The organism is Microcoleus sp. S36a_B3 (genome assembly GCF_036700745.1).
Classification (GTDB): Bacteria; Cyanobacteriota; Cyanobacteriia; order Cyanobacteriales; family Microcoleaceae; genus Microcoleus.
In genome coordinates, this window is the sequence record NZ_JAUBPN010000026.1 from 1 (window position 1) to 57,671 (window position 57,671).

The window sequence follows — 57,671 nt, forward strand, 5'->3', positions numbered from 1 at the left end:
TGATAGTTTTACCCGATGGTAATATCTGATTGCCTCTTCTATGATACATTATTGCGTTGACAATTAATCCACCCTGCTTATTAAGGGGAATTTAGGGGGATCTCCGGGGAATAAATAGTATTAACCCAAGCGTATTGACTAATAATTATATCAAAGTCCTTGAGACTTTACACGTATATATACAACTTTTCTAGCTGATTATTTCTTCTAATTATGTTTGAAAAAATACGCTCTCGTTTGCTCTTCTCTTACCTGCTTGTACTGGCATCAATCTTAAGTATTTTTGCCATTGGCGTTAGAGTAATCTTCGCTCGCAGTCTCACCCAACAGCTAACAGACAAACTGACAGTTTTAGGAGAAGGAGCATCTGGTAACACAGAATGGGAAAACGGACGCATAAAATTTGATACTGATTTTAACGTGCAAACTCTGATTGATAACAATCAAGGCTTGCAATTATTTGACACTAACGGCAATACGATATTTCAGCAAGGGAAGTTTGTGCTTGCTATACCATTGTCATTAAGCGATACAGTACAATTACCAACGGCAAAAAATCGAATTCAAGGAATTACCTTGCCAATAATTGAGAGGGAAAATGGTAAACTAATCGGCTATATCAGAGTAAGTCAATCCCTCGAAGAAATTGACGAAACTTTAAATAAATTAAATTTAGGGCTAGGGAGTGGAATTCTTATAGCCTTGATTTTCAGCGGTGTTGGCGGAGTGATATTGACTCGTCTAGCCATGCAGCCAATTGAGGAGAATTTTCAAAGTTTAAAGCAGTTTACTGCTGATGCTTCTCACGAATTTCGCAGCCCCTTGATGGCGATCAAAAGTAATCTAGCCGTAGCACTAAAATACCCAGATGGCATGAGAGAATCAGATGCCGAAAAGTTTCAGACTATTGCTAGTGCTGCGAATCAAATGACGCAGCTAACCGAAGATTTGCTGCTGTTAGCACGAACCGATAAAGTGGTCAGCATCAATAAAGCTCCTGTCAATTTAACTGTTGTTTTGGAGAACTTAGTTCAGCTTTATCAGTCTCGCGCCGAACTAAAACAAATTAATTTAAAACCTCAGCTTACAGAAAATATTGATTTAGTAGGTGATTCCAGTCAACTAACCCGACTATTCACCAATTTGATTCAAAATGCACTTCACTACACGCCATCAGGAGGAACAGTTGAAATCACAGCCAACCGTCTCGGTTCCTATTGCATTGTCAGCGTGCGAGATACGGGTGTGGGAATTGCACCGGAGCATATTAAGCTGATTTTTGAGCGGTTTTGGCGAGCAGATGAATCTCGTTCCTATTGGAATGGAGGTTCTGGCTTGGGATTAGCAATCGCCCAAACCATTGCCCAAAATCACGGCGGCTCAATTACCGTCACCAGTAAGCTCGGAGTTGGCAGTTGTTTCACTGTAAAATTGCCAGATCACTCTTTTAAAATAGGTGAAAATACATCGCTTTATTGATGTTTTATAAATATTAAAAACTATTTAAAGATTGTGATATAAATTGTACATAATTTGAAATTTGTTGAGTTGGATTGATTATGTTACGAAAAATCTATGAATTTTGGTTGCAGCATATCAACCCACGCTTAAATACTTTAATTGTGACAATTGGTGTAGTTGGACTTACCAGTTGTCTGCTAATCAGTTTTATTTTAGCGTGGCTATTTGAAGAAATCTTAGAACGAGAAGCTTTTGCTTTTGATACTTCTTGGCTGTACTGGCTGCACGGATATGCAAATCCGAGTCTAGATGCTGTGATGCTAACAATTACTCAGCTTGCTGATCCCCGTGTAGTTATAGTGATTGTGGCAGTCACGCTGGGAATTCTATGGTGGCAGCATCACCGCGAGGAAGCTAAATTTTTTGCTCTTGCTTGTTTGGGAGCCTTGATTCTAAATACTGGATTGAAGTTGTTTTTTACTAAACCTCGTCCACATCTTTTTCCGAGCTTAATTGCAGAAACATCCTTTAGTTTTCCGAGCGGTCATGCTTTAGGAAGTTTTGTAATGTATGGGTTTCTAGCTTACCTGCTTTCCGCTCACTTTCCGAAGTTTTCCAAATTAATATATACTTTAGCTGTTTTGACGATCGCCCTTATTGGCCTGAGTCGGATGTATATAGGAGTACACTGGCCAACGGATATCATTGGTGGCTACGGAATCGGCTATCTTTGGCTGATGCTTTGCATCGCAATGCTGAGGTTACAAACCAGACAAGTCTAGTATTGCATTGCTTAATTCGAGCGAATATCAAAGGGTAGCTAGTGATTGTAGTAAAAATCAAGCTACCCTATGATATAATGTTTGGTTAGTTCCTCGCTAACCAGATGTTTGTAGTAAAAACTGAAGTTTTCCTAAAAATATAAGGACTAAAGTCCTCACTACAAACCAATTTTATTCATCGTTAGCAGCCACAGTCCCCATGAGTTTTCTCTGATTGAAAGTTGTGAAGGCGATACAGACTAAAAGTATTGACAGCAGGACTATAGATGAGCCTACCGTACCAAAATTTAGACCGCCTTTTTCTTGTGATTTGGTCATAACATCCCCAAGTGTGGCACCAAACGGTCGGGTGAGTACGAACGCAATCCAAAACAACAAGACTGGCGAAATTTGAGTATAATAATATGCTCCCCATACCAGGGCAAGCAAACTAGAAATTAGGAGCGCTCCTCCTGCAAATCCAAGTCCAGAAGTATCGGCTAGGAAATCACCCAAGGCAGTACCCAAAGTATTTGAAAATAGAATGGCAGTCCAATAAAGCAGCTCAATTTTAGGTGTTTTGACGTTATTAACAGATAGAGACCCAACACTGAATCGCCAGAACGCCAAAATAGCCAAGAGAATAGTAATTAAAATCGCAGATCCTGTAGCGTAGCCCAGCCCTAAAGTACGATCCATGTAATCGGAGATCGTTGTACCCGCTGTGCTGGTTGAAAGGATGACAGTCCAATAAAGCAATGGGTTATAGCTTTTCGATATCAATTGAGAGACAAGAGTAGCTAAAAAAATTCCAATTAATATCAGCGAACTAACCGCATAGCCCACGTTTAACGTCATGGATAAAAGGTCTCCTGCCGTTTCCCCCAGAGTGGTTGCACATATCTTCATTATCCAGAAAAAGGCAGTGATTTGTGGAAGTTTGCTCATAATTGCGATCGGGTTATCGTACTTTAGCCGTTTCACTCTAGATGATAAATGTCAAGAAATTGGAAAGATCGATCGCTAATCAGTTTTGTTGGTCGATCGGCATTGGGGCTAGTTTCTTTTGCTTAAGGCTTAAGTAAATAACCAGACTCACGATTATACAAAGAAAAAGCATACTGGTTCCGATCGTACCAAAACCCAAACCACCATTTGTAGTAGGTTGTGACCATAAATCGCCCGTAGATGCTCCCAGTGGACGAGTCAAGATGTAGGCAACCCAAAATGCCAAGACTGCATTCATTCTGAAGTAATAATAACCAGCAGCTACTATCGCAATTAAAACCGCAAATACTAATGCTGATTGTGCATAACCCAGTTTCAAAGCCTCTGCTATAAAGTCTCCTGTTGCCGTACCTAAAGCAAAAGTAAATAAGATAGCAGCCCAATAAAATAGCTCTCTCTTGGCTGTGTTGATGGAGTGCATAGCTAATGTTTTTTCAGCCGCATACCACAGTCCAAAAACGGCAGATAATATTGCACTAAAAACTATAATAGTTGTGGTCAAGCTAACTCCCAGCTCGTCTACCAATCTATCCGTAATTACTGTGCCAGTGATGCTCATTAAAACGACCACAATCCAGTAACTAGCTGGCACATACCGTTTCAGCCTAAACTGATTCAAAAGCGCCATCACTAACACAGCGCTCATCACATAGGATGTAACGCTTAAACCAAGGCTCAGGTTTACTGATAGATAATCAGCCATAGTTTCACCTACTGTGGTAGCCAGAACCTTAATAATCCAGAAGGAACCTGTAACCTCTGGAACCCTGTTTAGCCTCTTATTCATGATATTTCTCCTTGTTAATTTTTATAAAAAAAGTGAAATTATATAGTTTCATAAAACTTGCTTTTTAACAACAAGTCACTGAAAGTAAACCAGTAGTGTAGGCTATAAATTTACTCAATTAAAGGCGGGAATATTGGTTCCGCCCTTAATCTATTGGTAATTCCAAAAAAGCTAATTCGTTAGAGCTTTATTTCTTGGCATCATCATTCGTTTCTCCATCGCCATCGCCGCCAGCCGCCTCGGAAATTTGAACGCTGCTGCGGGGAGAAACGCTTTCCTTACCCTCAGCTTTTAGGCTTTGTGTTTGGAGGATTTTACCGTTACCCGCATCTACATTTATTTCCTGTTGACCGATCGCAACCGAGTACACAACATTGCCATCTTCGTTTTCTAATTTGACGCGACTTGCTGTGCCACCTTTCGCTGCTTCCGCTGCCGCTTTTGCTTGTTGTGGTGTAATTTTAGCTAGAGATTGCAGGCGACTTGATTCTTCTTTTTCTTTGGCATCGTCATTAGTTTCGCCGTCGCCATCACTGGCTTCAGCTTTGGGATTGCTGCTATTGGGAGGCATGGCGGCAACTTCAGATTTTGCTGGCGAAGCGTACACAGTTCGGACTAATCCACTGACTGCTAAAGTACCTACCAAAGCTGCTGCTAGAGCGATTTTTGTTGAAGTTTTCATGGTGTTAATTTTTTTTAATTTAGGTTTGTAGTTTCACTGTAGGTCGCAAAAGTCAAAAACTTAGCAAGATTTATTTTAGTTAGCAATTTTTTGAGTGATTTCTCGTTCTCTTCTTCACCGGATAGCAAATCGTTACCTATTGTGCGATCGAGTGGATCGTTCCACATTCTGCCATCTAAATTATTAATGAATGGTGGAACCACATCTTTTGTCTGCCCGCCCAGCATCTTGTCTGTGCTGGCATTATCCGCAGCTAACGAGTCTTCATTAATCTCGCCGTTGCTTAAGTTGTCAACAAGAGTGATTTTAGTTGAAGTTTTCACCGTTAAATCCCTTCAATGTGAGTTGGCCATTTCACTCTACAGGGCAAATGTCAAGAACTTGGCAAGATTATCTGTCTAAAAGTTAAGAAATTTCATCTTGATTTCATTTTTGGGCGTCAACCTAGGTTAAGTGGCGATTTAACATGGATGAGGTGCTGTCGCGGTGAGGAGTGCGATCGCACTTAAGATAGCAAGTATCAAGCGTGCAAGTTTTCGCAGCCACAGACCAAAATACCATCAACAGTGAAAATATCTCTCGATTAATAGTCGTCTCTGCTCATATCCGAGGGCGATATGTTTGTTTTTTAATTACTGTAATTCGCCCAGCATTGTTTCAACAGTTATGTTGGTTAATTTATGAATAAGTTTTAATAATTTTTATTGACAAGCTGTCTCAAAGTGCCATAATTTATCAATCATTGTTGGCCAAGAGTAAATCACATGAAAATGCTCAAGTCAAGTTTAATTATTCTAGGCAGTGTCGGATTGCTCTTTTTAGGAGCTTGCGGTAAAGGCGACCAAACAAGCGATACAAATACTACTCCACCACCACCGCCTGTAGCCTCTCAACCTGCGTCTTCCGCTCCCGCCGCGACTTCTGCTGCGAAAGGAGCTAACGGGGGTCAAGTTGTCAATTCTGGTCCTTACCATTTAGAGTTTGTACCTGAAAAAGAAGCTACGGGAACTCACTTAGATTTGTATCTGCAAAAAGGCGATAAAAAGGAACCAGTTCCTGACGCGAAAGTGACGGCTCAAGTGCAGTTGCCGAATGGAAAGCAGCAAACCCTAGCTCTCAAATACGATCCAGAGGGCAAACATTACGCTGTTGTGTTTCCCGGCAAAGAACCGGGTCAATATCCTGTGAAGATGAATGCGGATATTAACGGAGAAAAAGTAGACGGTCGTTTTACATTCACTCAGTAGTTTGACAGTCCGGGAAGCACGGGTGGCCAGAAACCGGGTTTTTTGCCTAATTTTTTGGCTGCAACGAAGGATTTTCGTGAAAAAACCCGGTTTCTTTGGTATAAATGCGTAAATCCTGCTAAGTTATAATTGAATAATTCAATTTTAAGTAGCTAAAATTTCATCTATTGCAGGAGGAGCCATGCAAAATGCTAATATTCCTCACCTTATTCAAAGATTTTGTGCTTTACTCTAATTTTACAAAAGTCAAAATCCCCGTTTATTGTAGCACGAACCTCCCGCCCCGCTAGTGTCAACTTAAGCCAGAAAGACCTCCAAGGACTTTTGTTATTAGACAGGGGTTTCAACCCTGTTTCATAGCGAATTTGACCTGTTTGCTAATACCAACAGTGCTGCCCGTTGGGCTACCGGCCGTTAAAAATATCAAATTCAAACTGCTTCCTGCATTGTCAATAACCTGCTAGTTTCAGACTTCTGCTGCCTGATTGGTAGCGAAATTACAAACTCAGTACCTTCTTCAACTCTCGAAAAACACTCCAAGCTGCCGCAGTGCTTTTCTCGAACAATCTCGCAGCTAATTGATAACCCTAAACCCGTTCCTTTACCGGCGGGTTTCGTAGTAAAAAAGTGATTAAATATTTTAGCCTTGACTTCTTCCGTCATTCCAGCGCCGTTGTCGGAAATGCGGACGATCGCCCGATCGCCCTCCGCGACTTCCGTGCTAATCTCAATTGTAGGACAGCTTCTGTGACCATTCAAAACACCCGCATTAGAACTGTCTCGCAAAACATCAATGGCATTGCTGATAATATTCATAAACACCTGATTTAATTGCCCTGCATAACATTCTACCAGCGGCAAATTCCCGTAATTTTTAATCAATTCGATACCCGGAAGTTTGCCGTTCGATTTCAGTCGGTGCTGGAGAATTAACAGAGTGCTGTCGATTCCTTCGTGAATCGAAGCCACACTCATGCCATCTTTATCTAAACGCGAAAAATTACGCATCGACGAAACAATCGCGCAAATTCTGTCAGTTCCTACCTTCATTGAAGTAATTAGTTTGGGCAAATCTTCGCGGAGAAAATCTAATTCTAATGTCTGAATTTCCTCCTGAATTTCTTCTACCGGATTCGGATAATGTTGGCCGTAGAGGTTGACCAAACGCAACAAATCTTCAACATAATTGCGTGCGTAGGCGATGTTCGCATCAATAAAGTTGATGGGGTTGTTAATTTCGTGGGCAATTCCTGCTGTCAATTCACCCAAAGCGGATAATTTTTCGGTATGTACTAATTGAGCTTGACTTTCCTGAAGTTTTTGCAAAGCTCGCTCTAATTCTCGGGCTTTTATTCTCAATTCTGCTTCAGATTGTTGCAGAGCTTTTTTAGCTTTTTTTCGCTCTTGAACTTCTTTAATTAAATAATTATTTGCTTGGCAAAGTTTGCCAGTTCTTGATTGCACTCGCTGTTCCAATACTTCGGCTAGTTCAGCCAGTGCTGTCTCGGCTTTCCGGCGTTCTGCAATTTCATTTTCTAATGCTAAATTTGCGGCTTCTAGCCTTGCTGGGCTGGGAAGTGCCAGTGCAAAAGGCATCAATGTCAACAGCAACAAAACTGAACTCCCAGCGACGAAAGCCGTAATCGCTTTCATGAATTGTGAGACTAAAGATTCAGGAAACCACAGATACCATGTTTGGATTACGTGAGTTGTGCCGCAGGCGACGAAGAATGCTCCGAATACCAAAAACATCCACTGAAACGGGATATCTCGCCCTTTGTAAAGCGAGTAAACCAGCATTGTGGGAATTGCATAATAGGAAATTACGATGATAACTTGCAGCCATTCCGACTTAAAAAATCCAGAGTTTGCTGAAGCCGTAGCAATTGCTAAGTCAACCATAAACAATCCTTAGTTAATTTGAATTGGGTTTAAATCTCACTAATTTTAAGTTTCTAGATAGATGCACCCTGTTGTTTGGACTTAATTTCCTATTTCGTTAGTGCTGTTTTTTGATTTGATTGGAAAAAACACTCTACCGCTCAAACTTTGGAGATAAATCCCGCCCACAGTGATTAAAAAGACGAAATAAGCAAAGCCCTGCACCAAATAAAGTTTGTCCGTGTAGCCAAACATCGCGCTCAGCAACAAGCCAGGAAACTTTTCTTGGGGAAGCACTTTCGAGGTATTCCACACCATCGGCCCGAGAATGCAAGAGTGCTCTTTGACAAATCTTTCGTAATAGAAACACATCCCTGCTGACTCGCGATTGGCTTGCGATAAAGTATTGACTGCGGTGTCAAAAAGTCCCAGAGTTGATACCACTAAACCCGCTACAATAAAGAGCAATAAAATGCCCATATACTTAAAAAACAGGCGGATATTAATTTTTACTCCCCATTTAAACAGCAGCACGCCAATTCCGGCGGCTGAAAGTATTCCTCCCAAAGCGCCGAGGGCTGGAAGAATGCCTTGTTGAAATTTAGCGACGACGAACAAAACGGTTTCAAATCCTTCGCGCAAAACGGCAATCAAAATTAAACTAAATACGCCCCAACCTGCATGAGATTTGTCCGTTAAGGCAGCACTTACTGCGCCTTCGACTTCGGCTTTCATAAATCGCGCTTGCTTGGTCATCCAGAGCAGCATCCAGCTCAGCATTGCTATTGCTAAAACTCCAAAACTTGCCTCTAGCAGAGATTCCATAATTGGTGCAAAGGGTTGATTGGATGCGGACAAAATTTGAATTGTCCAGCCAAACAGTACACCTATCAAAGCGCTGGCAATAAGTCCGACGGCGACACCGCCATAAACCCAAGGACTTAAATAACTTTGTCCCGATTTTTTGAGGCAAGCTAGAACGATTCCAACAACTAAGGCGGCTTCTACTCCTTCGCGGAGAGTAATTACAAATGTGGGTAATGCTTCGCTGAAATTCATTTTTTTTAATTAGAAGGAATAAGGAAGAAGGAAGAGGGAAGAAGGAAGAAGGAAGAGGGAAGAAGGAAGAAGGAAGAGGGAAGAGGGAAGAAGGCTTTAGTTATCCGGCGACTTAAGGAAGAAGGAAAAAGACTTACTTAATTTCGATAATATTTGAAAGGTTTGTAGTGCGGAGTTAACTCCGCACTACAAACCGTTTTTAAGAGGCGGGTTTGAGCACTTTTTGGCTGTCGTTTTCGATCGCCTTAATGAGCACGGCCACTTGTTCGGTGGTTTTTACCGGGGCTGGCGGCGCGATCGCAGTTGGCCAATTTGCCTTAAGTTCAGTCATATTAGCAACAATTGCTTTGTCGATATCCGGGTTAGTTTTAGCCACTTGAGCGGCAATATTTTGGTACAGGGTTTCCGCGTACATGACGAAACCCCGCGAATCTTGGTATTCAATAACTGCGGAAATTTTGCCGTTAGCAACTGCCGCTCCGTATTCGGAATTAGCTGTATCTAGCAAGCCGTTAATCACTTGCAGCACGAATTTCGGATCTTGGCGCTGCGCTTCGGGAAGGGCGGCAATTGCTCCATCTACAGCTTGCATTGATGTATTAAATTCTGCATTTACTTGAGCCGGATCTTTTGCACCAGCTTTAATTAAATCCTGCAATTTAATTAAAGTTGTCTTGAATTCGGGAACTTTTCGCTCGTTTAGCTGGTCTTCCACATCGGCATAAATTTCTTCTACCGGGTGACCGATGTGCGGTTCGGCTTGGTCTGGTTTGCCTGCATCCAAGAGTTCTTTTGCTACGAAAAGATGCCCTTTCATCAAGCCGAGTTTAGTCATGTAGTCTACATCTTTGGCTTCCCCTGTGAGGACGACATCTTCAATAGTTACCATGTCTTTAATTTGGTCAAATTGGGCTTGATTAATGACATTTTTAGAGACCAATTCTTCTGTTTTTCCGTAGGGGCGGCTGGCTTGAATTTTGTTAGAAAGTGCCGGAATTCCTAACTTGGCTTCGAGTTTATCTAACTCCGAAAGAATGGCGGTATTAATGTTAATGCCGGGTTTGCCGCCGTGATTCATGCTGTGGCCGCTTGTTGCTGCGGTAGTAGCAGTGGGGGTGGGTGAGGCGGTGCTGCCGGTGTTGGTGGGGGTGGAAACGCAACCAGTCAAAGCAACGAGGATGGCTGTAGCAGCGGCGGTCGGTAATTGGCGAAAGGATGGTAACATGGCAGTTGATGATTTTTGGGTTGGGTGCAGTTTGACTCGCCTGTTATCAAGAAAGTTTCTTAATTATTTGCGAGTTAATGATTCTACCTATTTAGGATAAATTTTGGTAGATAATTTAAGATTTTCTTAACTAATAATCGGCGCATATCGATCGCGATTTGGGTTAAACGATGACTTCAAATAAACCCATGCAGCCTGCTTCGGCGATCGCATCTTGATGGGGATGAAACATATATTTTCCGCCGTAGCTGTAGCTAAATTCTAAAATATGTCGTTCAGCTACTCCCATTGTAATGACATCTGTTTTCTCGCTGGGAGTTAAAGTCATTCCCGTGCGATATACGTCAAAAAAATTGGCGTGCAGGTGAAAAGTCACGGCAGATTCATACTCAATCATGTTCATTACATACAGCCGGACAAGCTGATTTTTGTAGATCTGGATCGGATTTTTCATATAATAATTGGGTATTCCGTTAAAAGCGTAAAGCTCATTCTTTTGGTTGTCGTTTACGTCGTAACCTCCCATGATTAACAGGATTTCGTCTGCGGGTGGGCGAGGTTTTGGCGGATCGACAATGAACATTCCATAAAGTCCTTTACCGATGTGGCGGGTCACTGGGGCAATGTGACAGTGATATAGATGCACGCCATAGGGAAGTGCGTCGAACTCATAGATAAACGCAGAGCCGTTTCGGATCGGTTTAACGCCGTCCATTTCTACCGGATGAACGCCGTGGAAGTGCAGCGAATGAGAATGTCCGGCTTTGTTAGAAAAAATGACCCGGATGCGATCGCCCTCAGTTGCTCTCAATGTCGGCCCGGGTACGCGATTGTTCACATTCCAAGTGTTGAAACTAACGGCGCTGTTAAGTTGGATGATCGATGTGTTCGCTTCCAGGCGAAATTCCCGCACCGTGCGCCCGTTTTCCCGCGTCACCGTGCCGTAATCAAAATCCCGCGCAATTTGCATCGGGTTGATCGTGCTACCTGGGACTGGATCGGCAGCCATTGGCGGTATTCTCGGTGCAGCCGATCGCTTTTGGGTGAAATTTTGCAGTGCGATCGCGCCTCCGGCTACCCCAGCACCAGCTATTCCTAGCTGTAGGAGTTGGCGGCGAGTCCAGTGCCCCGGCTTTTTCATCACGGAGCGATCGGATAAGTCTGCCATACTTCTTGATAATTATTCTCAAAATTTGAGCTGCATCCGAGTATAAGACATTTTTAGCTTATTGTCAATTTATGTCAACTGTTATTTTTTTATGCGAACTCAAGAAATTTCATAACGATTTCATTTAAGTGTGTCAACTTATATGTTGGGGGTTGGCGCTGGCGGCAGCTAATATCAATTCCGGTTGCACTCATACATGATGTTAACAGTGAATTTACTATTCCGATGAATAGAGGATTTGATATAACAATGTATACAAATTTATTGCTGTAAATTAATATTATGAGAGTTTTGCTAGTTGAAGACGAGCCAGATTTAGGAAAAGCGATCGAACGCACCTTAAAGCAGGAAAAATATATAGTTGATTGGGCGCAAGACGGCAATGAAGCTTGGGAATATTTAGAGAGTCATTGGATGCAATACACTCTAGCTATTTTTGACTGGTTGCTTCCGGGATTATCGGGAATAGAACTGCTGCAAAAGTTGCGCGAGAAAAATTGTTTTTTGCCAGTTTTGATGCTGACAGCAAAAGACAGGATGGAAGATAAAGTCGCGGGATTGGATGCCGGGGCTGACGATTATTTAGTCAAGCCCTTCGGGATGGCGGAAATGTTAGCAAGGTTGCGGGCCCTGCAAAGGCGATCGCCCCAAATTCAGCCCCAACAGCTACAAATCGGCAATCTAGCCTTAGATTGCGGAAGTCGCACTGTTTTTCATCTCAATTTCCACGGGAAACATCAGAATATTTCGCTGACTAACAAAGAATTTCAACTGCTAGAATATTTAATGAAACATCCGAACCAAATTGTCACTACCGACCAAATTAGGAATCAGATATGGGAAGCAAGCGCAGATTCTTTTAGCAATGTAGTAGCCGCTCAAGTGCGCTTGCTGCGGCGCAAACTCGAATCAGTTGATTGCGCGAATTTAATTGAAACTGTCCACGGTGTTGGATATCGGATGAAAAGGGGAGAGATATAAATTGATTGTTTGGTGGGGGCGGGTTTTTGAGCTTGTTTGTTTTTTGCTAAAATTTGGAGTTAAACAGCCCCTACAAGACACCTTGTTAAATATTAAAATTAATTGAACTTAATGTGAATCAAAACAAACTATTTAATCGAACTCGATCGCAATTAGCCATTTCCTATGCCGCAGTAATGGGTTTGATTTTAAGCTTGTTGGGATTTTGCGTATATAAGGCGATCGCCCACGCGCACTGGATCGCCATTGACCGCGAATTAGAATCGGTAGCAGGGACGCTGCACGACAGCCTAGAAATCAAGCTGCAGCAGCCCGGACGACTAGAACCAAGCGTCAATGAACTTTTGCCAAACCTCCGCGTAATTGGAGTTAACGGCAGGAAAGAACAGTTTCCCAACCGCCATATTTTAAGCGCGCTGAATCAAAGTTATTATTATATTCGTTTATTTGACAATGCAGGGAATTTGATTGCTACAGCAGGCGCTTATCCCCAAGCATTGCCGCCGACATTTAACTCGCAACACTGGCAACAAATCGCTGATATTCAAGGCAATGTTTATCACCAAATATCTGTATCGCTTCACACAACAACACAGCAAGATTGGGGATATTTTCAAGTTGGACGCAGCTTGCAAGACTTCAAGGATTATCTCATGGTAGTCAAATTAATTTTGAAGTTGGGATTGCCGACAGCGCTGATTTTAGTCGGTTTTTCGAGTTGGTGGCTCGCCGGATTAGCGATGAAACCGATTTATGATTCTTACCGACAAATCGAACAGTTTACGGCGGATGCTGCCCACGAATTGCGAACTCCTCTAGCGGCATCTCAAGCAACTGTAGAATCGGCGCTGTTGATGCCAGAATTGGATGAAAAAGAAGCGCGGGAAATTTTGCGAACAATTGATCGCCAAAACCGACGATTGACTCAGTTAGTGGCTGATTTGTTGCTGTTGGCGCGGATGGACTCTCAGGTGAGATCCGATCGCCCTCAGCTTTGTTGTTTGAATGACTTGGTGAACGATTTAGTCGAGGAATTGGCGGCTTTGGCGAAATCTTCCGAGGTAGCGCTAACCTCCGAAATCCGCGTACAGCAGCCGTTGAATGTCGTCGGAGATGCCGATCGACTTTACCGTTTAGTTACGAATTTAATTGTCAATGCCATTCAATACACTCCGGCTGGGGGAAAAGTCACAGCGGTTTTAGATTGCACTCACCAGGAGGCGATAATTCAGGTGCAAGATACCGGTATTGGGATACCGGCGGCAGATTTAGCGCGCATATTCGATCGATTTTACCGAGTCAACAGCGATCGATCGCGCCATACCGGCGGATCCGGACTCGGATTGGCGATCGCGCAGGCGATCGTTACGGCCCACCGCGGCAGCCTCAGCGCCCGCAGCGAAGTGGGTTTCGGCAGCACCTTTGTCCTGCGGTTGCCTTTCTAAGGTACTATGTGAGGGAAACCGAATCATCTTTTTAGGGTAATCCCTTTGGCAAAAGATAGCGCGATCGCCCAAAATCAATAAATAGTCATTAGTCAGTTGGCTGTTGTCAGTTGGCTGTTGTCAGTTGGCTGTTGTCAGTTGACAGTTGGCAGTTGGCAGTTGGCAGTTGATAGTTGATAGTTGGCAGTTGGCAGGGGCGGTGTCCCGTGCGGGCCATCTTAGTTGATAGTTTACTAATAACTAATAACTGATAACAACTAACAACTAACAAATAACTACTGACTACTGACTAATGACGAATGACTCTTAAAAAATACCTAGCGAAGAACTATGACAGTTTTAGAACAGGGAACAATCTCTATCCATACCGAGAATATTTTCCCGATTATCAAGAAGTCGCTATACACCGACCACGAAGTCTTCTTGCGGGAACTAATTTCTAACGCCGTCGATGCCATTGCCAAACTCAAAATGGTTTCCCGTTCCGGCGAATACAGCGGCGACATTGGCGAACCGCAAATCAACATTGCGATCGACACAGAAAACAAAACCCTCTCAATTTCCGATAACGGCATCGGCATGACCGCCGACGAGGTAAAAAAATACATCAACCAAGTCGCTTTTTCCAGCGCTGAAGAATTTATTCAAAAATACCAAGGCAGCGGCGACGACGCAATTATCGGTCACTTTGGACTCGGTTTCTACTCTTCTTTCATGGTCGCCAAGAAAGTAGACATTGACACTCTTTCCTACAAAGAAGGTTCCCAAGCAGTACATTGGTCTTGCGACGGTTCCCCCGCTTTTGAACTATCAGAATCCAGCCGCACCGAACGCGGTACTACAATTACTCTCACTCTCCAAGATGAAGAACAGGAATATGTAGAAGCCAGCCGCATTAAGCAGTTAATCAAAACCTACTGCGATTTCATGCCGGTTCCCATCAAATTTGAGGGAGAAGAACTCAACAAACACAAAGCAATCTGGCGGGAATCAGCCAGCAATTTGCAAAAAGAAGATTACTTGGAACTGTACCGCTACCTTTACCCGTTCCAAGACGAGCCACTGCTTTGGGTACACCTAAATACAGACTATCCTTTTATTGTCAACGGCATTCTTTTCTTCCCCAAATTGCGGCCGGATGTTGATGTTACCCAAGGTAATATTAAGCTATTCTGCAATCAGGTTTTTGTCAGCGACCACTGCGAAGAAATTATCCCGAAATTTTTGATGCCGCTGCGGGGAGTCATTGACAGTACCGACATTCCGCTGAACGTTTCTCGCAGTTCTTTGCAAAGCAATCGCACTGTGCGGAGAATCGCTGACTATATTGCGAAAAAAGTAGGCGATCGCCTGAAGGAACTTTACCGCGACGACCGATCGGAATACATCCGCTGCTGGCAAGATATCGGAACTTTTGTCAAGTTTGGAGCTCTTAACGATGACAAGTTCAAAAAGCAAGTCGAAGATATCTTAATCTACCGCAGCACCTACGAGCCAACAGCAGACAAGCCAGAAACTACAACCCCAGAAGTGCAGGTGCAAACAGAGGACGGAGATTTGTGGCAAGATGTAACTCCGAAATCGGATAGTTCCGCTTCGACACTGCCTTACACGACACTGAAAGAGTATTTGGAACGCAATCAAACACGTCACGAAAATCGCGTGTTTTACTGTACGGAACCTGCGTCTCAAGCAACTTACGTCGCCCTGCACAAAAGCCAAGGTTTAGAAGTGCTGTTTATGGATTCTTTCATCGACACGCACTTTATCAGTTTCTTGGAACGAGAATATTCTGATGTTAAATTCTTGCGGGTTGATTCGGACATTGACGACACGCTAATTGATAAAGAAAAAGAAGCGGAAATTGTCGATCCGGCGACGAATAAAACTCGCAGCGAACAAGTTAAAGAAATGTTCCAAAATGCTCTCAACAAGCCGAAAGTGAACATCCGCACCGAAGCTTTGAAGTCTGACTCTACTGAGGGTGCGCCACCTGCGATCGTCCTTTTACCGGAAGCTTTGCGCCGGATGCGGGATATGACGGCGCTGTTACAGCAGCAAGCAGCGGAATTCCCCGAAGAACACGTTTTGCTGGTGAATACGTCTCACCCGCTGATTCAAAATCTGGCGAATTTGAGTCAGGGTGCGATTATTCAAGACGGTGGCGAGTCTCCGTCGGCGCAGTTGGCGAGTATGATTTGTCACCACGTTTATGACTTGGCTTTGATGGCGCAGAAGGGTTTCGATGCTGAGGGGATGAAAGAGTTTGTCGAGCGATCGAACAATGTCTTGACAAAATTAACTGAACGTGCAATGTAATCTTGCAAGTGTGGCGCGCATTGCGCGCCTAGTCCTTGCTCTATAATAAAAGGCTGCATCACAAACAAGTAGTCTGGAGGGCAATATGTCACGGAAATGTCAGTTAACGGGGAAGAAGGCGAATAACGGTTTTGCGGTTTCTCACTCGCACCACCGCACTCACAAGTTGCAAGACGCAAATTTACAGTGGAAGCGGATTTGGTGGCCGCAGGAAAAGCGCTGGGTAAGATTGCACCTTTCTACGAAGGCAATTAAAACCTTGGAACACAAGGGTTTGGAAATTATGGCTAAGAAAGCTGGAATTAACCTTTACAAGCTTTAAATAACCTTGTTAATTGAGCAAAGGGCGATCGTATAAAATTAAAAGTGCGATCGCCCTTACTTTTACAAAAAAAGCCTTCCTAGTGAGGACTTCACTCCTTCTCCACGAATCAGAAAACAAACGACTCAAGTCCCGATTACAAACCTAGATTAGAACTACATTCTACATTTCAGTAAATAAGTAGTCATTTCACCTTTGCCTTTAACTTCGATCGCGCCACGACTTTCAAATACATACTTGTAGTGCAATATATAATAAGTTGCAGAAGTGACTTGAATACAGCCCGGTAAGCCGTGGGATTCCATGCGAGAAGCGGTGTTAACGGTGTCTCCCCACAAATCGTAAATAAATTTTTTAATCCCGATGACTCCGGCGACAACCGGGCCAGTGTTGATGCCGATTCTAATGCTGAAATCTTGATTGTGGATATTGCTGAAGTCAGTAATTGCCTGCTGCATATCCAGGGCCATTTCTGCGATCGCTTCTGCGTGATCCGGGCGAGCAATTGGCAGCCCTCCAACTACCATGTAAGCGTCGCCAATCGTCTTAATTTTTTCCAAACCGTGTCTTTCTGCTAGGTTGTCAAATGTCGAAAAAATTTCATTCAGCAAAGCAACTAATTCTGTAGGAGAAACTCGCGAACTCAATTGAGTAAAACCTACTATATCCGCAAATAAGACAGTAACATCAGCAAAAGTATCTGCGATCGTACTATCTCCCCGCTTCAACCGATTGGCTATTTCTTCCGGCAAAATATTTAACAGCAACCGTTCTGATTGTTCCTGTTGAACCCGCAGTGCACTTAAAGTATCATTCAGAGCATTAGTTCGTTCTTCAACTCTAAATTCTAACTCTTCATTCAGCTTATAAAGCGCCATTTCAGCTCGCCTGCGCTCTGTGATATCCGTACCGATTCCCAGCATTCCCACAAAATTTCCTGCCGCGTCAAACAGCGGTTTATTTGCCCACGATACCCAAACCAGCTCGCCGCTGCGCCGCATACTTTCATTTTCATTTCGCGTGTATTGTTCTGGGTTTTGCAAAATATCTCTCAACTTTGCTCCCAAGTCATTTCCTTTTGTATCTATCTCGGGAATAATTGTTCCCACTGCGTGTTTGCCAATTATCTCTTTTTCGTCGTAACCGAAAAACTTCTGTGCAAACTCGTTAAAAAAAGTAATATTTCCTTCCGTATCTATTTTTAAAATAATGCTGTTAGCATTTTCGACTAATTCCCGATACTTAATTTCACTTTGCCGCAGCGAATCCTCTGCTGATGCGCGTTCGGCTACAGTGGCAGCTAACAGCAGTGATGTAACTACAATTACGCTCATAAAAGCCTGCAAAAACAAGATAGCCTGATTAATATTGTCCGCTTTGGCAATAAAAGGGCCACCTCCCTGAGAACCTCCCCAAATGGCGATACAGGATACAATGAAAGATGCTAAAACAGCCCCGATCTGACCGAATTGAATGGTTGCCCAAATTACCAAGGGAAATGGCAAGTATTCGAGGGGATACCCGGAGAGATTACTTTCACTTTTTGAGTTGTAGACGAGCCAACTGACTGTTACTAATAACAGCAGGCATATTCCGGCACTGATTCGATTTACAATTGTTTGACTGCCTGTATTTTGTGGATGGCGTGTGGCTTGTTTTTGGTATATAATCAGCAGCAGGGGAGTAAAAATTACCACTCCCAATGTATCTCCAAGATACCAATTCCAGCGAATTGGCCAATATTCGCTCCACTCAATTAAACCAGTTACACCGAGGCGCAGCGTGCCGAGAGTGGAGTTAATTTGAGTGGCAACTACAGCACCGCAAAAGACTAAATTGACTACATCGATTAGCCGCTCAAGTGAGGGGCGAAAGTTGAGCTTGTGCAGCAAAGTAAAAGCGCACAAAGCTTGTAAACAAGCACAAAAAGCACTAATTGTTGCAAGTGTTAAAGACACATTAAGGTTAATAGTCTCGTAAAAAAATACGCCTAAAGCTATTCCCGGCCAAACTCGCCAACCAAATAATAAAATTGCGGCTTGTGCAATTCCTGCGGGCGGCCAGACGCAGGTAGCTAATTTATTTACGCCGGGGATTGAAACTGCTATTTTTGCTCCTAAAGCGTAAGCAAAGGCAATGGCAGCTATTTTTGCTAAGTATTGCCAATTTATAGATTGAGCAAATCGCAGAAACAGATTTTTGTTTTGGTTCATACTGAGCTTTATATTTTTAACTGGCTATGCCCACAGCCAAGACGATTAGGATCTAATTAATTGCATAAATATGAGCTGAACATTGTTTATTCCTTTTTCCCTCTGTTTTTCCTCTTCCTTCTTCCCTCTTCCTTCTTCCTTCTTCCTTCTTTTACAATTTAATGCCTGTGAGAAAATAAGTGTTCATTTCACCTTTGCCTTTGACTTCGATCGCGCCACGACTTTCAAATACATACTTGTACTGCAATATATCATAAGTTGCAGAAGTGACTTGAATACAGCCCGGTAAGCCGTGGGATTCCATGCGAGAAGCGGTGTTAACGGTGTCTCCCCACAAATCGTAGATAAATTTTTTAATCCCGATGACTCCCGCGACAACTGGGCCGCTGTTGATGCCGATTCTGATGCTGACATCTTGATTTTGGGTGTGGCTGAAATCAATAATTGCCTGCTGCATATCCAGGGCCATTTGGGCGATCGCCTCTGCATGATCGCTGCGGGGCAGGGGCAGCCCTCCAACTACCATATAAGCGTCACCAATGGTCTTAATTTTTTCCAATCCGTGCTTTTGGGCTAGGCGATCGAAGGTGGAAAAAATGTCGTTAAGCAGCGAAACCAATTCCGGCGGAGAAATTTGGGAACTAATTTGGGTAAAACCGACTATATCGGCAAACAATACTGTTACTTCGGCAAAAGTATCGGCGATGATGCTTTGGTCTTGTTTGAGTCTTTCGGCGATCGCTTGTGGTAACACGTTGAGCAGGAGGCGATCGGATTTTTCTTGTTCTAAGCGCAAAGCTGCCTCAGCTTCTTTGCGAGTTGTGATATCTTCAACAGTACCTTCGTAATAAAGCAAATTTCCATGTATGTCGCAGACAGTATAAGCATTTTCGGCAGTCCAAATTATACTGCCATCTTGACGGTAAACTTGAGATTCTAAATCCGATACTTTGCCGTTGATTCGCATTAAATCTATGACTTCAGCGCGCTGTTCTTGATCGACATAGAGCTGGCGATTAATATCAGTTAAATTTGCCATCAACTCCTCGCAGGAACTGTAACCATAAATGCGAATCAAAGCAGGATTGACGCTGAGATATTCCCCATCGGGAGTAGTTTGAAAGATGCCGACGATCGCATTTTCAAAAATGCTGCGGTATTTGGCTTCAGCTTGCCGCAGCGCTGCTTCAGCGCGCTGGCGTTCCCGCGCTTCTACGGCAAAAGTTACAGAGTCTGTTAGAGAAACAGCGAAACTTTGTTCTTCAATAGTCCAATAGCGCGGCATTCCTACGTGTTCCAAACAGAGAACTCCTGCTGTTTCTCCGCCTATTTGAATCGGCGTGTCTAGCATGGAAGTGATGCCCAACGGAATTAGGTAATCTTCCACAAATTCTCTAGTTCTGAAATCTTTTTGCGCGTCAAAAGCAGCAATTGCTCGTTCTTCTTGAAGTGTGTGAAAATAGACAGGATAGTCTGCTTCTGCTAATTCCATACCCTTTGAGTGCTGGTTGGCGGTGCGATCGAACAAATCCAAGCACTCCATCTTAGATTTAGGGCGATCGTACAACCAGACACTCGATCGCGCAACTTCCAGAGTACGGCTAGCAGTCTCAGTAATTTCTTCAAGTGCTTTGGTTAAATCGCCTTGATTCAGCGCTTTATTTTTGGCTAAATCAATTAATGCCGATTTCTGTTTCTGTAGCTGAAGTTCGCTTTGTTTCAGGGCATTTGTCCGCTCTTCTACTCGTATTTCCAGCTTTTCATTCAACTTTTGTAAGGCTATTTCGGCGTTGCGGCGATCGGTGATATCTGTGCCGATGCAGAGGATACCCTGGAGTTCTCCCGCTGCATCAAACAGCGGTTTATTTGCCCAAGATACCCAAATGCGAGATCCGTCACGCCGGATATTCTCATTTTCATAGTTAGTAAAGCGATCGGGATTTTGTAAAATTTCATTATAAACCAACTCTAAGTTATTCCCTTCGTCGTCGGTTTGGGGAAGAATTGTTCCCACTGCATTTTTGCCCAGGATTTCTTTCTGATTGTAGCCAAACAACATTTCGGCAAACTCATTAAAAAAAATAATTTTACCTTTTGGCTCTAATTTGACAATAATACTGTTAGCATTTTCCACCAACTCTCGATATTTGATTTCACTTTCTCGCAGAGAATTTTCGGCCGCTGCGCGTTCGGCTACCGTCGCTGCCAATAACAGCGAAGTAATCGTAACTACAGCCATAAAAGCTTGTAAAAATAAAATAGCCTGACTAATATTTTCTGCTTTGGCTATAAACGGCCCGCCTCCATTAGAACTGCCTAAAATTGCGATCGTTGAGACAACTAACGATGCCAGAACAGCCGCCCGCTGACCGAACTGGAGCGCCGCCCAAATTATCAAAGGAAACGGCAAATATTCAAGGGGATAGCGAGAAATAGAAGCGTCATTTTTCGATTCAAATACAAACCAGCTCACCCCAATTAATAAGAGCAACCATACTCCCCGCCAAATTAAATAATTTTTCGGAAGATATGTTTGTATTTTTAAACGATCGGCGGTTACTTGAGGACGAAAAAATATCAGGATTAAGGGAGTCAAAATCAAAACTCCCATTGCGTCACCCAACCACCAATTCCACCGAAGCGACCAATATTCTGACAAATCTACTTTACCAGCCAAATATATGGAAAGAGCGCCGATAGTACAACTAATTTGAGTAGAAATTAGACCGCCAAACAAGATTAAATTAACTACATCTTTCAAACGTTCTAGAGAGGGACGAAACCTCAGCCACCGCAGCACAGTTGCTCCAAAACTAGCTTGCAGAATAGCACCAATGTTTCCTCCCAGCCAAACCGCAAATATCTGTTCAGTTGGGTTAACAAAATTGAGTAAAAATATACCTAAAACAATCGCAGGCCAGACTTTTCTGCCAAACAATAAAAGTCCGGCTTGTGCAATTCCTGCGGGGGGCCACACCGAGGCAGCAAACGGATTGACACCTTGAATTGCAAATGCTAGTCTCGCCCCCACGGCGTAAGCGATCGCAACGATAGTTACTTGGGCTAAGTAGCGCCAAATTCGGGATTGAGGGAATCGAAGAAACTGACTTATATTCAGATTCATATCGCACCTTATTACTCGTTAATGTAGGGTGCGCACTGCGCACCTTACCTCTATACGTTGCGCACTGCGCACCTTACCGTTATTAAGGCTTATTTGATGGCGGCCTCAATCCACTCTTTCAAAGTAGAATTGACTTCCTCAATGAGAATTTCATGGGATTTGTGAGTTGCTCTTTCCACAATTTCAACTTTACCTGATTTCAGCGAACGACCTGTAACAATGCGATAGGGAATGCCGATTAAATCAGCATCTTTAAATTTAACTCCGGCTCGTTCGTCTCGGTCATCTAGTAGGGTTTCAATGCCAGATTGATTGAGTTCTGCGTAGAGTTTTTCGGCGACTTCTACTTGTTGGGCGTCGGAAATGTTGGGGATGCTAATGATGGCGTGATACGGCGCGATCGCCACGGGCCAGACGATCCCGTCTTTGTCGTAGGATTGTTCTACGGCAGATTGAGCCAGCCGCGACACGCCGACACCGTAGCAGCCCATAATTAAGGGCATTTCTTCGCCTTGTTCGCTGGTGTAGGTGGCGCCCATTGCTTGCGAGTATTTGGTTCCTAATTGGAAGATGTGGCCGACTTCGATACCTCTGGCGCTTTGCAAGGTTTGTTCCGGGTTGTGCATTGCCCGATCGCCCTTTTTGGCCGTTCTGACACCTACAACCGTTGCTGGTAGCGGAAATTCTTTGTTCCAATTAGCCCCGACAACGTGGTATCCTGACTCGTTACAACCAGTGACAAAGTTGGTTAGATCGACTGCAGTGCGATCGACCAAACGCAAAAACTTAGAATTTACCTCCTTGCTTCCAGCGATATAATCATCAGCAAGATCCGGAGCCATATAACCCAGAGGCAAAGATTTAGCCGCCCATTTCCCCTGAGCTTCCGCATCAGGAACCGTCAAAAATAAAACAGTTTTAGCTTGATAATTTGGTGCTAACTTCGTCAATTCATTCAGCAACTTTACCTGATTCACATCTTGGTCGCCGCGAATACTTACCAATACCAAAACTGTAATACCGCTGTCATAAACAGCCTGATAAAGTACATTTTTGACAACTTGCGTCGGAGAACACTTCAAAAACTTGCCCAGTTTATCAATTGTGTCAGTTCCCGGCGTTTCCCGCTTTTCAAAAGTTGTAAAGGGCGACAGTTCCGCATCAGCAGGAATCGATACAGCCTTCTCCACATTAGCAGCATACTGACCGTCTTCAGTATAAAGAACTTCATCCTCACCCGCTTCTGCCAGCACCATAAACTCTTGAGAACCAGAGCCACCAATTGCACCAGAATCGGCATCTACTGCTCGGAATTCCAAGCCCGATCGGCGCAGCATATTGCTGTATGCTCGATCCATATCCTGATAAGTTTTTTTCAAACTTTCTTCGCTCGTATGAAAAGAATAGCCATCTTTCATAATAAACTCGCGACCGCGCATCAACCCAAAACGCGGGCGAATTTCATCGCGAAACTTAGTTTGAATTTGATAGAGATGCAAAGGCAACTGCCGATAGGAACGAACCATATCCTTAGCAATTGTAGTAATTACCTCTTCGTGAGTGGGGCCCAATCCCAACTCAGTATCGCGGCGGTCTGTGAGAGAAAACATGATACCTTCAGCTTGAGTGTAGGTATCCCAGCGACCGGATTCCCGCCACAAATCAGCAGGTTGCAGTTGCGGGAGAAGGCATTCTTGAGCGCCGGTAGCATCCATTTCTTCCCGCACAATTTGGGAGACTTTTTTGAGAACTCGCCACATCAAAGGCAGATAAGCGTAAATTCCGCTACCGATGCGCCGGATGTATCCCGCACGGAGTAATAGTTTGTGGCTGGGAATTTCTGCTTCTGCAGGGTCTTCCCGCAGAGTGACAAAAAGCATTTGAGAGAGTCGCATAGCTGATTTCCTTAAAATACCGGATGATTGTAATCTCAGATTAACTTCTGATATTATCAGAACTAAGCCAGATTTGATTAAATCTATGAACAAAATTTGGAAAAATTATCAAAAAGGTATGACAGCATTTGATAATTGTCACTCTCCTACTCTGCAATCTCAGTGGATTGCCTTAAAAGATGAAATAGGAGAATTTGTTAGGGAACCTAACTTGAGCGAAACTTGGGATGTTCTTCATGCTGCTGGTCGATTGGTGTACAAACTAATCGGAATTCCTTTAAATTTAGTTGCCTATCCTACTGTTTGCAAACACAGTCAACGTTTCGAGGAATACGGGTGTATTCGCAGCCGACGCAACTGCGAGGGTAAATGCTGCCAAAAGTTGACAGTTGATGGTTGATAGTTGATAATTAATAGTTGATTACTAGAGTTTTAAACAGTTGATATCTGATAATTTTGACGAGCAGATTTAACTGTTTTTAACTGGTTTAACTGGTTCCCAGCCAGAGCATGAAATTTTCCAGAAGCAGAGCCTCCGCTGCAACAATGGAGGCCGAGCCTGCCGATCTGCATTACCAGGTATAGCTTGGTAACGAGTAACGAGTAGCGAGTAGACGAGTAGTGGCGAGGTTTTTAAACACTTGATAGCTGACAATTCTCATGACTAGATTCATCCACGACCAATTCGCCAAACAGTATCTCAAAGAACTATTAACCCCTCTGGGCAAAGTCGAAACCAGCCTCGACATTGCTGGAGAAGTGAGGCAGATTGACGTTTTTTTTGCCCCCAAAGCGGAACCAGAAGTCGAAGCAACAGCCCTCGGCATTTTGGGTCAAATTGCAGCAAAACCCGCTGTATTGGAACCATTCCGCAGTCCTGTTCAAACTGGAGAAATTCGCAGTTGTTTGGGCAAACTATTTGATGTCCACGCCGAATATGAACGAGTCGCAGCCAGAGATAATAGCAGGATTGCAGAGGCAGACTTGCCACAACTCTGGATACTGTCGCCGACGGTTTCCGACGTTATGTTAGCTGGATTTGGAGCGATTCCCGAACCCGAAAATTGGGTAAATGGAGTTTATTTTCTGAGTCCGTCTCTGAAAGCAGCAATCATTGCCATTCACCAACTGCCCCGCACTCCCGAAACGCTGTGGCTGAGGATTTTGGGGAAGGGAAACGTGCAAAAGCAAGCTATTGCCGAATTGAGAGAATTACCCTCAGATAATTTCTTTCGGTTGAGCGCGTTAGAATTGTTGTACAACTTGCGAACGATTTTAGAAGTCCGTCAAGACATAGATCGAGAAGATCGGGAGTTAATTATGGAACTGTCACCCCTCTATTTGCAACGGCTTGAAGATGCAACTCAGCGAGGTATCCAGCAAGGTATCCAGCGAGGTATCCAGGAAGGTATCCAGGAAGGTATCCAGCGAGGTATGGAGCAAGTTCAGCGCACTAAACGCCTGATGGTTGAGAGTCTACTACAAGTGAAATTTGGCGAGATTGATGAAGAATTAACCCAAATAATCGAGCCTTTGATTCTACTAGAAGCCCTCGAAATCACGCGAATTATCCAGCTAGATCGCACTGAATTACTAGCTCGTTTTGATCAGTCGAAAAATCCACCGGAATCCTAACTCAGCAGCGCACTATACAATCTGTATGGTGCGCCAAATATCACTTTACTATTTATTAGATATCGAAAAGATCGGGAGTTGATCATGGAACTGTTACCCCTCTATTTGCAACGACTTGAAGAAGCAACTCAGCGAGGTATCGAGCAAGGTATCGAGCAAGGTAAAGGCCTGATCTTTGATAGTATTTTGTAAGTGAGATTTGGCTAGATTGATGAATAATTAGCCCAAATAATCGAGCCTTTGATTCAATTAGAAACCCTCGATCGCACGCGACTGATTATGCAGCTAGATCGATCGCAATTATTAGCTCGTTTTCAGCCTGAAAGTCAAAGGGAATCCTAAAAAGCCAGCGCACTCTACGATATGTAGGGTGCGCGGCATCCCACTTTACTACTATTGATAATTACTAGCCGTCGCCCCCGCCTCAAACCTGCATTTTTTGGGCGAACTCTACGGCTACTCCTCGCAAATCAACTCATTTCTGACTTTAGAGGGATTTATTTTTCCGCTTCCAGAGCCATAATCAGTAGTAAGGATGACATAACTAAAGAACTGATTTACTATTCATCCTTATTTCACGAATTAGGGCTTCCTTAAGATAAAGCCTGACGAAAAAAACCACCATCTAAAAAGTGTCAATTCCCCTAGTTAAATGTTAGGGGCTAATTTCAATATGCCTGAACAGGTATCAAATTTTAGGAGGTAATTTATGTTTGAAAGTGAGTTATTAATGTCGCTGTACAGTCCCAAATTCAATATTGCCCAAATGCCGGTGCAAAGAGATGTCCCATTCCAGCACCCGGATGTCGCAGGGCTGATGTTTCTAAGTCCTCAGTTTTTCGTGGCATTGATCGCCGGAGTCATTATGGCTTTCGGCTTCCAATTCCTGTTAACAAATTTCTCGATTGCCGCCAAAATATCTAATTGGGACGACGCTTTACCCGATGATGATGACGATTCCGAAAGTTTTGGTACTAAAATTCGGAAGACTGAAGGTCTAGTGGGCGGTTGGATTTTAGTCACAGTTAACATAGCTTTATTTGTAGCTTGTTTTCTGGCAGTCAAATTAACTTCAATTTCCTCGGTAGATGGAGCGGCAATTATTGGTGTTGTCATCTGGGCTGCGTACTTTTTAACCCTGGTATGGCTGGGTTCTAGCGCCGTCGGCTCGATGATTGGTTCCTTGATAAAAACTGCTTTTTCAGGCATTCAAGGCGTTATGGGTACTGCCGGTTCAGCGATCGGCGGCAAGATGGCGGGCGACCAAATGGTCAATACTGTAGAAGCATCTGTGGCTGCTGTCCGCCGCGAATTGAGCTCGGCTGTAGACCCGGAGAGCATTCGCGAAACACTGCAAGATTATGTGGGTTCTTTGCAGTTGCCGAAGTTAGATGTCAAGGAAATTCGCGGTCAATTTGAAAAGTTGCTGGGGGATGCCGATATCAAATCTCTGGCGGGAACCGATGTTTTAAAGAATGTTAACCGCCAGACTTTTGTGGATTTAATTAGCAGCCGCAGCGATTTTTCTAAAGAGGAAATAAATCAAGTTGCTGACCAACTAGAAGGCGTTTGGAAGCAAACATTTGGCAAGCAGCAAGAAAAGAAAGACCCGAATTTAGAGTTAGTTGATTTTCTCAAGTTTGCGGCTCCCGATTTGCTGAAGTCTGACGAACTTAACGCCAAGCTGTCTCAAATTCTGGAAAATCGGGAAAATAAATCGGAGTCCAGCGGAGGCATGAACCGGGCGATGCAGTGGGGCGTGGAAGCTCTGGTGGGCACTGTTTTGTCGCGGACTGATTTGTCGGATTTGGATGTTGAAAAAATTTCTGGTCAGTTGCAGCAACTAACTGCAAAAGGAAAGGAAAAAGCTAAGTCTTTGAGCGAGAAGGTGGGCGATAAATTGCCTGCACTGCCTTTCAATACAGCTAAGGCTGATGTGGAAAATTACTTGCTGAATACTCAACCTTGGCATCTCAACCGAGAAACTATCAAGCAGGAATTTAGGGATGTTATTTACGATCCCGAAGCTTCTCCGGGGGCAGTTTTGCGCCAGTTAGAGATGTTTAATCCTGAGTATTTTGTAGGGATTTTGGGCCGCCGCGAGGGGTTTAGTCAGGAACAGGCGACGGAAATTGCCGAACAGCTTGAAGGTGTCCGTCAAGAAGTTTTGGGAATTGTTCGAGATGCTGCGGGTGAGGAACAGTCTCAAGATTTACGCAGCCGAGTTGAGAATTATTTGCGATCGACTGGTAAGGAAGAATTGAATCCTGAAGGTATCGAGAAGGACTTCCAAGCGCTTTTGGACGATCGCGATGCTGGTTTTGAGGCGTTGCGCGATCGCCTGTCGCAATTTGACCGCGATACTTTGGTACAATTGCTCGGCCAGCGGGAGGATTTCAGTCCAGAGGAAGCAGATCAGTTAATCGGCCGACTGGAAAGTTCGCGCGATCACGTAATTGCCAAATCTCAAGAATTGCAAGAGCAAGCGAAATCGAAAGCGCAAGAAGTGCGGCAAAAGGTAGAAGAGTATCTCCGCAATACTAATAAGGAAGAACTCAATCCTGAAGCGATCGAGCGCGAGTTTCAAACGCTGTTAAGCGACCCGGAAGCGGGATTGAAAGCGCTGAGAGAACGCTTGTCTCAATTCGACCGCGATACGCTGGTGCAACTGCTGTCGCAGCGCCAAGACCTCAACGAAGAACAGATAAATGGGGCGATCGACAAAATCGAATCCGTGCGCGACAACATTATCCACGCACCGCAAATAGTGGCGGATAAAGCTAAGGAACAGTACGAGGAAGTTACTGGCAAAATTGGTGAGTACCTGCGGAATACCAACCTGGAAGAACTCGATCCTGAAGCCATCAATCAAGATTTGACCAAATTGTTTGAAAATCCGAAAGAAGGCGCTTTGGCGCTGCGGGAAAGGCTGTCTCAGGTCGATCGCGAAACCTTAGTCAAGTTGCTTTCGCAGCGGGAAGATTTGAGCGAAGAACAAATCAATCGGACGATCGATCGCGTGCAAGATTCGATTCGCAGCATTGTGAAATCGCCCCGCCGCTTGGCATCTCGCGCTCAAAAAACTGTCAAGGATTTCCAAGGAAGTTTGGAAAATTACTTGCAGAATACCAACAAGGAAGAACTCAATCCCGAAGGTATCAAACGCGATTTGCAGTTGCTATTTAACGAGCCGGGAATGGGGATGCAAAGTTTGGGCGATCGCCTGAAGCACTTCGATCGCGGTACGCTGGTAGCCTTGCTGTCGCAGCGGGAAGACATCTCCGAAGAGGAAGCTAACCAAATTGCCGATCGTATCGAATCTGTCCGCAACGAATTTGTCGAACAACTTCAAATGGTGCAAGACAAGTTCCAGTCGGCAATTGACGGTATTTTCGGAAAAATTCGGGATTACCTCAATTCGCTCGATCGACCAGAACTCAACTACGAAAGCATCAAACGAGACTTCCGCAAAGTATTTGACGACCCGCAGGCCGGATTTGACGCGATTAAAGAGCGTTTAGGCGAGTTTGATCGCGGTACTTTAGTAGCGGTAATTAGCTCTCGCTCCGATATTTCAGAAGGCCAAGCTAACAAAATTATCGACCAAATTGAAGGAGCCAGGGACAGCGTGCTATCGCGCTCGGAACGCCTGCAAGAGCAAGCCAAAAAACGCATTAAAGATATCAAGAAAAAGACCAAGCAGCAAGCAGAAGATGCGCGCGAAGCCGCAGCAACTGCTGCTTGGTGGCTGTTCGGTACAGCTCTAACTTCTGTGGTTGTTTCGGCCCTGGCTGGAGCAATAGCAGTCGGCGGTATTTCGGGTTTGTTTAGCTAGAATTTCAACAAGTTTCAATCAAAATTCTCCTGATTCTAGGCTGGCTGTGTGCCAGCCTATTTTTTTGGGAATAATATCGTATTCGCTCCAACGGCAAAAAATGTTCGAGCGATCGCACCTATGTACTCAAAAATGAACAAAAACTGAATTGCGCTCGATCGAACTTGACGCTCTCAATCTAATTGACCTGAGACACACCGCATCATCCTTTAGTTGTAAACTTCCTACCACCTTCGGAGCCGCCACCACTAATTACTGTCGGGTTCATCTCTACCTTCAGCAAGATTCTAGCCTCCCTATTTATTTGCTAATTTTTATTCAGTAGCAAAACAAGTTTTTGCCATAAACAAACAGAGCAATACATATTATTTTGGAGACTGACATGACATTTTCTACTACCAGCGCCTACGACCAAGGAAAAGCCGATATGCAGAGCTTGAATGTAGACGATCAATTAGGTTTGCTGTGGTTTGTTTACACCGAAATGGGCAAGTCAATCACGCCAGCGGCTCCGGGTGCTGCCGGTTCCGAAATTGCTGAGGGTTTGTTCGAGCAAGTCAAGCCGCTGCCCAAGGAAGAACAACTGCAAGTAATGCGCGACATTGCCTCAAAAGCCAATACTGAAATCAGCCGGATGTACGGCTCAATGAGCCCTGAAACCAAGCTGGCTTTTTGGTACTTCTTGGCAGTAGGAATGGACGAAGGAACTATTATTCCCGTACCTTCCGACTATAAACTTCCCGAAGCTGGAAATGCTTTATTAGCAAAGATTAAGGGCATGGATTTTCAGCAGCAAATTGATTTCCTGCGCGGTACAGTTTTAGAAATGGGTGCTGAAGCCGCTTCAGGGGCTGGAATTTAATATCAAATCCTCTCTTCATCGGAGTAGTAAATTCACGGTTGACTGTTGAATGTTGACTGTTGAATGTTGAATGTTGAATGTTAACTGTTAACAGTTAACATCATGTATGAGTGCAACCGGAATTGATTTAATTTCAGTACAATCAGCACGAGCAATCAGAAACCAGTTTTTTTTGCCAACATACTGCATCAACGCTTTTAATGGTGCAAAAGGTTGGTTTAATATTGACCTGCAATTCCTGCGTAAAGCGGGAATTGCAGGTCAATAGCAATTTCCAGCTAATAACTGAATTCAGCAGCTATGTTTCCCACAACTTCCGGCGCACCTGCTATTAAACGCATATCTTCACAGGCCACTGTAAGCAAGGGCTGACCTAAGTTTAAACTAGCAAAATGACTTTCTTCAGTTACTTCTAATTTACCTTTAATCAAACCGATTCGAGACTGAAACTCTCCTTTGAATATTAGCAAATTTCTGCGATCGGTGCTGAAAACATTTCCGCTAAAAGGTACTGGTAGTGCTAAACTTTGCTGACTGTAATTGAGACTGCACAGTTGACGGTTTGCTTGGCTAACTGTAACTCGGTAGCCTAGCGGTGTTGCTTTTACCGCATCGTTACCTTCCCAACTAAATTGAGCTAATTCTTTAGGGAGTCCCCAAATTGCGCGCCCGCCGGCTACCGAGTTAGGGTTGTCTACGTAGATGTGGGAAATCCAAGCGCCCCATTTTCCTGCATAATTGGCGATCGCGCTTACGACAATTAACTCATTGTACTCCATCACTGAACCCAATCCGTAGGAGGATATATAAACTCCACCTAGGGTTTTTCCGGGCAATACAGAGACTATTTCTAACTCAGATGGAACCAAGGGACGCACCCGTGCGACATCTATTAATTGTAAAGTCTGAACAGCATAACCTTGCAAATTCCAAGGTGCAGGTGGATATACCATTTTCAGGGATTTTATGTGGGATATTTTATACTTATTTTAGCTCAACTTCTAAAACAGCAACTGGTTTTGGTATTTATTTATAAAGTTTTTGGAAAATTATTTAAGTCTTAATGTTTATAGCCTCAAAAAGTACCAGGTAAAAACCTTTGCCGAAAATCAACCCTCAGATAGCATTAGCGTAGGATATCGCCGTCCTGAGGTTGGCGGAACTTTCGAGTGTTGCCTTCCTGGGGGGAAAGTCTTGAAAGTTCCCTTCATTAAGGCGAAAACATGAGTCGTTCAACCTCAACCCCTACTCCCCTTTTAAAAGGGGATTTAGGGGGTTCTTTATCTACTTACTCGCATATCCCGTACTCACCAAAAACTCGCGCAATTTCGCAAAGAATTGATTGCGATCGCGCCCTTGATAAACTTTGTCCAACAATTGCCAACCTTCCGCCTCCTGGCCCGCAACATACTTACTAGCCATGAAAGCGGCCAACACCCCTTTTACCTCTGCATCTTCGCTCGATCGCTTTCTAGATTCCAGCCACAGTTCAGCAGAATTCGTGTATACTTCCACGGGATACTGCTTAGTAACATCTTCCATTTTACCTTGGTGGTACTGCCAAATTTGCAGTGGCAACCGAGAATCCGCATAATTTGTAAAAGCCTCTGCAAATCGCCCGTCTAGACTCTTGAACTCCGGGATATCATTTTTGCCAAAATCGACAATTTCGTAGCTGACATTGCCCCAAGAATGCTTGATGTGAGTGTATTTTTTAGCTGCTGAGTCGTAGCGGTAAATAAACGAATAATTGCAGCAGCGGACACCGCTATTGATTGAGACTAAATCTGCCATCACTTCCGGTTCTTTGTCGCCGTCAAAATCGCGGATTCGCACCGATAACAAACGCCCTTCTGATACTTCTTCGTTGGCTTTTTTGTCGGGATTGTCTACTAGAGAACGAGTCGGAATTAGCACTGGTTCGTCTAATAAAGTTTGACCGTCTCGGATAATTTTGATGCGGATATTTTTGGCATTTTCTCCTTCTTTGACGAAAGAAACTTCAGCCCGAATATTCCCAGATTCCGAGGTTTCTGTGGTTCTCGCCGGGCCGACATTCGTTGGGACTTGGGCGATGTATTGCGAGGGAACTAAGGCTGTTTGTCCGGGTTTGGCGATCGCCTGACACAAGAAAGTTGCTACTTCGGCGCGGGTTGCATTGCGCGTTGGTTCTAGCTGTTTGACGGCGGGATAATTGACTACAAGTTGTTTTTCTGCTGCGGCGGCGATCGCATTTCTTGCCAATTCTGGAATTTCCGGCGCATCTTCAAAAGTCGCATCCAAAATCTCAGCCGCTGGCCCTGTAGGCGTATATTTCAAGCCGCTGCTTAATGCTACCAAAACCTGCCAGCGGGGAATGTTAAGAGTTGGGTTAAAAATACTGCCGCTGTAACCGGATAGAAAACCCGTCTGATAAGCTTCTCGAATTGGTTTGTAACCCCAGTAGTTCGTGGGAATATCTGCAAAGTCGATCGGATTGCGGACTGTTTTTGCATCTGGAAAAGCCCTACGCAGCATTGCCGCAAACTCAGCGCGACTGACTGGGCGGTTCGGGCGAAAACTGCCGTCTTCGTAGTAGCCACTGATGATTTTTTTGTCTGCTAATTCTTCTATGCAACCTTGGGCCCAATGGTTTTTAACATCCTGAAATTTGGCCTCGGCCAATGCCGGGGCTACATTCAGGCCTGGAAACACTAAATTTCCGATGATTGTTCCCAAAGCTGCGACTAAAGCGATGACAGCTTGACGTTTGTGCGATCGAACCATAGAACAGCCTCCTTTGTCACCAAATTTGCGATCGAAACTCACGCAAGGTTTACATAGTATACCAGTCGCCAAGGCCCTTTGGTCATTGCTCCCTGAGCGTAGTCAAAAGGTTCAATAACCATAAATGCTTTAACAACCTTGGCGGTTGCTATATCAGGTATTCCAACCCGATCGAGCGCTTATTTAGAATCCAAAGTCATCTCCATCAACATTTTTGTTTTCATTGTTAATTCTTCGGGATTTCCTGCAACTTTAATAATCATTTCAGAATTAGAATTGATAGAGACGACAGAACGAACAGGCATTAATTGATCCAGTCGCATTATAACTTCTCCCTGACCCTGAGACGCAAAAGATTTTATGGCCATAGTAGAGCCAGCAGGTAATTGGGGTAAAGTCAAATTTTGGGGATTTGCTTGTTGTTCTACGCTAGTTTTGAGAGTAGCAACTCCATCTTGCAAGCCAATCAATTCATAGGTAGCAATTTGATTCAGATTCATGCCACTGACATTAGATGGAAAAGAGATACGCCATTTAGCGCCTTTCCCAACTGCTTCTGCCGGCAGAGGCGAGGCAAGCTGTTGTAAAGATTTAGACATATTTTGAACCATTTGTTTGGTGTTGTTGTCCGCTTCTTCCGGCAAAGTAAAGCTACCTCCTTTACTCGCGCCCCGACTATCCATGATGAAAGAACCTTTCAATCCAACTAACTTTTTAACTGCCGATCGCATACTATCCAGGGCCGCAGTTGGCAAATTTGGAGTATCAGCAGCAATATCTGCACTAGCGTATAAAAAATCGTAGTGAATATCTCCATTGGTATCAATTTTTGTGGCTTTTGTGTCTATATTTAAGACCATTGTCGGAACTTTATTCACCTTCGTACTTCTGCCGGCTGCAGACACTTCCATCTCCATTTTTACAGCCATAGCAGTCGTTTGTTTGACACCTAAACTTGGTTTTAAACGCAACTGTTGTCGGGGTTCGACTCCGGAATTTAGTAGTTCGACTTGAACGGGTTTCGCGTCCATCCTAGGCTCGGATACGTCACCGGCTGGCTGCTGGACGATAAGTGGAATCTCAGCACTGAGGGACGCAGGAGAAAGCTCGATCGCCCATCCGGCACTTGCCAAACAAAGAGATGTAATAAACAGTGTTTTTTTCATTGACTTAATTTCCGGTTATTTGAATATTTGCCTGTTGCCACAGTCGATCGATTGTTACAAATTTGTAACCTTTATACAAAAGCAATGGAATTATTTTATCAGCAGTAGCGGCAACATCTTCGCCGCCGGAATAGCCGTCGTGGAGTACAATAATTGAACCGTTTTCTGTTTGCTGCACGACGCGGCTAGTAACTTTCATCACCCCCGGCCGCACCCAATCTTCCGGGACGACACTCCACATTACGGGACGATATTCCCACTGCTGCAATAACTCTAATGTTCGCGGCGTAAAAATGCCGTTCGGCGGCCGCACGTCCCGGATTAATTCTGGGTCTAAATCGCAAGCTTTGGCAATTGCTTTTTGCGTGTCTTCTAAACTTTGTTTTAGTTCGTGGGTTTTGAGTTTGGCAAACGATATGTGCTGGTAGCCGTGGAGGCCGATCCAGTGTCCGCTATCGTACACTTCTTTAGCCGTTTCTGGATGCCTGTCAACGCAAAAACCCAACCAGAAAAAACTAGCTTTGATGTCGTATTTATCTAAAACTTTTAGCAGTTGAGGTGTGTGCTGACGGTGCGGCCCGTCGTCAAATGTGAGGGCAATTTCTCGGCTGCTGCTATCTCCCGTCCACAGACATCCGGGAAAAGCTGTTTTGAGAATCGGGTGAACGACAGGAAAAAAAGGTGCTAGTGGCATTGGTTAATGTTGCGAAAGTGCGATCGGGTAGAAATGAAGCTGCGTTACAATAAAATAAAGTTAACTCAATCGAGGTAAATATGACAACTGCCGTTGATATTGGAACGCTAATTGTCAGCACGTCTGGAACTTGCGGCGGCCGTCCCCGCATCGCCGAAACTCGAATTACCGTAGAAAATATTGCTATTGATTTCAATGCTGGGCTGACTCCAGAACAAATCCTTGATGAAAAACCGCACTTGACTTTAGCACAAATTTATGGTGCATTAGCCTACTATTATGCGAACAAAGACCAAATCGACGCGGATATAGCAGCAGAAAATGCTGAGTGGGAGCGCTTGGAAGCAGAATCTATGGTAGGTAATTTATCGTGACTCAAATTCGTTTGTATCTCGATGAAGATATTCAGAAACAAGCTCTGATATTGGCTCTGCGAAATTCTGGAATAGACGTATTGACTACCTCCGAAGCTAACAGAGTCAGCTATTTAGATGAAGAACAGCTAATTTGGGTAACTGAGCAAGGGCGAGTCCTTTACAGCTTTAATAGGAGAGATTTCAGCAGTTTGCACAGTCAATTTTTAGCGGAATATAGAAATCATGCAGGAATCATTCTTGCACAACAACAGCGTTACTCAGTGGGTGAACAAATGCGAGGAATTGTGAATCTGATGGCTACTAAATCAGCAGAGGAAATGATAAATAACTTGGAATATTTGGGGGCTTATATCAGAGATGAATAAGTCTCTGTCAGAGTTGAGCGATCGCCAATTACAAAATTCCTTAACTCTTTTGATAGAGCCTCAAACTATCTCCGATCGCATTCACCTCTCTCTCAAGATCGATGCGATCGCCCTACAGTCTCCTCCTATACTGAAAACCAGCACAACTAATCAAAAAATTATCAAGGAGAAACAATGACAGAGGAATATCTAGCAGAACGCACAGTTTCAGCCGTATTTAAGGAAGAAGAACAATTAGACGGCGTAATTCGGCGGTTGCTCGATCGCGGAGTCTCCCGCGACCACATTTCCGTAATGGGCAAAAACTTTCAGTCCAAAACTAAAATTGCCGGCTTTCTGACTAAAAAAGATGTAATTTTAGGAGGCTTGCGAAGCGGAGCGATTTTTGGTTCCTTATTCGGTTCTTTTTTGGGTTTGCTAACTGGCGTCGGCGTGCTGTTTATTCCCTTTGTCGGTGCAGTAGTATCGGCGGGCCCGTTGGGTGCGGTACTGTTGGGTGCAGCTAGTGGCGCGATCGCAGGTTCGGCCGGTGCTGGTCTAGTTTCGGCTTTAGTCGCTTTGGGAATGCCCGAAGACAAAGCAACTATCTATCAAACCCGCGTTGAAGCAGGCGAATTTCTCGTGATGGCAGAAGTTCCCGCAGATAAATCGGGCGAATTTCAACTCTTGCTAGAAAGTGCAGGTGGCGAAGAAGTTTCAGTTAACGAAATGACGCTGCCGCGCGCCGTCAAAGGTCGCTGCAACAGTCCGGCAGATTTATCTCCAGAAGTGCGATCGCACCTGTCGGAAGCTGCTCAAAAAACCTTTATGGAATCCTACAACGCCGCATTTGACGAAAGCAACGACTCGATACAAGCGGAACACACCGCTTGGAACGCTATTCATCAGGAGTACGAAGAAGATGAAACCGGCGTTTGGACTAAGCCTTTAGCGAAAGTCTAGTCTTGCAATCGCACTAAACTAATAAAAAATACCATCTAGCCTCTAGAACTGTGCTTCTAGAGGCTTTGACGATTTTAGATTTTAGATTTGAGATTTAAAACTGGTGCAAAACTTAATTCGTAAAAACTTGGAAATTACCGAAAGTCTCATTACTTTTTGAAACTGATATAGCAAGCCTAAATCATTTGTTAATTTCTTACTCCCTCCCCTTACTAAGGGGAGGGTTGGGGTGGGGTAAAAAATTTACGGCTCCTGCAAGGATTGCTATATTGCACTAAGTTGCGTTGTCAAGTACAATTTATAGGCTTGCAATATAAAATTGAGTTAAGCAAATGCAAAAATACGTTTGTACAGTTTGCAATTACGTCTACGATCCAGAAGTAGGCGACCCCGACGGAGGCATAGCTCCCGGTACACCCTTTGAAGATATCCCCGACGATTGGGTTTGTCCCACTTGCGGGGCGGCAAAATCCGATTTTGAACCAGAATAAGCGAGAAAAAATTTGTCCGATCGAATGCTCAAAATTACAGTCATCGGCGGCGGTGCTGCTGGTTTTTTTAGTGCAATTACCTGTGCCAAAACCTACCCGCAGGCCCGCGTCACTTTACTAGAAGCTGGCCGGCAAGTCCTGGCAAAAGTTCGCATCTCTGGCGGCGGGCGCTGCAACGTGACTCACGCTTGTTTTGACCCCGGTGTTTTAGTGCAGAATTACCCCAGAGGAGGGAAAGCTCTTCGCGGTGCTTTTACTCGATTTCAACCCCGCGATACTGTAGAATGGTTTGCAGGTCACGGTGTGAAGTTGAAAACAGAAGAAGACGGGCGAATGTTTCCGATCACCGACGATTCGGGGACAATTGTTAACTGTTTGATCCGGGCTGCTGAGGATGCAGGCGTAAAAATTCGCACTGGCGATGCAGTAGTTTCAGTAAAGAAATTAACGGGCAACACCGCAGAGGGCGAACAGGGGGACACCGCCCCTAGGTTTGAAATTGAGTTGAAGTCGGGGGAGAGTTTTAAGTCCGATCGCATTCTTCTCGCTACAGGCAGCAATCCGTCGGGTTATAAGTGGGCAAAAGAGTTAGGTAATACTGTAGAACTGCCCGTTCCTTCTCTATTTACTTTCAATATTGCTGATAGCAGAATCAAAGATTTAGCCGGAATTTCTGTTCCTAATGCTAAGGTAAAATTGCCTGGTGCTAAATTAGAACAAAGCGGGCCTTTGTTAATTACTCACTGGGGTTTAAGCGGGCCTGCTGTGCTCAAACTTTCGGCTTGGGGAGCGAGATTTTTGCACGATCGCCATTATAAAACATCTGTCCTGATTAATTGGCTTCCCCAGTACAATGCGGAAGTTTTGCGGCAGCAACTGCTAGCGGTTAAGTCGCAGTTGTCCCATCGATTGATTGTTTCTAGCTGTCCGTTTCCGGTGCCGCGTCGCCTCTGGGAACGCTTGACAAGTTCGATCGGCATTGATGAGCAAAAACGCTGGGCCGACTTATCCAACAAAATCCTCGATCGCCTCCTGCAAGAACTCGTTCAAGGCGAATATCAGATTGCAGGAAAAGGCGCATTTAAAGAAGAGTTCGTCACCTGTGGCGGTGTCAACCTCAAAGAAGTTGATTTTAAGACAATGGAAAGCCGCCGCTGTCCCGGACTTTTCTTTGCGGGCGAAATCTTGGATATCGACGGCGTGACGGGCGGTTTCAACTTCCAAAGTGCTTGGACTACGGCGTGGTTGGCTGGAATCGCGATCGGCAAATGATACGATTTTAGATTTTAGATTGGGGAATATTTGTTCTGTAAAGGTTTGGGAGTTGCGATCGGGCGATCGGCTTGCCAATATTAAGTTTTGTGTTATTTTTGAATTAAGGCGCACCAAATGTGTGTCCACTTCAGCTTGTAGACACAATTCGCAGTTTTGCGTCCTTCAACATCGGGTGAGATACATGAAAAACTTGAATCTAAAAACCCTAAAGTTCGATCGCAACCTTGACAGCCATCTTGACTCACCTTTCATCGAAAAAAATGGCTTGCTGGAACTCAGCCCCAAATTTATCACTCCCGAATTTTTAACAACCTGGACGTTTGAAACACACCTGTACGACGAACAAGTTGCGATCGACCACTTTGTCATCACATTTCCTAGCCGCACCGAACTCGAAAAATACGCCGAATCTTTCCGCCATTGCGGTGCCAAAACAGTCGAAGGCCCAGACTTATTCCCGATCAACTTTTGTGCGGAAAACATTAATGTTCCCTCCGATTTGTGGCTGCATTTAATGACCTTATTAATGCCAGCGGGCGGCTTAGTAGTATTAGATGCGCCCCACGCAGCCGGCGACCAAAAAAACCGCTTTCAGCAAGAAAGAGGATTAGAAGCAGTTCACCACGTTGCGCTTCGAGTCGAAAACGTGCAGAATGCTGCTAAAATATGGCAAAATAAAAACTTTAAACCGCTATCAGAGCGTCCTCTAGACTACGGCTCATTAACTCAGTGGTTTCTGCAAAACCCTGCCGGACAAATCATCGAATTAATCGAGCGCCACCCCGGCAATAACGCCACCTTCGACTGCAAAAACATCGCAGGTTTGCGCCTGAGTGAAGATAAAGTCAGTAGTCATTAGTTAGTAGTCATTAGTTAACGGTTAACATTTAACAGTCAACAGTCAACAATGCCCAATGCCCAATGCCCAATGCCCAATTCCCAAATCTATGGTTGCAATAAAAATCCCCAAAGTCACCATTCAACCCCCAACATTCAACTCAATTGAAGAAGAACGCCGCCACCGCAAACAACGTTTAGCTGCGGCATTCCGATTATTTGCCCGCTTCGGATTCAGCGAAGGAATTGCCGGACACATCACCGTCCGCGACCCCGAACACCTAGACCATTTCTGGGTCAATTCCTTTGGAATGCACTTTAGTTTAATTCGAGTCAGCGACCTAATTTTAGTCAACCACAAAGGCGAAGTTGTTGAAGGAAATAAACCCGTAAACGAAGCAGCATTTGCCATTCATTCCCAAGTACACAGCGCCCGCCCCGACGTAATCGCAGCAGCACACGCCCATTCTCCCTACGGCAAAAGTTGGTCGAGTTTGGGCCGCCTGCTTGACCCGCTGACGCAAGATGCTTGTTCTTTTTATGAAGACCAAGCTTTATTTGACGATTACACCGGAGTTGTTTTGGAAATCGAAGAAGCTAAACGCATCGCCAAAACTTTAGGTGAGAAAAAAGCCATTATCTTACAAAATCACGGACTGTTAACAGTAGGTCAAACAGTAGATGAAGCGGCTTGGTGGTTTATTGCAATGGAACGTTCTTGTCAAGCGCAGTTAATGGCCGAAGCAGCAGGAAAACCAATTCTCATCAAGCCAGAATGTGCGCGTTTAACACAGCAGCAAGTAGGATCTCACCGCATGGGATGGTTTAGCTTTCAACCGCTGTATGACATGATAGTGCGTCGGGAACCCGACTTATTAGATTAGAAACTCGGCGGTTGAAACCGCTATTACACAAACACAGTCCGCCTGCGGCGAATCAAGAATGAAGGGGGTATTAAAGCCGGATTTAGTATCAGGACTGCAAAATTTATAAATTCATCCTGACACGGATTCCAGCCAAGCTATCAAATCCTCTTGACTGGTAAAATCTAACAAGATTTCTCCTAAATCCTCTAATTGTTCGAGAGATAACTGTTGGATGCGAGCTTGAATTTCCGGCGCAATTTCACCAGTGCGCCGCACGAGTAGACGCAGGATTAATGCTGTTTGCCCCTCAATTATGCCTTCTTTGCGACTTTTAATAATAGCACCGCGCTGGTCTTCAAAAAACATTTCCCGCTTTTCCACTTCCTCTAATTCCTTAAGGGTTAAATTAGTTCGGCTGGCGATGGAAAAAGCTGTTTTAATTTCGGGAATTGATGCAAATTTTTCAGGCATTTCATCGAAGAGGGGAGCATTTTTGATAAAATAAATCCAGCTTTGAATTAGGTTTTCGACTTGTTCTAGTTCTTTGTTAAACTTGGGAAGTTCGACAAACACTAATTCGATTTCTCTGTTATAATACTCGAAGTTTTCTTCGAGTTCTTTAAATACAAAATGGGTGAGAAATTTTTCTGTATTTTCAAACAGAATAAAATCTGTAATTGTTAAAGCAATCAGAGGATTTAATTTAGAGTATCCTTCCCTGGGTCTGAGTTGAGTTGCGTAGGTTTTGGCGGCATTGTACACTACCCGTTTAGTAAAAGCTTCTACATTTATTACCTGCATTTCAATAATCACAGTTTTGTTGCCTGTAATTTTGGCTTTAACATCCAGGTAAGTGTCTTTTAATCCAGTAACGCTCGGCGCGGCGTAAGGATCAATAATTTCTAAGTCTTCAATGGTTGGCTGTGCGTCATAGAGCATCGCATTGAGGAAGCTAATCAAAATTTCCTTGCTCTGGGGCGAACCAAAAATTTTTTTGAAACCAAAATCTGTTTTAGCACTGATGAAAGGCATAATTAATAGTGGGTAATTGGTAATGGGGGCGTTTAAATCATAAAAGTCCTTCCATTTCTAAATCTTCAATTATCTGCAATCCGCGCGGGTCGCCGACTCGCAAGAGGGAAGATTTCGCATCTTCGCGCACGCCCATATCTTGATCTTCTTCTAATGATTCAATCAGAGCGTCGATCGCCCCAGCGTACACTACATTATTCGGCAATTCGCGGGCCAGTTGCCCGATCGCCCAAGCAGAGTTGCTCCGCACAGCAGACACAGCATCTCCCCGCAGCGATTCAATCAACGGCGGAATCGCTGCAATCACCACATAGTAACCAACTTTTGCCATTTGACCCAGCGAACTCGCCGCCCACAAACGCACCGCCGAAATATCAGTTCTCAAAGCATCAATTAAAGATGGCAAAGCGCGGGGATCGCTGCAATTTCCCAGGGCCCAAACTACCCCTTTGCGAACGTAACCGTTCCAGTCGCAGTTAAGCTGCTCGATTAGCGCTTCCACAGCATCGGGACTTGGATTTCGCCCCAAAGCATAGGACGCGCTTACCCGCACCAAGGGGCAACCGTCTCTCAACAAATTAATTAAATGCGAAATCGCGCGATCGTCCTGCAGTTCGCAAAAAGCCCGCGCCGCAATCATCCGGTGCTGAGGTTCCGGGGATTCCAGCAAAGGCAGCATTTCCTCTGGATCTGGCAGCGGGGGTTCGGATTCGTCAAATTGATCCAAAGGGCTTTCCAGTTCCGTCTCAATATCAAGGGCGTTGGGGTAGTCGTTATTGTTCATAAAAAAACTTTACCGCACAGAGGATGCTCCGGGTGCAACTCAGTCATCCGCCAGCATTCAGCAGTCAATAATTGTAGGGTGCGCGCGGAGTACCTTACCAAAAACAAATATAGCCTTTCTCAAAAGGTGAGAACTTGAGATTTGAGATTTGAGATTTGAGGATTGAGGGGTTGATCGGTCAATATCTCATATAAGAGTTCGAACTGCTGTTACCTAAGTTTGCAGTCAGGACTTCATTCCCGATCGTTTGGATGACTAAAGTCTTGATTTTCAACCAGTAAAATTCATCTTTCAAAGAGATTTGATCATCCAGACGGAATGGCTCTCATAGCCTAATTTTTGATAGAGATTCATGGCAGGCTGATTGCTCAAAAAAACTTGCAAACCAATTTGCCGATCGCCCCTGGAACGTGCCCAATTTTCAGCATGAATCACTAAAGCTGCACCGAGTCCCTGACGGCGGTGTTCCGGCGCTATGTATAGCAAAAAAATGTGACCGTGGCGCAATCCAGTGGTTTGGTCGATCGCATTTCCCAGCCACAAACATCCGACAACCGATTTGGAATTTGGCGCTGGAGATTTGGGATTGAGATACTGCGAGGGAAGCACGGGCAAACTTTCTTGCTCTTGGGGGCTGTTTTTCAGGCACTCTATCCACCAAAGCGGCGTCTGGTTAGAAAAATACTGTTCGACAGTTTGAGACAAATGTCCCAATTCCCCATCCGGGTAAAGCTCTCGGTAAGTCCGGTGCAGGAACTTTACCAGTTTTGCCCGATCGAGTCCCGATCCCGATCGCAGCGCGTAGCCCGGTATTAGTTGAGCAGACATCAACGGACTCGGACACCGAGAGCGACATCATTTAGGCCCAAGAAAATTGGATTCACCACTGCTGCTTGCTTTTGGGGGATCTCTTCCTCAATCGGTGCCGGGGCAGCCATGTCAGCCGGCAAAAAGATGCGAGCGCTGACTGATACCAGAGCTACGAAAAATATTAATATCGCTATAAAGGGAGCAATGTATTGACGAATGATAGCCATAACCGCAAAAACTTAATTCTTGAGTTGATTTTATCAATTGTACCATACAAATCTTGTCAGCTATAATGCTGCCATTGGACAATTAGCTCTCAAAAAGAGCGATCGCCAGTACCAACAAACACAAAATATAAGATTATGAGTGCCTCGCCAGCAGTTTATGAAGCTCTAGCTAAGTCAATTGTTTTTTTGAATCAAAAGCCCAACGCGCAGAATGACGTGGCGCGTTTCCTGGATACTAACGGCTACTATATCGATCGCATATTCGACGACCGAGAAACTGGATTTTATGCGATCGGCTTCGGTTCCTCCGACTCCCGAAATCCGCCAGTCCTCGTATTTAGAGGTACAGATTTCATCGACGGCGATACTATGTTTTCCGACTCCCGCGACATCGGCTTACCAGAATTTGAAAAAAACAAAGATAGCATCAAAAGCTGGCTCACAGAAATCGGTCAAGATACTGCTAAAAACCCCAGCAAATTATTGCCCGATATCGTCGGTCACAGTTGGGGCGGAGCGATCGCTCAAATCACAGCCACCGAATACACATCTATCACCGGCGACATATTTACCTTCAACTCTCCCGGAGTCTCAACCACTACATTCAACGCTTTTCGGAAAAATCTCAGCAGAGTTGGCAACAAAAATGTCAATCACTACATTGTCAGCGGAGATTTCGTCAGCTTGTTTGGCGAAGCATTTATACCGGGAAAAGTATTTATCCAAAATTTTACAGATCCGAGCATTAATCCCTTAACTGTTTTGGCAAAACATCGAACAGAAAATTTATTAAGCGCTCCGCCCGCAGATTTTTTCCAGAGGCAAATTTCCGTCGAAGACTTAAACCAACCCGACTTTGCTTATAACGACAACGACTCAGATTTTAACGAATTTATCGCAGCGCTAAATTTTGCCCTGCCCAGTGTGTCAATAGCAATGAGAAAGAGATCGGGTGTAGAGAGTTTGAGAACAGCACCAGAATTTTCTTTTGTGCAGTTAATCAGAGAAATACAATACGGTTTAGCTCCTCTGCAATCGAATTATTTATTGGGCGACATTCGCAACAATACTGCTACCGGTGGCAAGGGCGAGGATACCATGATCGGCAGCAGAGGTAACGATACTCTCAGAGGAAATCGAGGTAATGACAGCATCACCGGTGATGAGGGTGACGACTTCTTGTACGGCGGCAGAGATAACGATTATTTGGAGGGTGGCGACGGAAACGATTTGATGTCCGGCGAGTTTGGCAACGATATTTTGATCGGCGGTGCGGGGCGCGATCGCTTTGTATTGGAATCCGGCGGCGGAGGCGATGTAATTGTCGATTTTAAAAAGGGTGAAGATTTAATTGCACTATCGCGGGGGCTAACTTTTCCTCTAATTATAGTCCGCCAAGGTGGTGAGGGAGCTGTAATTTCTATCCCAATTACTGGCGAAATTCTGGCTACTCTCACAGGCGTGTCGGCTAGCGAGATTACTCAGTCTGATTTTGTGCAGCTTTAGTACGAGAAAAATTTGTAGTTTTGGTATAGCCTTTCTCAAAAAGATGAGGTACTATCCGGCATTGAGCATGGGGCATACCTCACTTTTTTGAGAACCGCTATATCGTAAAAGCGAACAAACCTTAGCAAAAAATATGACGTATTTTTTGCTAAGTTTTATTGGCTTTTTTGGTTATGATTTTACAATTTTATAACTACAAAATTGGATAAATTAATATTGTTAATTAATCAAATTTACAGTAAAATCAATTAACCAGGTTAAACACTAATGCCCAATTCAAATACAGGAAATAAAAAATATGCCTTCCTCCCCCGCCGTTTACGAAAATTTAGCGAAACAAGTTGCTTACATAGATGACAACCCCCAGTTTCAAACTGTAGTTCAAACTGGTTTGAGCGCTGCCGGCTACCAAATCGATCGCACCTTTGACGATCCGACAACTGGGTTTCACGCGATCGGCTTAATCTCCACCACCCCAGACAAACCGCCAGTTCTCGTATTTCGGGGCGTTGACCAACCGCTCGACGAAGTTGCAAACACAGACCCGCGAGGCATCGGTTTCAACCAATTTGAAGCCAACAAACAAGCCCTAGGAAATTGGCTGACAGAAATCGGTCAAAATACAGCCAAAAATCCCGGCCGCTTGCCGCCAGACGTTCTCGGACACAGCTTGGGCGGTGCCTTAACCCAGCTAGCCGCCAGCGAATTCACATCTGCGATCGGAGATGTGGTGACATTCAATTCTCCCGGAGTTGATCGGAGCACAGTCAATACTTTTACACAGAAAGCCGGTACCAGCAAAAATGTAACTCACTACATTGTTAGCGGCGACTTTGTGAGTTTGGGAGGAGAAGCTTTTCTGCCAGGAAAAGTGTTTTTACAAACATTTACCAACCCGATTATTAACCCGCTATTAGTTCTAGAAAAGCACACGCAAACAGGTTTATTAACAACTCCTCCTCTCGGTTTTACTCAAACAGAAATTTCTGCCAACCAATTGAGCAGCCCAGAGTTTACTTTTACAGATTCAGATTATTTAGAACTGCTAGCTGGCGTAGACTTTGTGCTGCCAGAATTGGGAGCTGCCCTGCAATCGCGCAGCACCTTCGAGCAATCGAGAAACGCTCCGGGAGCATCCTTTTTCGGAAACATTCTGGCCATCCAAAATGCTCTCAACCAATCTCAACCTAATTATTTATTAGGCGACGATGCCAACAATACAGCCACAGGTTTTGGCGGCGACGATATTATTATTGGTAACGGGGGAAATGACACTCTCATCGGCAGTCGCAACAATGATATTATCAGCGGTGGCACCGGCAACGATCAGCTATTTGGCGGCAAAGGAGATGATAATTTGGATGGGGGAGATGGGGACGATACACTTGTTGGTGGAATTGGTGCCGATATCTTAATTAGTGGCCTTGGACGCGACGTATTAGTGTTAGGAGCCGGCGCAGGTACAGATACAATTATAGACTTTCAACAGGGTCAAGATTTAATCGGTTTGACCAAAGGTTTGACTTTCAACCAACTGAAAGTTACTCAAGGCGATGTTTCAACAACGATCGAAATTGCCAGTAACGGCGAAGTTCTTGCCAGTATTCCTGGCATTTCAAGGAGTCCGCTAACAGCTAGCGATTTTATTGCGATTTAGTTCGCGGCTGGCCATACAGATATTCGGTAGGGACACAACATTGTTGTGTCCTTATTTTATGAACGCAAGCGCACATAATTTATACTCCAATACGCTTGGGATAAGAATAATCTGATTTCCTTTCACAAGTCGGGAACTCTCATAAATGCGTGAAATGAAATTCGTCGGAAAGCGCTAACCCAAGCGTATTGATTTATATTCATTCCATGATTACAAACATCAATATTCCTCTAGGGAGGGGTTCACCGAAATCTCCAAAAGTAGTGCAGACATTGGTAAACCCGACCCGCCCGAATATTATAGTTATAGCGATCGCACTTGATATTAATCGAAATCGTCCAGTCCAGGTCTGGGCATGGATGCTAGTTTTTTCTCATCTTCTAGGGGCAGAAAGAAAATCGTCAGCATACCGGGAATCACAGCCAGCGCGCTCATCAAAAAATAATTTTGATAGCCGAGACTCGCCTGCAAGTAGCCGCTAAAAACGCCCGGAATCAGCACTCCAGCGGCCATAAAAGCCGTTGTAATTGCATAGTGGGATGCTTCGTATTCAGGGCGGACAGTCCGCATCAAGAACACTGTATAGGCAGCTACGCCAAGTCCGTAAGTAAATTGCTCGATCGAATTTACGGCATAAGCCCATTCAATCCCCGGTTGATTGATAGCCAATAGCCAATAAAGCACGTTAGTCGAATTTTGCAGAATAGCCGTCGGCCACATCCATTTTTTCAATCCTTGTTTGGCAATTAAATAGCCGCCCAGCAACCCTCCTATTAACAGAAACATTACCCCTAAAGTACCGGATAATAAGCCCATATCCGACGTAGAAACTGCTAATCCTCCTTTCTCAACTTTATCCATCAAAAATGGAGGAGCCATTTTAAACGTCAAGGCATCGCCCAAGCGAAAAATCAAGACGTAAGCCACAATCCAACCTATTTTATCTTGCTGAAAATAAGTTTTAAATGCTTCAATAAAGCTGGTTCTTTGTTGAGGAGTGTCGGATTCCAGAGCGTAATTGCGAGGATAGGGAAGATACCACCGCTGAAAGAGATATATCAGCACAAACATAATCGCACAAATGCCAAAGGCTGTCGCCCATCCGTAGTTAAGCGCCGACACGCTAAAATCCGAACCGAAAAGTGACAGCGGAATGTTTTGATATATTTTGGTGTCGCCTGTATTTCCGGTCACTAAATGGTTTTCGGCCAGTTTCCCGGCTAAGAACACCAATAAACCGCTACCGGCAATGACAGCACCTCTATAAGCCGTGTTGCGAACCCCGACAAATAGTGCTTGTTGGTCTTTATTTAGAGTGTTTAAATAAAATCCGTCAATGGCGATGTCGTGAGTAGCTGACACAAAGGCGATCGCCGTAAAGATCACAAGTGATATAATAATTGGTGCAGGCGTTAATACACCAAAAGCCAGGAAAGCAAACAGAAAAGCACAAATGATTTCGGTGGTTAAAATCCACTTGCGTTTGGTGGAATACAAATCAACTACTGGGCCCCACAAACCTTTTAAAACCCAAGGAAAAGACAACAGACTTGTCAATCCGATCAATTCGTTGCTGGTTCCCATACCTTTCAAAAAAATCACCGACATTAAATTAACGACGGTGTAAGGGAGACCTTGAGCGAAGTATAATACTGATACCCACAATCCAGCGTTATGCTTTTTTTCCATTGCAGAGATATTTTACCTAGTTACTTATTTGATTTACTGAGTGCGATCGACAATTCCGGTCAATTCAACCCCTGGCATCACAGTATATGCCATTCCGATGCCAGCGGCAGCCATATAAATAGTGCATTTTAGCATCATTCTGGCTCAAAACTATTTTCATTTTTTGAATAAGCCTGCAAAAATTTTTATCCGTTAAAAGAAACGAGGTAAGCCCGAACATTCTTGTTCCAGTCATAAGTGCCATAGGTTCGCAGCAGTTCCAAAGCACTTTCTTCTATCTGATATGCAGTTTTTGGACTATTCACCGGACGTTCGGGACTGTCAGGATTAACAACAATTAAACCTGCATCTAGAAACTGATGCACAGTCTGGCGGCGCACAGTTTCCCGCGTATTTGGTGCATATTTTTTACTGTACTCCTCCTCCATAAATTCCATAATTGGTGTGATTCCCCGAAGTGGAGATTTTGCCAATTCCCAAGCATCCTTTGGCTTGAGGTCAAGCAAAGCCAGAAGGGTTAAGGCGGAACGTTCGTTAAGCTGACCTTTGGGAAAACCCAGCGCTGCAAGTATTTCTAGAGATTCATCAATACGGTTCTTGATTGTCATTGGGCTATTTTCTAACGGATTGGTCGCCTTCAGCAGTTGTGTCTCGACAAGTCGATCGAGTTCCCGCTGTGTAGGAAATATTTCTCTTATTTGAGCGCCAAGTAAAAGTAATTGCTCTAGATTAGGATACTTCAAATTGCGTAAATCCGTAGCATTAACTTGAGTGTGTCCGTTGAACAGTCGGAAAAACCCATCTACCAAACTCGAATTTAGATAAACAGTCAATCCCCGCGCTAGAGTGAGGTCTAATCCGCGTCCTTGTTGGTGAAAGTAATTTAAATGGTTTTCAAAACCAACGCTAGAATTATTAATTTTGTCGGAATCCCAAACAACTGCAACAATTCGCTTTTGTTCTTCCTTTGACGAAAAGCGCTTGGTCAAAACATAATGTTCGTTGGGTACGAGGAGTGCAGCAGTTTTTTCGGTAATTGCTAAAGCTTGGTGCTTTTTGGTGGCGGTGGGATATTCAACAAACCCAGCCGATAAATGGGCTGGATAAATCAGTGGAACTGCATCTTTTTCTAGTTCTAGCCGCAAGTCAGAACCAACGCGAAAATCTACAACTTTTCCGGTGGAAACTGTCAAACCTAATTCTTGTAGCGTGCAAGTAAATTGAGCCATTTGCTCAACTAATTGCTGGCTGAGGGCATCGGGCAAAATCCGAATAAATTGCTCGGAATCTTTGGGGTTAACTACATCAGTATATCGTATATTATGACACAAAATTAGATCGGCATCAGCACTGTTACTTGAGGTAATCGTTACAGTATCTGGCTTTTCTATTTGTTTTGTAGCGCGCACAATAATTGTTTCTTGCAAAACAGCATCATCGCGAAATATTTTCTGTCGCGATTCAAAGATATGTATTTGGCGTAAAGCCATCATTTGTAGGAAGACTTTACGAAAATCTCGAAAGTATAAACCGTTGCAACAACTGCGGGGAGTAATTGACACTAATTCACCGTTTGGTTTGAGCAAGCTAGCGGCGGCAATCATAAAACCAGTGTAGAGATTGCCGGTTTCTACTCCTATAGAACGCAGCCAGGTACGCACTTGGGATTTAGCTGGGATTTTAGCATAGGGAGGATTGATGATTGCATGGGTGAATTCCAGTTTTTTTGAGTTTGTAAATAGATTGGAATTCAACATTTCAGCAGTTTCTTGAATAAAGTCTACTCTGCAAATTTTACTGGTAAAAATTATGCCAAAGTTCTGACATTCAATTCTGCACAATTCTAAGGTTTGTTTGAGGTAGTCAATCAAAATAATATCAATTTCATAAGCTGTTACCTGCATGGTTTGCGGTTTGTTTGGGCGCTGGCAAAGCTCGCAAACAACGGCTGCTATAAGGGAACCAATACCTGCACCTGCATCTAATAATGATATATCGGGACACTTGAATTCAAACATTCCCGCCATCAAACTTGCTGCGGAGCAAGGTGTCAAGAATTGTCCTTTTTCTCCTCTCTGGTTTTGCTGCAATTTTTGGGTTGCTTCTAACCGCAGGAGGTCTACTCGATCGAGTAAATTGCTGGCTGTTGTGTTGCTGTCGCCCGGAATGGCTAGGGTTGGAAATTGTGGTGCTATCATTTGTTAAGAAAAGTGCGTTAGTGAAGCCCGCCCCTGCGGGGGCTACGCCAACGAAGAGGATCGCCAGTTTAGTTTATTTTCGTCCCAAATTGGGATCTATAGGCTATCATGGTAGCATTCTAATCTCTTCCCCTAACAGCAAGAGGCAGCCATGAATCAAGAAAATGTGACGTTTCCAATTGATAGCGAAAAAAAAGAGGCGCTGAGGGCGATCGCTACTGTTATGGATCGGGATCTCAGTTATGTTTTGAATGAAGCCATCGCTTCTTATCTGGAGATTTATCAATGGCTGCTCGATGAGATTAACAAAGGGGTTGCCGAGGCCGAAGCTGGAGACTTTGCCGGCGATGATGAAGTCCAAGCAGTTTTTGCCAAATTGACTAATGAAAATTAAGTGGCTGCGACAAGCTTTGCGAAATCTAGAACAGGCTCACGCATATATTGTCAAAGACAATCCAGAGGCAGCAAGGCAATTAATTTTAAGGATTCAGAGTGCTGCAGGTCAACTCGCAGAGTTTCCTTTTACGGGCAGAATTGGTCGCGTAGAATCTACTAGAGAACTTGTCATTTCCAATACATCTTATCTGATCGTCTATCGAGTAAAAGAAGAAAGCGTAGAAATTCTCCGAGTCCTTCACACATCAAGAAAGTATCCAGAAAATTAGGTGATGTTTTCGATCGCCACTTGAGCTTATTTTCTTCTAAACTTGCACCGATGTGCGAAAATGTCAACCGGACTCTCAGACCAAAAGTCCGTAAAAGACAGTTCAACGCTCTCTCACACATTGTTCATGCGTAAACACAAAACATTCTTTTTGTCAAGCCTGTTCGCGATCGGCTTAACAATTAGTTTTCTGCTGATTCCCGGCTGGTTCTCAAACCTCCCAAACCGGGCTAACGCCACACTTCCGCCGCAAACCGCCGAATTTCGGGCTTTCTGGGTGGACGCATTCAATCCAGGTTTCAAAACGCCTCAAGAAGTCACCAAGTTGATTGCAGACGCACAGCGGGCCAATGCAAACGCGATCGTCGCCCAAGTCCGCCGCCGGGGCGATGCTTTTTACACCAGCGCGATCGAACCCCGCACCACCGATCCCAACGTTCCCCCCGGTTTCGATCCCCTCCAAGATTTGATTGACAAAGCCCACGCCGCAGGCATTGAAATCTACGCTTGGATGGTGACGCTGCCGGTGGTTTCTGGCGGCAAACTTCCCGCCGGTCATGTTTGGCAACAACACGGATCTTCAGTCGCAGGCAGAGATAATTGGGCGATGTTGACTTCGAGGGGAGAATCGCCCGGTTTCCTCGATCCCGGCCATCCAGACGCTTTAGATTATACAGTTTCCGTCTATTTGGACTTGCTGAAGCGCTACGATGTAGACGGCGTGCAGTTGGATTACATCCGCTACGGCGGCCCGAATTGGGGCTACAATCCTACTTCGATCGCCCGTTTCAACCAGCAAAACGGTCGATCGGGCAAACCCGCACCTACAGATCCCGCCTGGATGCAGTGGCGGCGCGATCAGGTGACAAATTTAGTGCGAAAGCTTTATGTAGAAGCGCTGGCGATTAAACCGCGCGTGAAAATTACTGCGGCGACAATCGCCTGGGGAGACGGCCCGAAAAGCGATCGCGACTGGATGCAAACGCAACCTTACAAAGAAGTTTTGCAAGATTGGCGCGCTTGGCTGGAAGAAGGTATTCTCGACATGGCGATGCCCATGACTTACCAGCGCGAGTACAAGCGATCGCAAAAACTCGCCTATGACAACTGGATCGAGTACGCCAAAAACCACCAGTACAACCGCCAAATTGCGATCGGCCCCGGCAATTATCTCAATTACATCGAAGACACCCTCTCGCAAGTCCGCCGCGCCGAAGCTCCCTCAGCCCTTGGGAATCACGTTGCGGGTACTGTCCTGTATTCCTACGCTAGCAGCAACCTGTACACCAACGTCGAACTGCGATCGGGCGGCAACAGCAGAGATTTACCCCGCCAGCCTTGGAAATACCTGCCGAAAAGCAACGATCTATTTTACACCGCCCTCTCGCAGCCGAGTCAATACGTTGACGGCGCTACGGGCAGAACAATTCAAACTCAGCCGGTGTGGGCCATGCCGGCAGCGGTTCCCGATATGCCTTGGAAGTCGCGGCCTACTGCTGGGGCGATCGCCGGAAATTTGCAGCAGTGCGAACGAACTTGCGACGGTGCGAGTTTGACTTTGCAGGCGATCGATGCTAGCAGCAAGGTGCGGCAACTGCGTGCCGATGGTAAAGGATGGTTTGGGGCGATCGAGCTTTCGCCCGGTTCATATCAGTTGAAAGTTGACGGAAGTCAGGTTCAACAAACAGTTGATGTTGTCGCCGGTGAAGTTACAAAAGTTAATTTCGCCAGTTTGTAGTTTGTGGGGTTCCCAGCGCATACCTTACTAATTTTTTGATTGATTGCAGATATGTAGGTTGGGCAGAGTGAAACGCAAGTTCATTCTTGGACTCAACCTACATTTTTTTTATTAACCGCAGAGGGCGCAGAGGGCGCAGAGGGAGATCGGAGAGAGGCAAGGGTTTAATCAGTTACGGGGCAATTCTTAGGTCGGTGAGTGAAGTAGGATTTACTCAGAAGTGTTAAAATTAAATTATCCTGGATTGAAGTGCGCTATTGTCGGTGAAGCTATGTTAATCACAGAAGCCCCTTTCACGCTCCGCAAATGGACGGTTAAAGAATATCAAAAACTCGGAGAAATCGGGTTTTTTCACCCAGAGGAACGAGTTGAATTAATTTCAGGAAATATTCTCAAAATGAGTGCCAAAGGAACTGCCCACACTTCTGCCACTAGACGCACTGCGACGCTTCTGCGCGATATTCTCGAAAACCTGGCTGCTGTCTATACTCAAGATCCGATCGCCCTCCATGACAATTCCGAACCAGAACCTGATATCGCCGTAGTCAGAATCGATCCCTTGGACTACGCTACTCACCATCCGACTCCTTCAGAAGTATATCTAATTATCGAAGTGGCAGACACCAGCTTGGCTTACGATCGCGAAATTAAGGCCAAAATCTACGCGCGATCGGGAATTGCGGATTATTGGATATTAAATGTAAATGAGCGACAACTTCATGTTTTTCGAGAACCGACTGAAGACGGGTATCAAAGCGAAATAATTCTGGGGGAAAGCGCGAGTATTTCACCGCTGCAATTTCCTGCTTTTAATATCGCAATTCAGCAAATGTTGCCGCCAATTATACTCAATTAAAAAGCTTACTGATTTTTTTTATTAACCGCAGAGGGCGCAGACGGCGCAGAGAGGGAAGAGGAAGACAAGTATTTAATCTGTAGCTGTGAACCAGGGGTTTAAACCCCTGGCGGACTGCCGAACTGGCGACATATTTACTGGGGAGATATTTCAGGAATGAAGTCCTTACTACAAACTTAATCGCTTTCTAGAATTCCCGCCAGCAAAGCTTGCTGAGCGTGCATCCGATTTTCTGCTTGCTCCCAAACGCGCGATCGCGAACCTTCAATCACCGCATCCGTAATCTCTTCATCCCGGTGTGCCGGCAAACAGTGCAGTACAATTGCATTGCGATCGGCAAACTCCAGCAATCGCTCATTTACCTGATAAGGCTCAAACAAGGGAATCCTGATCTTAGCTTCTTCTTCCTGTCCCATACTCGCCCAAACATCAGTATAAATTACTTGAGCATTCTTAGCCGCCGCTTCCGCATCAGAAGTTACTGTAACTTCTGTTTTTCCATTAGCAATTGCCTTAGCCTTTGCCACAATTTCAGGATTAGGACGAAAATCTTCAGGACAAGCAATTCTGACATTCATTCCCGTCATAGCACAGCCCAACATCAGGGAATTAGCCATGTTGTTGCCGTCGCCAAAATAAGTTAATGTCACTCCTTCCAGCCTGCCAAAACACTCTTTAACTGTCATTAAATCCGCCAAAACTTGACAGGGGTGTTCATCATCTGTCAGTGCATTAATTACAGGAATTTTGGCATAATTTGCAAAAGTTACTAAATCCTTTTGATCGAAAGTCCGAATCGCCAAAATGTCTAAATATCGGTCTAAAACTCTGGCTGTATCGACTAAAGGTTCGCCACGGCTCACTTGCGTAACGTTCGGATTGAGGTCAACAACTTGCCCTCCCAACTTGTACATTGCCACCGTAAAACTCACCCGCGTTCGAGTTGAAGCTTTAGAAAATAACAAGCCGAGAACTTTAGTGCGTTTCAGCTTGACCATTCCCGATTTTAAACTGGCTGCTAGATCCAGCACATAATTTAATTCGTCAATACTTAAATCTGCCAGACTTAATAAATCTCGCCCTTTTAATGAATCCATACTTTCCCCATACACAAATTTCTAGCTGTGTCTTAAATCTAAGCCCGCTTGCGTCGGGTTTTGTTTCTGTTACCGCTGTTTTACTCCCCCCAAAAACGGAGATCTATCCACGTACAAGCGTCGTGGATAGATCGAAATTTTAGACTTTTGTTCCAGATATTAGATCCATCTGTGGAGTAAATCTAAAATCTAAAATCTAAAATCGACTGTGGATCTGGTTTATGCGGGTAATTGTTCGATCGCGCGATCGATCCAATCGCAACCTTGCTCCACCGTTTCTACCACCGCCAACACGCCCCGCAATTCCCCAGCGCCTGGGAAACCTTTAGCATACCAGGTTAAGTGCTTGCGCGCTTGAGACACACCGCTTTGACCTTTATATTCCCACAAAGCCCGCAGGTGTTCCTTAGCACATTCGAGTCGTTCAATTGGTGTCGGAGGTATCTTTTCCACACCAGTTTTCAAGAAATGATCGACTTCTCCCACCAAAAAAGGATAGCCCAAAGTCCCCCGCGAACACATCACTCCGTCAGCACCGGTTTCTTGAAGACAGCGCACCGCAGCTTCCACTGAAAAAATATCCCCGTTACCAATTACAGGAATCGATAAAACTTCCTTAACGCGGCGAATCCATTCCCATTTTGCCGGGCCGGTGTAACCTTGCGATCGAGTCCGACCGTGCACAGTAATCATTTTTGCTCCCGCATCTTCCATCCTCTGAGCAAATTCCAAAATATTAATTTCTTGGTCAGTCCAACCGATGCGAGTTTTAACAGTCACAGGAACATTTACAGCTTCCACCACCGCCCGCACAATTGCCTCGGCCGTTTCCGGGTCTCGCAGCAGCGAAGAACCGCCACCGTTTTTAGTAATTTTGTTCACTGGACAGCCCATGTTAATATCAACAGTATCCGCTCCTTCTGCTACGGCTTTCTGCGCCGCTTCTGCCAAGAAATTCGGCCGACAGTCAAATAATTGAATGCTAATCGGGCGTTCGTTTGGATCAATTTCCATAATTTTTGGCAATTGCTTCACATAGTGCAAACCCGTAGCGTTGACCATTTCGGTGTACATCATCGAATCCGGGGCGTAGCGGCGCACCAAACGGCGAAATACTAAATCAGTAACACCTGATAAGGGCGATTGCAGGACGCGGCTTTTTACTTCCAAATCGCCTATTTTGAGCGGAGTTGCTAATCTTTCTTTTAATTCGGGAGATAAAGTAAGCATAGTCGATCGCACTTTAATTCTAATATCTGTATATTCTACTACAACTAAGATCTTTTTTCAGTTATTAGCCAAATCTTGAGCCGAAGATTGAGCGATATCATTTTCAGTAGATTATCCCAAATAACCAAGGAAGGTTCGTAGTGCGGACTTAAGTCAGCTCTCAAGTTGCGTACTCTTGTAGGCGCGCTAACAGTTTTTGTAATGGTAATCGACCAGACATGACATCCTATCATTGGCAGCAAATCACTTGTGTTACTGTCATTACAAAACTAATCTCAAGCAAGAGCGATTGCTTGAGATTAGTTTTCTCAGCAGCCGCACAGTTTTGCAATCGCGGGTATGGAGGCGGACATTAGGACACCGAAAAGAATACTTAACCAGACTGCAATATCTACTTTACTGCGGGCGATCGCCCGAATTCGAGTATTGTCAAACCAGAACCCAAAGCCGAACCCAGACAACACTTAAATCTATTTGCGGCTATCGCTTGACTTTATATCTATCTATGGGGCTTAGCCATCAATGGGCGATCGACCTACCAAAAATGCCGCCCAAGTCATATTTTTATTGTTGAATTCTGCCGAACCCAGCCTTTTGCCTTCCTAGGACAAATGCTTAAATTTTATTGGGATTCTGCAAAAACTATACATAACATCGTTTTAAACTACAATTGGTTGATTCCCGACGACGATCGAACATTATAAAAATTTTAGAGAATTCTATGGACGCCAAAGCACTCTGGCAACGCTACCAAGACTGGCTTTACTATCACTCTGGATTGGGACTTTATCTCGATATCAGTCGCATGGGATTTGACGACGCTTTCGTAACAGCACTCAAACCCAAATTTGACAAAGCTTTCAAAGACATGGCAGCTTTGGAATCAGGCGCTATCGCCAATCCCGACGAACACCGCATGGTGGGTCACTACTGGCTCCGAAACCCCGATTTGGCTCCCACTCCAGAATTAAAACAACAAATAATTGAAGAAATTGCACAAGTCGAAGAATTTGTCAAGAAAGTTCAAAACCGCGAAATCAAACCGCCCTTTGCTCCGCAATTTACCGACATAATCTCGATCGGCATCGGCGGTTCCGCCCTCGGCCCCCAATTTGTCGCCGAAGCCCTATCCCCAGACATCCCGCCCCTAGCAATTCATTTTATCGACAACACAGATCCTGCAGGGATCGATCGCATCCTCAACAAAATCAAAGACAAACTCAGTAGCACCCTAGTAATTACCATATCCAAATCCGGCGGCACCCCCGAACCCCGCAACGGCACCATCGAAGTTCAAAAAGCCTTCGCCGCCCAAAAACTAGACTTCGCCAAACAAGCAATTGCCATCACCGGCACAGACAGCAAACTAGACAAATTAGCAAAATCCCAAGGCTGGATTGCCACCTTCCCCATGTCAGACTGGGTGGGAGGACGCACCTCAGAACTCTCAACAGTAGGACTTTTGCCCGCAGCTTTGCAAAACATCGACATTCGGGCGATGCTAGACGGCGCTAAAGTCATGGACGAAGCTACCAGAATTCCCGAAATTAAAAACAATCCCGCCGCCCTTTTAGCGATGAGTTGGTATTTTGCCTGCAACGGACGCGGCGAAAAAGATATGGTAGTTTTGCCATACAAAGATTCCCTGCTATTATTCAGCCGCTATTTGCAGCAATTAGTCATGGAATCTATAGGCAAAGAAAAAGATTTAGAAGGCAACACAGTTCATCAAGGAATCGCAGTCTACGGCAACAAAGGCAGCACCGACCAACACGCCTACGTCCAGCAACTGCGCGAAGGCGTACCGAATTTCTTCCTCACATTTATCGAAGTATTGCAAGACAGGCAAGGCATTTCCCCAGAAGTAGAAACAGGTGTTACTTCTGGAGATTATTTGTCTGGTTTGTTGCAGGGAACTCGACAAGCTTTGCACGAAAATCACCGAGATTCAATTACTGTCACAATTCCCCAAGTCAACCCTCGGACAGTAGGAGCATTAATCGCCCTCTACGAAAGAGCAGTAGGTTTTTACGGTTCCTTGGTGAATGTCAACGCCTATCACCAACCGGGCGTGGAAGCAGGCAAAAAAGCTGCCGCTGCTGTATTGGATTTGCAAAAACAGGTACTGCAAGTGCTCACAGATGCTCATGCACCTCTGTCTGTAGCAGAAATAGCCAAACAAGCCGGAAAACCAGAGCAAATCGAGACAATTTACAAAATTCTGCGACATTTGGCAGCCAACGGGCGCGGCGTAGCTTTGGAGGGGAAATTAGCGCAACCTGCTACTTTAACCGCAAGTCACAAAGAGAATTAAACAGTAGAATTAAGAATTAAAAGTGAGTAATTTCACTTTTAATTTTTCATGTTTAATTTTTAATGTCTCCCCATGCCCCTGACGATTCTGGTTGCTGACGACGATTTCGCGACTCGCCTGTCGATTACCGATTATCTGGAAATTACCGGATACTCTGTAATTCCTGCTGAGAACGGCAAA

51 protein-coding genes (1 of these 51 running past the window's edge) are annotated in these 57,671 nt (G+C 44.6%); 28 read left to right on the forward strand and 23 right to left on the reverse strand.

Features of this window, described 5'->3' with window-relative positions; genetic code table 11:
- Positions 1-213 precede the first annotated feature (213 nt).
- Positions 214-1,479, forward strand: coding sequence for a sensor histidine kinase (locus QUA01_RS22060; RefSeq protein ID WP_333091547.1), 1,266 nt, complete (start codon positions 214-216; stop codon positions 1,477-1,479).
- 80 nt (positions 1,480-1,559) lie between these two features.
- A complete protein-coding gene (locus QUA01_RS22065; protein WP_333091549.1) occupies positions 1,560-2,243 on the forward strand; it encodes a phosphatase PAP2 family protein in 684 nt (227 codons plus the stop codon).
- A gap of 171 nt (positions 2,244-2,414) precedes the next feature.
- Here QUA01_RS22065 and QUA01_RS22070 read toward each other — a convergent pair whose 3' ends face one another.
- The 4 genes from QUA01_RS22070 to QUA01_RS22085 form a co-directional block, all read right to left on the reverse strand.
- On the reverse strand, positions 2,415-3,170 hold the full coding sequence (locus tag QUA01_RS22070; RefSeq protein WP_333091551.1) for a COG4705 family protein: 756 nt from the start codon (positions 3,168-3,170) through the stop codon (positions 2,415-2,417).
- Positions 3,171-3,249: 79 nt separating this feature from the next.
- Positions 3,250-4,017, reverse strand: a complete 768-nt coding sequence (locus QUA01_RS22075) for a COG4705 family protein (protein ID WP_333091553.1) — start codon at positions 4,015-4,017, stop codon at positions 3,250-3,252.
- A gap of 187 nt (positions 4,018-4,204) precedes the next feature.
- Positions 4,205-4,699: a PepSY domain-containing protein gene (locus QUA01_RS22080; RefSeq protein ID WP_333091554.1), complete on the reverse strand. Its 495-nt coding sequence runs from the start codon at positions 4,697-4,699 to the stop codon at positions 4,205-4,207.
- A 14-nt stretch (positions 4,700-4,713) separates the two neighbouring features.
- Complete coding sequence (locus QUA01_RS22085) at positions 4,714-5,022, reverse strand: hypothetical protein (RefSeq protein WP_333091555.1); 309 nt, start codon at positions 5,020-5,022, stop codon at positions 4,714-4,716.
- 441 nt (positions 5,023-5,463) lie between these two features.
- On the opposite strand from QUA01_RS22085, the gene QUA01_RS22090 reads away from it, so the two are divergent.
- The gene (locus tag QUA01_RS22090) at positions 5,464-5,946 is read left to right on the forward strand and encodes a hypothetical protein (RefSeq protein ID WP_333091556.1); all 483 of its coding nucleotides are present in this window, start codon (positions 5,464-5,466) and stop codon (positions 5,944-5,946) included.
- A gap of 429 nt (positions 5,947-6,375) precedes the next feature.
- On the opposite strand, the gene QUA01_RS22095 is transcribed toward QUA01_RS22090, so the two are convergent.
- The 4 genes from QUA01_RS22095 to QUA01_RS22110 all read right to left on the reverse strand — a co-directional run bounded on the left by QUA01_RS22095 (position 6,376) and on the right by QUA01_RS22110 (position 11,279).
- Positions 6,376-7,848 (reverse strand): sensor histidine kinase, encoded by a 1,473-nt coding sequence (locus QUA01_RS22095; protein ID WP_333091559.1) that lies wholly within the window; start codon positions 7,846-7,848, stop codon positions 6,376-6,378.
- A gap of 81 nt (positions 7,849-7,929) precedes the next feature.
- The gene (locus tag QUA01_RS22100) at positions 7,930-8,886 is read right to left on the reverse strand and encodes an FTR1 family iron permease (protein WP_333091561.1); all 957 of its coding nucleotides are present in this window, start codon (positions 8,884-8,886) and stop codon (positions 7,930-7,932) included.
- Between the two features lie 199 nt (positions 8,887-9,085).
- Entirely contained in the window at positions 9,086-10,111 is a 1,026-nt protein-coding gene (locus QUA01_RS22105) for a helix-hairpin-helix domain-containing protein (RefSeq protein ID WP_333091564.1), read from the reverse strand.
- Between the two features lie 163 nt (positions 10,112-10,274).
- On the reverse strand, positions 10,275-11,279 hold the full coding sequence (locus tag QUA01_RS22110) for a multicopper oxidase domain-containing protein (protein WP_333091565.1): 1,005 nt from the start codon (positions 11,277-11,279) through the stop codon (positions 10,275-10,277).
- 282 nt (positions 11,280-11,561) lie between these two features.
- On the opposite strand from QUA01_RS22110, the gene rppA reads away from it, so the two are divergent.
- From rppA to rpmB, 4 genes are all read left to right on the forward strand, one after another.
- The gene (rppA, locus tag QUA01_RS22115) at positions 11,562-12,260 is read left to right on the forward strand and encodes a two-component system response regulator RppA (RefSeq protein WP_333091566.1); all 699 of its coding nucleotides are present in this window, start codon (positions 11,562-11,564) and stop codon (positions 12,258-12,260) included.
- 113 nt (positions 12,261-12,373) lie between these two features.
- Complete coding sequence (gene rppB, locus QUA01_RS22120) at positions 12,374-13,705, forward strand: two-component system sensor histidine kinase RppB (RefSeq protein WP_333091568.1); 1,332 nt, start codon at positions 12,374-12,376, stop codon at positions 13,703-13,705.
- 330 nt (positions 13,706-14,035) lie between these two features.
- On the forward strand, positions 14,036-16,024 hold the full coding sequence (gene htpG, locus QUA01_RS22125) for a molecular chaperone HtpG (protein WP_333091569.1): 1,989 nt from the start codon (positions 14,036-14,038) through the stop codon (positions 16,022-16,024).
- Between the two features lie 85 nt (positions 16,025-16,109).
- Entirely contained in the window at positions 16,110-16,346 is a 237-nt protein-coding gene (gene rpmB, locus QUA01_RS22130) for a 50S ribosomal protein L28 (protein ID WP_194011072.1), read from the forward strand.
- A 155-nt stretch (positions 16,347-16,501) separates the two neighbouring features.
- Here rpmB and QUA01_RS22135 read toward each other — a convergent pair whose 3' ends face one another.
- The 3 genes from QUA01_RS22135 to proS all read right to left on the reverse strand — a co-directional run bounded on the left by QUA01_RS22135 (position 16,502) and on the right by proS (position 23,578).
- Positions 16,502-18,559, reverse strand: coding sequence for an adenylate/guanylate cyclase domain-containing protein (locus QUA01_RS22135; RefSeq protein WP_333091570.1), 2,058 nt, complete (start codon positions 18,557-18,559; stop codon positions 16,502-16,504).
- A 151-nt stretch (positions 18,560-18,710) separates the two neighbouring features.
- The gene (locus QUA01_RS22140) at positions 18,711-21,683 is read right to left on the reverse strand and encodes an adenylate/guanylate cyclase domain-containing protein (protein WP_333091571.1); all 2,973 of its coding nucleotides are present in this window, start codon (positions 21,681-21,683) and stop codon (positions 18,711-18,713) included.
- 89 nt (positions 21,684-21,772) lie between these two features.
- Positions 21,773-23,578: a proline--tRNA ligase gene (proS, locus tag QUA01_RS22145; protein WP_333091572.1), complete on the reverse strand. Its 1,806-nt coding sequence runs from the start codon at positions 23,576-23,578 to the stop codon at positions 21,773-21,775.
- A gap of 85 nt (positions 23,579-23,663) precedes the next feature.
- Between proS and QUA01_RS22150 the strand changes: the two genes are divergently transcribed.
- The 5 genes from QUA01_RS22150 to QUA01_RS22170 all read left to right on the forward strand — a co-directional run bounded on the left by QUA01_RS22150 (position 23,664) and on the right by QUA01_RS22170 (position 30,178).
- Positions 23,664-23,978 carry a hypothetical protein gene (locus QUA01_RS22150; RefSeq protein ID WP_333091575.1) on the forward strand — a complete coding sequence of 105 codons (315 nt, stop codon included), beginning with the start codon at positions 23,664-23,666 and terminating at the stop codon, positions 23,976-23,978.
- Between the two features lie 260 nt (positions 23,979-24,238).
- Entirely contained in the window at positions 24,239-25,213 is a 975-nt protein-coding gene (locus QUA01_RS22155) for a hypothetical protein (protein WP_333091577.1), read from the forward strand.
- A gap of 709 nt (positions 25,214-25,922) precedes the next feature.
- Positions 25,923-29,048, forward strand: coding sequence for an MFS transporter (locus QUA01_RS22160; protein ID WP_333091578.1), 3,126 nt, complete (start codon positions 25,923-25,925; stop codon positions 29,046-29,048).
- Between the two features lie 382 nt (positions 29,049-29,430).
- Complete coding sequence (locus QUA01_RS22165) at positions 29,431-29,910, forward strand: orange carotenoid protein N-terminal domain-containing protein (protein ID WP_333091580.1); 480 nt, start codon at positions 29,431-29,433, stop codon at positions 29,908-29,910.
- Between the two features lie 106 nt (positions 29,911-30,016).
- Complete coding sequence (locus tag QUA01_RS22170) at positions 30,017-30,178, forward strand: hypothetical protein (RefSeq protein ID WP_333091582.1); 162 nt, start codon at positions 30,017-30,019, stop codon at positions 30,176-30,178.
- Between the two features lie 10 nt (positions 30,179-30,188).
- On the opposite strand, the gene QUA01_RS22175 is transcribed toward QUA01_RS22170, so the two are convergent.
- The 4 genes from QUA01_RS22175 to QUA01_RS22190 all read right to left on the reverse strand — a co-directional run bounded on the left by QUA01_RS22175 (position 30,189) and on the right by QUA01_RS22190 (position 34,536).
- Entirely contained in the window at positions 30,189-30,863 is a 675-nt protein-coding gene (locus QUA01_RS22175; RefSeq protein ID WP_333091584.1) for an acetoacetate decarboxylase family protein, read from the reverse strand.
- A 331-nt stretch (positions 30,864-31,194) separates the two neighbouring features.
- Positions 31,195-32,676 (reverse strand): S-layer homology domain-containing protein, encoded by a 1,482-nt coding sequence (locus QUA01_RS22180; RefSeq protein ID WP_333091585.1) that lies wholly within the window; start codon positions 32,674-32,676, stop codon positions 31,195-31,197.
- 179 nt (positions 32,677-32,855) lie between these two features.
- Positions 32,856-33,842 (reverse strand): hypothetical protein, encoded by a 987-nt coding sequence (locus QUA01_RS22185; RefSeq protein ID WP_333091586.1) that lies wholly within the window; start codon positions 33,840-33,842, stop codon positions 32,856-32,858.
- Positions 33,843-33,846: 4 nt separating this feature from the next.
- Positions 33,847-34,536 (reverse strand): polysaccharide deacetylase family protein, encoded by a 690-nt coding sequence (locus QUA01_RS22190; protein ID WP_333091587.1) that lies wholly within the window; start codon positions 34,534-34,536, stop codon positions 33,847-33,849.
- A gap of 80 nt (positions 34,537-34,616) precedes the next feature.
- Here QUA01_RS22190 and QUA01_RS22195 point away from each other — a divergent pair, with 80 nt between their 5' ends.
- From QUA01_RS22195 to QUA01_RS22230, 8 genes are all read left to right on the forward strand, one after another.
- Positions 34,617-34,910 (forward strand): DUF433 domain-containing protein, encoded by a 294-nt coding sequence (locus QUA01_RS22195; protein ID WP_333091588.1) that lies wholly within the window; start codon positions 34,617-34,619, stop codon positions 34,908-34,910.
- Positions 34,907-35,278, forward strand: a complete 372-nt coding sequence (locus QUA01_RS22200) for a DUF5615 family PIN-like protein (protein WP_333091589.1) — start codon at positions 34,907-34,909, stop codon at positions 35,276-35,278. The genes QUA01_RS22195 and QUA01_RS22200 overlap by 4 nt, the downstream gene beginning before the upstream one ends.
- Positions 35,271-35,456 (forward strand): hypothetical protein, encoded by a 186-nt coding sequence (locus QUA01_RS22205; RefSeq protein ID WP_333091590.1) that lies wholly within the window; start codon positions 35,271-35,273, stop codon positions 35,454-35,456. The genes QUA01_RS22200 and QUA01_RS22205 overlap by 8 nt, the downstream gene beginning before the upstream one ends.
- A complete protein-coding gene (locus tag QUA01_RS22210) occupies positions 35,453-36,220 on the forward strand; it encodes a ChaB family protein (RefSeq protein ID WP_333091591.1) in 768 nt (255 codons plus the stop codon). The genes QUA01_RS22205 and QUA01_RS22210 overlap by 4 nt, the downstream gene beginning before the upstream one ends.
- Before the next feature lie 332 nt (positions 36,221-36,552).
- Positions 36,553-36,711, forward strand: coding sequence for a rubredoxin (rd, locus tag QUA01_RS22215; RefSeq protein WP_333091592.1), 159 nt, complete (start codon positions 36,553-36,555; stop codon positions 36,709-36,711).
- 24 nt (positions 36,712-36,735) lie between these two features.
- Positions 36,736-37,983 (forward strand): NAD(P)/FAD-dependent oxidoreductase, encoded by a 1,248-nt coding sequence (locus QUA01_RS22220; RefSeq protein ID WP_333091593.1) that lies wholly within the window; start codon positions 36,736-36,738, stop codon positions 37,981-37,983.
- Between the two features lie 184 nt (positions 37,984-38,167).
- The gene (locus QUA01_RS22225) at positions 38,168-38,845 is read left to right on the forward strand and encodes a hypothetical protein (protein WP_333091595.1); all 678 of its coding nucleotides are present in this window, start codon (positions 38,168-38,170) and stop codon (positions 38,843-38,845) included.
- A gap of 88 nt (positions 38,846-38,933) precedes the next feature.
- Complete coding sequence (locus tag QUA01_RS22230; RefSeq protein ID WP_333091598.1) at positions 38,934-39,707, forward strand: class II aldolase/adducin family protein; 774 nt, start codon at positions 38,934-38,936, stop codon at positions 39,705-39,707.
- 111 nt (positions 39,708-39,818) lie between these two features.
- Here QUA01_RS22230 and QUA01_RS22235 read toward each other — a convergent pair whose 3' ends face one another.
- The 4 genes from QUA01_RS22235 to QUA01_RS22250 form a co-directional block, all read right to left on the reverse strand.
- Positions 39,819-40,721 (reverse strand): Rpn family recombination-promoting nuclease/putative transposase, encoded by a 903-nt coding sequence (locus QUA01_RS22235; RefSeq protein ID WP_333091600.1) that lies wholly within the window; start codon positions 40,719-40,721, stop codon positions 39,819-39,821.
- Between the two features lie 37 nt (positions 40,722-40,758).
- A complete protein-coding gene (locus QUA01_RS22240) occupies positions 40,759-41,505 on the reverse strand; it encodes a HEAT repeat domain-containing protein (RefSeq protein WP_333091601.1) in 747 nt (248 codons plus the stop codon).
- A gap of 291 nt (positions 41,506-41,796) precedes the next feature.
- Positions 41,797-42,333 (reverse strand): GNAT family N-acetyltransferase, encoded by a 537-nt coding sequence (locus tag QUA01_RS22245; RefSeq protein WP_333091603.1) that lies wholly within the window; start codon positions 42,331-42,333, stop codon positions 41,797-41,799.
- A complete protein-coding gene (locus QUA01_RS22250; protein ID WP_194009759.1) occupies positions 42,333-42,542 on the reverse strand; it encodes a hypothetical protein in 210 nt (69 codons plus the stop codon). The genes QUA01_RS22245 and QUA01_RS22250 overlap by 1 nt, the downstream gene beginning before the upstream one ends.
- 135 nt (positions 42,543-42,677) lie before the next feature.
- Here QUA01_RS22250 and QUA01_RS22255 point away from each other — a divergent pair, with 135 nt between their 5' ends.
- Both QUA01_RS22255 and QUA01_RS22260 read left to right on the forward strand, forming a co-directional pair.
- Positions 42,678-44,048, forward strand: coding sequence for an Mbeg1-like protein (locus QUA01_RS22255; protein ID WP_333091606.1), 1,371 nt, complete (start codon positions 42,678-42,680; stop codon positions 44,046-44,048).
- 298 nt (positions 44,049-44,346) lie between these two features.
- Positions 44,347-45,705, forward strand: a complete 1,359-nt coding sequence (locus tag QUA01_RS22260) for a calcium-binding protein (RefSeq protein WP_333091608.1) — start codon at positions 44,347-44,349, stop codon at positions 45,703-45,705.
- Between the two features lie 324 nt (positions 45,706-46,029).
- Here the strand turns inward: QUA01_RS22260 and QUA01_RS22265 are convergent, their stop codons facing one another.
- Together QUA01_RS22265 and QUA01_RS22270 are read right to left on the reverse strand one after the other, a co-directional pair.
- Complete coding sequence (locus QUA01_RS22265; protein ID WP_194070054.1) at positions 46,030-47,394, reverse strand: MFS transporter; 1,365 nt, start codon at positions 47,392-47,394, stop codon at positions 46,030-46,032.
- Positions 47,395-47,579: 185 nt separating this feature from the next.
- On the reverse strand, positions 47,580-49,592 hold the full coding sequence (locus QUA01_RS22270; RefSeq protein WP_333091610.1) for an Eco57I restriction-modification methylase domain-containing protein: 2,013 nt from the start codon (positions 49,590-49,592) through the stop codon (positions 47,580-47,582).
- Between the two features lie 151 nt (positions 49,593-49,743).
- On the opposite strand from QUA01_RS22270, the gene QUA01_RS22275 reads away from it, so the two are divergent.
- From QUA01_RS22275 to QUA01_RS22290, 4 genes are all read left to right on the forward strand, one after another.
- On the forward strand, positions 49,744-49,986 hold the full coding sequence (locus QUA01_RS22275; RefSeq protein ID WP_333091612.1) for a CopG family ribbon-helix-helix protein: 243 nt from the start codon (positions 49,744-49,746) through the stop codon (positions 49,984-49,986).
- Positions 49,976-50,257 (forward strand): type II toxin-antitoxin system RelE/ParE family toxin, encoded by a 282-nt coding sequence (locus tag QUA01_RS22280; RefSeq protein WP_333091614.1) that lies wholly within the window; start codon positions 49,976-49,978, stop codon positions 50,255-50,257. The genes QUA01_RS22275 and QUA01_RS22280 overlap by 11 nt, the downstream gene beginning before the upstream one ends.
- 150 nt (positions 50,258-50,407) lie before the next feature.
- A complete protein-coding gene (locus QUA01_RS22285; protein WP_333091615.1) occupies positions 50,408-51,994 on the forward strand; it encodes a family 10 glycosylhydrolase in 1,587 nt (528 codons plus the stop codon).
- 271 nt (positions 51,995-52,265) lie between these two features.
- The gene (locus QUA01_RS22290; protein WP_333091617.1) at positions 52,266-52,850 is read left to right on the forward strand and encodes a Uma2 family endonuclease; all 585 of its coding nucleotides are present in this window, start codon (positions 52,266-52,268) and stop codon (positions 52,848-52,850) included.
- Between the two features lie 176 nt (positions 52,851-53,026).
- On the opposite strand, the gene argF is transcribed toward QUA01_RS22290, so the two are convergent.
- Positions 53,027-53,947: an ornithine carbamoyltransferase gene (gene argF, locus QUA01_RS22295; protein ID WP_333091619.1), complete on the reverse strand. Its 921-nt coding sequence runs from the start codon at positions 53,945-53,947 to the stop codon at positions 53,027-53,029.
- 219 nt (positions 53,948-54,166) lie between these two features.
- The gene (gene dusB / locus QUA01_RS22300; RefSeq protein ID WP_333091621.1) at positions 54,167-55,177 is read right to left on the reverse strand and encodes a tRNA dihydrouridine synthase DusB; all 1,011 of its coding nucleotides are present in this window, start codon (positions 55,175-55,177) and stop codon (positions 54,167-54,169) included.
- Positions 55,178-55,898: 721 nt separating this feature from the next.
- Here dusB and QUA01_RS22305 point away from each other — a divergent pair.
- Both QUA01_RS22305 and QUA01_RS22310 read left to right on the forward strand, forming a co-directional pair.
- A complete protein-coding gene (locus QUA01_RS22305) occupies positions 55,899-57,491 on the forward strand; it encodes a glucose-6-phosphate isomerase (protein ID WP_333091623.1) in 1,593 nt (530 codons plus the stop codon).
- 72 nt (positions 57,492-57,563) lie between these two features.
- Positions 57,564-57,671 carry the 5' end (the start) of a response regulator transcription factor gene (locus QUA01_RS22310; RefSeq protein ID WP_333091624.1) on the forward strand. The gene runs 606 nt beyond the window's last position, so 108 of the gene's 714 nt are visible here — the first part of the coding sequence; its start codon is at positions 57,564-57,566; its stop codon lies beyond the right edge, outside the window.

What these genes read in the sequence shown, in the direction of transcription:
- QUA01_RS22060 (WP_333091547.1), top strand. Translation starts at nt 214, where the DNA reads ATGTTTGAAAAAATACGCTCTCGTTTGCTCTTCTCTTACCTGCTTGTA.
- QUA01_RS22065 (WP_333091549.1), top strand. Translation starts at nt 1,560, where the DNA reads ATGTTACGAAAAATCTATGAATTTTGGTTGCAGCATATCAACCCACGC.
- QUA01_RS22070 (WP_333091551.1), bottom strand. Translation starts at nt 3,170, where the DNA reads ATGAGCAAACTTCCACAAATCACTGCCTTTTTCTGGATAATGAAGATA.
- QUA01_RS22075 (WP_333091553.1), bottom strand. Translation starts at nt 4,017, where the DNA reads ATGAATAAGAGGCTAAACAGGGTTCCAGAGGTTACAGGTTCCTTCTGG.
- QUA01_RS22080 (WP_333091554.1), bottom strand. Translation starts at nt 4,699, where the DNA reads ATGAAAACTTCAACAAAAATCGCTCTAGCAGCAGCTTTGGTAGGTACT.
- QUA01_RS22090 (WP_333091556.1), top strand. Translation starts at nt 5,464, where the DNA reads ATGAAAATGCTCAAGTCAAGTTTAATTATTCTAGGCAGTGTCGGATTG.
- QUA01_RS22095 (WP_333091559.1), bottom strand. Translation starts at nt 7,848, where the DNA reads ATGGTTGACTTAGCAATTGCTACGGCTTCAGCAAACTCTGGATTTTTT.
- QUA01_RS22100 (WP_333091561.1), bottom strand. Translation starts at nt 8,886, where the DNA reads ATGAATTTCAGCGAAGCATTACCCACATTTGTAATTACTCTCCGCGAA.
- QUA01_RS22105 (WP_333091564.1), bottom strand. Translation starts at nt 10,111, where the DNA reads ATGTTACCATCCTTTCGCCAATTACCGACCGCCGCTGCTACAGCCATC.
- QUA01_RS22110 (WP_333091565.1), bottom strand. Translation starts at nt 11,279, where the DNA reads ATGGCAGACTTATCCGATCGCTCCGTGATGAAAAAGCCGGGGCACTGG.
- rppA (WP_333091566.1), top strand. Translation starts at nt 11,562, where the DNA reads ATGAGAGTTTTGCTAGTTGAAGACGAGCCAGATTTAGGAAAAGCGATC.
- htpG (WP_333091569.1), top strand. Translation starts at nt 14,036, where the DNA reads ATGACAGTTTTAGAACAGGGAACAATCTCTATCCATACCGAGAATATT.
- rpmB (WP_194011072.1), top strand. Translation starts at nt 16,110, where the DNA reads ATGTCACGGAAATGTCAGTTAACGGGGAAGAAGGCGAATAACGGTTTT.
- QUA01_RS22135 (WP_333091570.1), bottom strand. Translation starts at nt 18,559, where the DNA reads ATGAACCAAAACAAAAATCTGTTTCTGCGATTTGCTCAATCTATAAAT.
- QUA01_RS22140 (WP_333091571.1), bottom strand. Translation starts at nt 21,683, where the DNA reads ATGAATCTGAATATAAGTCAGTTTCTTCGATTCCCTCAATCCCGAATT.
- proS (WP_333091572.1), bottom strand. Translation starts at nt 23,578, where the DNA reads ATGCGACTCTCTCAAATGCTTTTTGTCACTCTGCGGGAAGACCCTGCA.
- QUA01_RS22150 (WP_333091575.1), top strand. Translation starts at nt 23,664, where the DNA reads ATGAACAAAATTTGGAAAAATTATCAAAAAGGTATGACAGCATTTGAT.
- QUA01_RS22155 (WP_333091577.1), top strand. Translation starts at nt 24,239, where the DNA reads ATGACTAGATTCATCCACGACCAATTCGCCAAACAGTATCTCAAAGAA.
- QUA01_RS22160 (WP_333091578.1), top strand. Translation starts at nt 25,923, where the DNA reads ATGTTTGAAAGTGAGTTATTAATGTCGCTGTACAGTCCCAAATTCAAT.
- QUA01_RS22165 (WP_333091580.1), top strand. Translation starts at nt 29,431, where the DNA reads ATGACATTTTCTACTACCAGCGCCTACGACCAAGGAAAAGCCGATATG.
- QUA01_RS22170 (WP_333091582.1), top strand. Translation starts at nt 30,017, where the DNA reads ATGAGTGCAACCGGAATTGATTTAATTTCAGTACAATCAGCACGAGCA.
- QUA01_RS22175 (WP_333091584.1), bottom strand. Translation starts at nt 30,863, where the DNA reads ATGGTATATCCACCTGCACCTTGGAATTTGCAAGGTTATGCTGTTCAG.
- QUA01_RS22180 (WP_333091585.1), bottom strand. Translation starts at nt 32,676, where the DNA reads ATGGTTCGATCGCACAAACGTCAAGCTGTCATCGCTTTAGTCGCAGCT.
- QUA01_RS22185 (WP_333091586.1), bottom strand. Translation starts at nt 33,842, where the DNA reads ATGAAAAAAACACTGTTTATTACATCTCTTTGTTTGGCAAGTGCCGGA.
- QUA01_RS22190 (WP_333091587.1), bottom strand. Translation starts at nt 34,536, where the DNA reads ATGCCACTAGCACCTTTTTTTCCTGTCGTTCACCCGATTCTCAAAACA.
- QUA01_RS22195 (WP_333091588.1), top strand. Translation starts at nt 34,617, where the DNA reads ATGACAACTGCCGTTGATATTGGAACGCTAATTGTCAGCACGTCTGGA.
- QUA01_RS22205 (WP_333091590.1), top strand. Translation starts at nt 35,271, where the DNA reads ATGAATAAGTCTCTGTCAGAGTTGAGCGATCGCCAATTACAAAATTCC.
- QUA01_RS22210 (WP_333091591.1), top strand. Translation starts at nt 35,453, where the DNA reads ATGACAGAGGAATATCTAGCAGAACGCACAGTTTCAGCCGTATTTAAG.
- rd (WP_333091592.1), top strand. Translation starts at nt 36,553, where the DNA reads ATGCAAAAATACGTTTGTACAGTTTGCAATTACGTCTACGATCCAGAA.
- QUA01_RS22220 (WP_333091593.1), top strand. Translation starts at nt 36,736, where the DNA reads ATGCTCAAAATTACAGTCATCGGCGGCGGTGCTGCTGGTTTTTTTAGT.
- QUA01_RS22225 (WP_333091595.1), top strand. Translation starts at nt 38,168, where the DNA reads ATGAAAAACTTGAATCTAAAAACCCTAAAGTTCGATCGCAACCTTGAC.
- QUA01_RS22230 (WP_333091598.1), top strand. Translation starts at nt 38,934, where the DNA reads ATGGTTGCAATAAAAATCCCCAAAGTCACCATTCAACCCCCAACATTC.
- QUA01_RS22235 (WP_333091600.1), bottom strand. Translation starts at nt 40,721, where the DNA reads ATGCCTTTCATCAGTGCTAAAACAGATTTTGGTTTCAAAAAAATTTTT.
- QUA01_RS22240 (WP_333091601.1), bottom strand. Translation starts at nt 41,505, where the DNA reads ATGAACAATAACGACTACCCCAACGCCCTTGATATTGAGACGGAACTG.
- QUA01_RS22245 (WP_333091603.1), bottom strand. Translation starts at nt 42,333, where the DNA reads ATGTCTGCTCAACTAATACCGGGCTACGCGCTGCGATCGGGATCGGGA.
- QUA01_RS22250 (WP_194009759.1), bottom strand. Translation starts at nt 42,542, where the DNA reads ATGGCTATCATTCGTCAATACATTGCTCCCTTTATAGCGATATTAATA.
- QUA01_RS22255 (WP_333091606.1), top strand. Translation starts at nt 42,678, where the DNA reads ATGAGTGCCTCGCCAGCAGTTTATGAAGCTCTAGCTAAGTCAATTGTT.
- QUA01_RS22260 (WP_333091608.1), top strand. Translation starts at nt 44,347, where the DNA reads ATGCCTTCCTCCCCCGCCGTTTACGAAAATTTAGCGAAACAAGTTGCT.
- QUA01_RS22265 (WP_194070054.1), bottom strand. Translation starts at nt 47,394, where the DNA reads ATGGAAAAAAAGCATAACGCTGGATTGTGGGTATCAGTATTATACTTC.
- QUA01_RS22270 (WP_333091610.1), bottom strand. Translation starts at nt 49,592, where the DNA reads ATGATAGCACCACAATTTCCAACCCTAGCCATTCCGGGCGACAGCAAC.
- QUA01_RS22275 (WP_333091612.1), top strand. Translation starts at nt 49,744, where the DNA reads ATGAATCAAGAAAATGTGACGTTTCCAATTGATAGCGAAAAAAAAGAG.
- QUA01_RS22280 (WP_333091614.1), top strand. Translation starts at nt 49,976, where the DNA reads ATGAAAATTAAGTGGCTGCGACAAGCTTTGCGAAATCTAGAACAGGCT.
- QUA01_RS22290 (WP_333091617.1), top strand. Translation starts at nt 52,266, where the DNA reads ATGTTAATCACAGAAGCCCCTTTCACGCTCCGCAAATGGACGGTTAAA.
- argF (WP_333091619.1), bottom strand. Translation starts at nt 53,947, where the DNA reads ATGGATTCATTAAAAGGGCGAGATTTATTAAGTCTGGCAGATTTAAGT.
- dusB (WP_333091621.1), bottom strand. Translation starts at nt 55,177, where the DNA reads ATGCTTACTTTATCTCCCGAATTAAAAGAAAGATTAGCAACTCCGCTC.
- QUA01_RS22305 (WP_333091623.1), top strand. Translation starts at nt 55,899, where the DNA reads ATGGACGCCAAAGCACTCTGGCAACGCTACCAAGACTGGCTTTACTAT.